The sequence below is a fragment of the Burkholderia sp. BCC0397 genome, from assembly GCF_902832865.1.
In the GTDB taxonomy this organism is placed as follows: domain Bacteria; phylum Pseudomonadota; class Gammaproteobacteria; order Burkholderiales; family Burkholderiaceae; genus Burkholderia.
Genome location: NZ_CADFDL010000015.1, coordinates 1 through 54,569, shown reverse-complemented (window position 1 = coordinate 54,569; position 54,569 = coordinate 1). Strand labels below are relative to the sequence as shown.

Here is a 54,569-nt window from a genome sequence, read left to right as displayed (position 1 = left end):
TCGCGCCCGCGCGCGGCCCGAACACGACGCGAGCCTCGTGCGCTTCGCGAAGCGGCCGCGTTCGTGGTCGCTGCTGTCGCTCGCGCTGCTGTCGGCAATGACCGCCGTATCGGGCTTCGGCCTGTCGAAGCTGTTTCTCAACGACGCGGGCTGGTCGCTCGACGCGATCGGGAAACTCGGGATGGCGGGCGGCGTCGTGACGGTCGTGCTCGGTTGCGGCGGCGGCGCGTGGCTCGTGAGGGCGCTCGGCCTGTGGCGCGCGTTTACGGCCGGCGTGAGCTGCGCGGGCGCGGCCGCGCTGCTGTGGTTCGCGCAGGCGAGCGGGTGGCTGCCGGTGTCGCCGTCGTGGGCGTGGCTGTGCACGGTGCTCGGCTCGCTGGCGACCGGCATCACGTCCGTGTCGATCATGACGGCCGGCATGCGTTTCGCGGGCGGCAGCGATCAGGCCGGCACCGACGTGACGGCCGTGCAGAGCACACGCGATCTCGGCGAGCTGATCGCGTCGTCGACGATCTTGTCGCTGACGGCGAAGGTCGGTTATACGGGCGGGTTTCTCACCGGCGTCGCGCTCGCGGTGCTGGCGGCGCTGATCGCGATGAAGCTGCGGCGGCGCGAGGTGGCGTATGCGGTGAAGGGGGACGATGCGCTGGCGTCGTGACGGCTGCGCGGCCGTTGCGCGGTGCGGGGTGCGCGCCGCGCCGTACCGCGCCGCATCACGCGCGGCTCAAGTGCGGCTCAAGTGCGGCTCAACCGCCGCGCAGCCAGCAATGCGATGACGAGCAGGACCGCGACATACGCGGCGACGCTCGTCCACGCGCCGCGTTGCCAGAACGCGCCGCCGACCGAACCGAGCACGCTCGACCCGGCATAGTAGGCCAGCAGATACAGCGAAGCCGCATGCCCCTTCGCGGCGCCCGCGAGCGCGCCGACCCAGCCGCTCGCGACCGAGTGGGCGACGAAGAAGCCGATCGTCACGAGCACGATGCCGACGACGATCGCGGCGAGCGAGTGCGACAGCGTCAGCGCGAGGCCCGCCGCGAAGACGACGATGCCGCTGACGAGGACCGGCGCCCGCCCGAGACGATCGGCGAGCGCGCCGGCGCTCGATGACGACACCATCCCGAACAGGTACGCGCCGAAGATCAACCCGCATGCGGTCGGGCTCAGGTTGAACGGCGCCGCCATGAGCCGGAACCCGGCGTAGTTGTAGATCGTCACGAACGCGCCCATCACCAGGAAGCCGATCGCGAACACGAACGGCAGGCGTGCGTGACGCAGTTGCGCGTGCCACAGCCGCAGGTGGTGACGCAGCGTCAGGTCGGTGCGTTTCACGAAGCGTCGCGAGGCCGGCAGCAGCATCACGAACGCGAGCGCCGCGAGCAGGTCGACGACGCCGATCGACAGCATCGCCGTTCGCCACGAGAAGTGCTCCTCGAGCGCGCTCATCCCGATCCGCCCGATCATGCCGCCGAACGCGGTGCCGCCGACATAGAGCCCCATCGAGAAGCCGAGCCCGTCGGCGGCGATTTCTTCCGCGAGGTAGGCCATCGCCACCGCCGGCACGCCGCCCAGCGCGAAGCCTTCGAGCGCACGCCAGACCAGCAGCAGGTGCCAGTTCGGCGACAGCGCGGCGAGCAGGTTGAACAGCGCGGCCAGCGTCATCGACGTGAACATCAGCCCGCGCCGCCCGACCCGTTCGGACAGCGCGCCGGCGCACAGGATCGACACCGCGAGCATCCCGGTCGACAGCGACAGCGAGAGCGAACTCGACGCCGCGCCGACGTTGAACTCGCGTGCGAATGCGGGAAGCAGCGGCTGCACGCAGTACAGCAGCGAGAAGGTGGAAAAGCCGGCGAGAAAGAGCGCGAACGCGATGCGCTTGTACGCGGCCGAGCGCGGGGACACGCCGGCCGGCAGCGCATCGGACGCGGATTGTTGCGGGCCGGGCATGGATCGGGAAATCGAAGCGGAGGACATGAAGGCACTCGATGTGCGACGGAATACGCGAATTCTTGCGCACTGCCATATATATGTCCAATATATGAAAGGAACCGCAGCAATATGTTTTAACACTGGCTGACGACAGGCCAGCCCGACTCATCGCGAGGTCACTTCACGCATGGAACTCCGGCATCTGCGCTACTTTCTGGCTGTCGCGGCCGCGTCGAATTTCACGAAGGCCGCCGAAACGCTCGGCATCGGCCAGCCGCCGTTGAGCCAGCAGATCAAGGCGCTCGAGAACGAGCTCGGCGTGGAGCTGTTCAAGCGGACCGCGCGCGGCGCCGAGCTGACGCTGGCGGGCGAGGTGTTCGCGGAAGAGGCGCGCCGCGTGCTCGACGATGCCGAGCGCGCGGCGCGGGCGGCAAGGCGCGCTGCACGCGGGGAAACCGGCCATTTGCGGGTGGGCTTCACCGGGACGGCCGCGTTCAATCCGAAAGTGTCGGATCTGATTCGCCGCTTTCGCGAGGCGTATCCGGAGGCGGAGCTGACGTTGCAGGAAGCGACGTCGGGCGTCCTGCTGGAGGCGCTGGAGGCCGGGCGCCTGGACGTCGCGATCGTGCGGCCGGAGCGCCGCGTCGCCGCGACGCTGCGGGTAGCCGACTGGGACGAGGAGCCGATGTTCGTCGCGCTACCCGTCGCGCATCGGCTGGCGCAGCGGCGGCGCATCGATCTGGCGGAGCTGGCCGACGAGTCGTTCGTGCAGGTGCCGCGCACGGCCGGCGGCGCGCTGTTCGACGACATCGTCGCTGCGTGCCAGGCCGCCGGGTTCGAGCCGCGCATGGCGCAACCGGCGCCGCAGATCGCGTCCGCGGTGACGCTGGTGGCGGCCGGGCTCGGCGTGTCGGTCGTGCCGAAGGCGATTACGCAGGTGCAGGTTCCCGGGGTCGTCTACCGCCCGTTCGCGGGTAACCGGTTTCGCGCCAGGCTGGCCATTGCGTCGCGCTGCGACGAGCCGTCCGCGGTGGTGCGGAATTTTCTGTTGCTCGCGTAGCTGCAAACAAAAAACCCGCGAAGCCATGTGCTGTCGCGGGTTTCTGACCATGCTCGGAATGCGAGGAAAACGCATCTGGTGCCGACGGCGAGACTCGAACTCGCACAGCTTTCGCCACTACCCCCTCAAGATAGCGTGTCTACCAATTTCACCACGTCGGCACTGCAAGGGGCGCAATTCTAACGTCACATTTCGCATTTGTGAAGGGGGTATGACAAGGTCGTGTACGGGCACCTCATCGATCCCGGTAGAATTCGTCCGATCGACCCGACGGGTCCCCGCAACCGCCACCCGTTTTCTCCCCGTGACCCACACTCTCGAACAACTGCAGGCCGGACAACTGTCGGGCGCGCGGCAACTCAAGCTCGCGTGCGGGCTGACCGAATTTCCGCGCGAGATCTTCGATCTGGCCGACACGCTCGAAGTCCTCGACCTGACCGGCAATGCGCTGTCCGCGCTGCCGGACGATCTGCCGCGGCTGCATCGCCTGCGCATCCTGTTCGCATCGGGCAACCGCTTCACCGCCTTCCCCGACGTGCTCGGCGCGTGCGAACAACTCGACATGATCGGCTTCAAGGCGAACCGGATCCGTACCGTGCCGCGCGGCGCGCTGCCGCGTGCGCTGCGCTGGCTGATCCTGACCGACAACGCAATCGACGAACTGCCGCCCGACATCGGCGACTGTGCGCGGTTGCAGAAGCTCATGCTTGCCGGCAACCAGCTGCGGGCGCTGCCTGAGGAAATGGTCGCCTGCCGCGCGCTGGAACTGGTGCGTCTGTCGGCGAATCGGCTGGAGGCGTTGCCCGACTGGCTGCTGCGCCTGCCGCGTCTCGCATGGCTCGCCGTTGCCGGCAATCCGCTCGGCGCGGCGCCGGAGGCCGCGGCGTCAGCGGGGCCGGACGTCGCGGAGATCGACTGGGCCGCGCTTTCGTGTGAACGGAAACTGGGCGAGGGCGCGTCGGGTGTCATTTATCGCGCGCAATGGCGGGCGGACGGCCATCCGCCGCGGACGGTCGCGGTCAAGCTGTTCAAGGGGGCGGTGACCAGCGACGGCCTGCCCGATTGCGAAATGGCCGCGTGCCTGCATGCCGGCCGTCACCCGCACCTGATCCCGGTGATCGGCAAGGTGCGCGGGCATCCGGACGGCACGCACGGCCTCGTGATGGAGCAGGTCGATCCCGCGCTGACGAACCTCGCCGGGCCGCCGAGCTTCGCGTCCTGCACGCGCGACGTCTATGCCGCCGATGTGAAATTCGATCCGGCGCAGGCGCTGCGGATCGCGCACGGCATCGCGTCGGTCGCCGGCCATCTGCACGCGCGCGGCATCATGCATGGCGACCTGTATGCGCACAACATCCTGCACGACGGCGCAGGCGGTGCGTTGCTCGGGGATTTCGGGGCGGCGTCGCTGTACGACGTGAACGAGCGCACACGCGGCGCCCGGTTCGAGCGGCTCGAAGTGCGCGCGTTCGGCTATCTGCTCGGCGAACTGCTCGAGCGCTGCGAACCGCATGCCGGCGCGCTCGATGCGCTGGCGGCGGCGTGCATGAACGAGGACGTCGATGCACGGCCGTCGTTCGACGAGATCACGGCCGCGCTGGCCGCTCGCATGCACTGACGGGATCGGGCCGGCTTACTACGCCTGCCGCGCGGTCAGCAGCTTGATGCCGAGCCCGACGAACAGCAGCCCGCTCGCGCGCTTGAGCGCGCGCACCGCGCGGCTCATGCCGACGCCGCGATGCAGGCGGCGCACGCCGGCCGAATAGACGCTGTGAACGATCACGACCGTGCAGGCGATCGTCGCGTACATCACGGCGAACTGCAGCGCGAGCGGGCGGTCGTGCACGATGAACTGCGGCATGAACGCGGACAGGAAGATCATCGTCTTCGGATTGCTGCCCGACACGCACGTGCGGCGTAGCGGCGCGCTACGCGTGCAGCGCCAGATACTTCGCGATCAGCGTCATCTGCGCGGCCCAGCCCTGGTCGTTCATGTCGCGCGCCGTCGCGCGACGCGCTTCGATCAACTGGTCGAAACCCGTTTCGGTGACCGTGAGCAGCGTGCCGCCGGCCTGCGCCGCGAGCATGAACGTGACGAGCGTCATCGGCTCGGATGTGTAATCGAAATTCGGATCGATCGCGAACGGATGCCAGCGGAACGAGAACAGTTGCTGCGGCTCGATGCGATCGACGACGATTTCGAACACGGTGCCCGCATAGGGCTCCTGCGCCTTCGCGACGTCGTCGTCGACGCGGGTGGGCGTGATGCGGCCGAACAACGGCTGGCCGGCTTCGAACGGGCCGTCGAACGAGACGCCGAACCACTGGCCGAATTCACCGGAATTGCTGACGGCTGCCCAGACGCGGTCGGGCGAGGCGCTGAGCAGCGCCTGTTTTTCGATGCGATCGGTTGGCTGGATCATCACGTTCTCCATGCAGGATCGAGCGTTGCAGGGCGACGCGCGCGGCCGCGCGCCGCGTCTAGTCGAGCATGACCGCGTCGGGCACGTCGAGCACGAGGTCCGACGTTGCAACGGCCACGCACGGCAGCGTATAGCCGTCGGCCTTTTCCTCGCGGCTCAGCCCCGGCCATTCGATCGTGTAGCGTACGCTGCCGCTGACGATCCGGCAAAGGCAGCTTCGGCATGTACCGTTGCGGCAGGAGCGCGGCAGCGACACGCGGGCGAACGCGGCGGCTTCGAGTACCGTCAGCGCATCGGGCGCGTCGAAGCTCGCGCCGAGCGGTTCGATGCGCACGAGGGGTGGGTGTTCTGGATCGGTCATGACTGAAGCGGGCGGCGGGTCGGCGGCAACGCGCCAAGCATACCCGAACCCGCCGGCGGCCGACGGCCGCCAGCCGTGGGCGTCAGTGCCGCCGCAGATACCGGTACACGGTATTGCGGGCGAGGCCGAGCTCGCGCGCGGCCGCCGATACGTTGCCGCCATGCCGCGCGAGCACCGCGTCGATCATCGCGGCCTGGTGGCTTTGCAGCGTCGTGCCTTCGCGCTTGCCGGCCGACGGGGTCAATGCGGCCGGCGCAGCCGGGGCGTCGTCGCAGTCGAGCCAGAAATCGTCGGGCAAATGCGCGAGCGTGATCTCGGCTTCGTCTTCGGAGAGCATGCCGGCCGTGCGCAGCACGTTGGTCATCTGCCGCAGGTTGCCGGGCCAGCGGTGGCGCGCGAACGCGTCGAGCACGTCGGCCGCGAGGCGGCGCGGCATCGGCTCGCTGCGCGCGAGCCGCGCGAGGATCCGCTCGACGAGCGCCGGCAGGTCGGTGCGTGCGGCGAGCGCCGGCAGCGTGACCGCGAGCCCGTTGATCCGGTAGAACAGGTCTTCGCGGAACGTGCCGTCCGCGATCATCGCGCGCAGGTCGCGGTGGGTCGCGCAGACCACGCGCACGTCGACCGGCACCGCGCGTGCGCCGCCGAGTGGCATCACCGCGCGCTCCTGCAGCACGCGCATCAGCCGCACCTGCTGCGCGAGCGGCATGTCGCCGATTTCATCGAGAAACAGCGTGCCGCCGTCGGCCTGCACGATCTTGCCGGGGCTGCCGCGCTTGCGGGCGCCCGTGAACGCGCCGTCTTCATAGCCGAACAGCTCGGCCTCGATCAGCGAATCGGGCAGCGCCGCGCAGTTGACCGCGACGAACGGGCCGTCCGCGCGCGGCGACGCCTGGTGCAGCGCACGGGCGAGCCATTCCTTGCCGGTGCCGGTCTGGCCGAGGATCAGCAGCGGCAGGTCGCGCCCGCGGATCTTCGCGACGCGTTCGAGTACGGCGGCCATGCGCGCGTCGCCGGTGTCGAGCGTCGCGAACGTGATCGCGTCGGGGTCCGGCGCACGCACGCGCGCAGCCGGCGCGGGCGGCGTGACCGCGACGGTCGTTTTCTGCGCTTCCGGGAATTCGCAGCGTGCGAGCACGCGCACGCCGGTCGACAGCGTGAGGCGGAACGTGGCGCCCGGCGCGCGTGCGGCCTGCTGCGCGAGCTGGCCGAAGCGCATGCCGAACAACGCGTCGCTGGCCTGGTGCTGCAGTGCGTCGAACGACGCGCCGAGCTGGAATTGGGCGCTGCGGTTCGCGGCGATCAGCCCGCCGTCGGGGCCGAAGGCGACGAGCCCCGCGAACAGCGAATCGACGCAATCCTCGTGGGCGTGAAAGCGCAGCCGCAGCGCTTCGCCGCACTGGTTCGCGAACAGGTGGTTCTCGATCAGTTGCGCGGACATCCGCACGAGCGCGAGCGTATGCGGGCTGGAGCCGCGCGGGTCGCCGCTCACGTCGAGCGTGCCGAGCGTGCGGCCGAACGGATCGACGATCGGCGCGCACGCGCAGGTGAGGATGTGGTTGGCGCGCAGGAAATGTTCGGAACCGTGCACGACGACGGCCTGGCCCGACGCGAGCGCGGTGCCGATCGCATTGGTGCCGCGTGCGCCTTCGGCCCACGACACGCCGTTGCACAGCGCGACGCGGTTGGCTTTCTCGATGAAGTCCGCGTCGCCGATGCTGTGCAGGATCACGCCGTCGGCGTCGGTCAGCAGCACAAGGCTTTGCGTCTCGGCGATCTGCGCGTGGAGATCCTCCATCACCGGGCGGGCGTGCGAGAACAGCGTGTGGTTCGTGTCGAGCAGTGCGCGCAGCGCGAGGCGCGACAGCGGCGAGAAATCGGGGCGTTCGTGCGCGCGCAGGCCGACCGCGGTCGAACGCGCATGCGCCTGCGCGAGCAGGTCGGTACGCCCCGCGGTGGCGGGCAGCACGAAGGGTTGCGGCATGGTTTGTCTCCTGTTCCCGGGGCCGCCGGGGCCGACCGGATCGGAATCGGCGGCGGAGTGCATCTCCGCTCGCGGTGCACCATTTGGCGCAACAGCCGTCCGTCCGGGTACGCATCATCATACAAGCGCCACGTGCGATGTGCGACCGTCAACAAAATCCCCTTGCTTTTAAGCGCCCGCCTGCAATGATGGAAATGGAGCACGCACGCGCCGTGTTCCGCAGTGCAACATGCATGCGACGCGACATGCATCCGTTCGGGAGACGCATCATGGTTCGGGCGGAACTGAGAGTCGTGCTGGCGGCCATCGCCACCTTCATCATGCTGGGCGGCATTGCCGTGGCGATCCACGGATTGCTGTTCGACCTGACCGATGCGGTGAGATACGGGGCGGCCGCGATTGCGGTGGGCGTCACGACCGCCGCGATCGCGCTCAACGTCTGGCCGACCGACCCGCACTGACGTCCGTTTGCGAAACGGTGCTGGATGCCGCGCAGATCAGACGAAATGCGCGTCGGAACGACGCACACCGAAATTTTTGTCTCCCGCGTGAAACCGTCTAAAGTGGAATTCAACCGGCATGCATCGATCGCGCCACACTCCGCGGTCGGGGCCTCCGCCGGCGAGCCCGCGTACATTTCGTCCGGCCGGTAGCGGACGACGGACGCGGTCATTCGTTTTCTACCGGTCGAGGCGGCTTCCATGCAGATCCATTTCACGAACGAGAAGCCTGAGTATTCGGGGCGTGACCTGATGCTGGCGTTCACGGCACTGGTCAATGGCGAGCGCGTCCAGTGTCAGATCACCGCCGAGGCGCTGGAAGACCACTTCGGCGCGGCATCGCCGCGTTTCGAGGACATGGTCGGCGCATTCGACCAGCACCGCGAGCGCATCGAGGCGGCCGCACGGCGCCTGCTGTCGGAAACGCGCGCGCAATGCGTGACGCTGCGCAGCGGCTACGTGCGTTTCTACGAGGCCAACTGGCGCTGACGACACGACGCTCGTCTTGCGGCGCGCGCCGGAGCGCGGTGCACGCGAAGACGTGGCCTTTCACGCAATGCCGTTCGGTGGGGCCGGGCGGCATTTTCGCATGCGGGCCGCGCGGGATGGCCCGAGCGTCGGCAGGGCATGCGCATCGATTCGTGAGGATCGCAGAAGAATCGTGCGAAAACGAAAACGCCACCCGAAGGTGGCGTTTTTTGCATTTCATCGTACGGTGCGGCAATGCGCTTCGCTTACTCGCTGCCGAGATAGAAGAAGCGGAACAGGAATACGGCCGCAATGATCCACACGATCGGCTTGACCGTACGGGCCTGGCCCGTCAGCAGCTTGAGGCCGCCGTATGCGATGAAGCCGAACGCGACGCCGTTCGCGATCGAGTACGTGAACGGCATCAGCAGCGCGGTCAGCGCGGCCGGCACGGCTTCCGTCGCATCGTCCCACGGCACCTCGACCATCTCGCGCAGCATCAGGCACGACACGTACAGCAGCGCGGGCGCGGTGGCGTAGGCCGGCACGACGCCGGCGAGCGGCGCGATGAACAGGCACGCGAGGAACAGCACTGCGACGGTGATGGCCGTCACGCCGGTGCGGCCGCCGGCCTGCACGCCCGAGGCGCTCTCGATGTACGCGGTGGTCGACGACGTGCCGAGCACCGAGCCCGCGACGATCGCCGTGCTGTCGGCGAGCAGCGCCTTGTTCAGGCGGTTCATCTTGCCTTCGACGAGCAGGCCCGCGCGATTCGCGACGCCCATCAGCGTGCCCGTCGCGTCGAACAGTTCGACGAGGAAGAACACGAGGATGACGTTGATGATGCCGGTCGACAGCGCGGCGCCGATGTCGAGCTTGAACAGCGTCGCGTCGATCGACGGCGGCGCGGAGAACACGCCGTGGAACTGGTTGCCGGCGAAGAAGAACGACAGGATCGTCACGCCGATGATGCCGATCAGGATCGCGCCGCGCACGCGCAGGTGGTCGAGCGTGACGATCGTGAAGAAGCCGACGATCGCGAGGATCGTCTCGTGCTTGTGCAGGTCGCCGAGCGTGACGAGCGTGGCCGGGTTGCCGACGATCACGCCCGACGTCTTCAGCGAGATGATGCCGAGGAACAGGCCGATACCGGCGGTAATGGAAATCCGCAGCGATTTCGGAATGCCGTTGACGATCGCCTCGCGCACGCGGAACAGCGTGACCAGCAGGAACAGGCAGCCGGAAATGAACACTGCGCCGAGCGCGGCCTGCCACGTGAAGCCCATCCCCTTGACGACCGTGTACGCGAAATACGCGTTCAGGCCCATGCCGGGCGCGCAGGCGATCGGGTAGTTCGCGTACAGCCCCATGATGATCGACGCCAGCGCCGCGACGAGGCAGGTCGCGACGAACACGGATTCCTTCGGCATGCCGGCGTCGCCGAGGATCGCGGGGTTGACGAAGATGATGTAGGCCATCGTCAGGAACGTGGTGACGCCCGCGAGTATTTCGGTGCGGAAATCGGTGCCGGCTTCAGCGAAGCCGAAATACCGCTTGATGGATTCCATGAAGGCGTTTCTCCGGTCGGGTTGTCGTGTTGATTGTTGTGCCGAATTGTTGTAAAGGCAGCGCGGCCGGCTAACTGTAACCAGCCACTATTGTCCGGCTATCGGCGGATTGTAATAGCGTGGATAGCTCGGACGATATAGTTGGGGGCACGATCGGTTGCCTGCGCGCGAACGGTCGGGCAGCCCGCCCGCGCGACGAAGGCGCGCATTTTACCGGTTCGCGCGGCACGGGCCGGCAGAAATGGCTGAAACGGTGGAAGCGGTGGAAACGAGCGGAAGGGCGCGGGGCCGGCTGGCGGCACCGGCCGATGCGTGCGCAACGGCATGCCGGCAGCGTCGCACGCGGTCGGTGCGCGATGACATGCGACTGAAACGGAGCGCCCGCATGCTGCACGAACGCGGTGCAGGCGGCGCGGGCGAGCGAACGCACGTGTGCTGCCGGTGCGGATACACGACACGGCAACCGCGTGCAGCGGCCGTTCGTCAGTCCGGGCGGTCGCAGGGATCGGGCTATCGTGCGCCGAAGCCGTCCCGTCCGCAACTGTCATCTCGCGATGCGGGGGCGACTGTGGTTTCTGTGTAAAAGATTGCAAGACCCCATCGCGTAAACCGGCAAGTCTTTCTAGGATAGATACACCGCGCATGCACACGCCGGCCGGTAATTGCCGACGCGGGGGAGTCGCAGTCCGTGCAGGCCAGGCGGTGAATGGCGGTCAAGGCCGTTGCGCGTTTGGGCAGGCACGGCCAGTTAGGCACGGCCGGTTAGGCGCGTGCCGATTGCGATTGCCCGATGCGGGTTCGTCCGTAATCACGGAGGTCAGCATGTTGAACTGGATCAGCCGCTGGGCGATGCGACACGCCCCCACGCCGGAAAAAACCGCCGCGTCGATGCTCGTGACGGCGCGCATGGAACTGTTCACAGCCGAACAGCGCGTCATCGATGCGAAATTACAGGCGGATTACTGGCGCACACGTGTGTCATTCCTCGAAGAGGTGCAGAAGCAGGGCATCGATCCGTGGGTGACCTCGCAGGCCGCGCAACGTCCCGACCTCGATTCCACGCCCCGGAGCACGGGCCCGCGTCTCGCCGCCAGCACCTGATACACCGGCTGCATCCCGTCGCTGTGCACGGCGCGCGATCGCCCGCGGCACGCACCGGCGTGCCGCGTTCTTCGATGCGCACCTGCGGCGCGTTGCGCCGCGGGTGCGTCCGTTTCCGGTCGCGGCCGTTCCGCGTGTCGCGTGCGCGTGCGTAACGGCGCGCCGCTCATCCGCTCCTTCTCCCTACCCCGACGAGCAAACGTTGCACTTGCGCGAGCATGCGCCTGACGCGTTCGCCGCGCCGCACGTACGCGGTCGTGATCGTCGCTTCGGCCGACCGGTCGGTATCGGTGCCGAGCCAGATGCGCTCGCCGCGCGCGATGCGCAGCACCTCGCCGGGCCGCACCCAGTAATCGTCGATGCTCGGCGGCCGCGTGATCCACAGCGCCGCGCCGTGCGCGCGGATCTCCGCATCCTGCGGCGCGCGCCAGGTCATCGTCGTGCGCGGCGCGACCGCGAAGCGGATCACGACGGTCGGTAACGCGATCGTGCCGGCAGGGCGCCGATCGCGGCGTTCAAACAGCGGGCTTGCCTGGTCCATCGTCTTCTCCATTCAGTGAGCCGGACGGATGACGTGCACCAGAACAAAAAGGCCTCATCCGTTTCCGGCGAGGCCTTGTGTGACATGCGGTACTGCTCGATTGCTAACGCACAAGCGCCTCCCGTGATCCATTCTTTCGAATGTTCACCGGGCAATGAATCGCGATGGCGATGAGCTTGAACGTAGGCATGCGAACGATTTTGTTGTCGGCGTGCGGCGTTGTCAACGACTATTTTGGGGAGATGCGCGGGCGATGCGTTGCCGCGCGCATGCGGCGTTTCACGATGTCGCTGCGTACCGGGATCGGGGGCGCAGCGATGTGTGCGTCATGCGCGACTTCGACATCGCTCACTCAGCCGGTCGCGCATCCACGCGAGCGCACGCGCAAGCCACGTATCGCGCTGCATCGCGTACACGGTCGTGATCGACGCTTCGGCGGGTTGGTCGTCGTCGGTGCCGATCCAGACGCGATCGCCGCGCTGCACGCGCAGCACGTCGCCGGCGCGCAGCCAGTAATCGTCGACGCTGCCGAGCCGCGTGATCCACAGCGTGGCGTCGTGTACGCGGATCTCGGCGTCATGCTGCGCGCGCCACGCCAGCGTCTTGCGCGGCGCGACCATGAAATGCAACTCGACGCTCGGCAATGTGATCGTATCGGTGCGACACCGATCGGGGCAGGCAACCAGCCGGCTTGCTTGGTCCATCGTCATCTCCATCCGTTGAGCCGGGCGGGATGACGCGCACCAAAACAACAAGGCCTCATCCGTTTCCGGCGAGGCCTTGTGACATGCGTGACTGAATCTCGATGCTAACGCACAAGCGCCTCCGGTGATCGCCGCGGGTGGGCGTTCACTCGGTTTTTATGCGCGATGGCGACGGGCTTGAGCATAAGCATGCGAACGAGTGTGTCGTGGCCGCGCAGCCGTGTCAACGGAAATGTCGAGAGACGTGGCGGTTACGCGTCGCGTTGCGCGAGGCCGTTCACGAGCAGTTCGGACAGCAGGCCCGTCATCCCTTCCGGGTGCGTGGCCGCGCGTGCCTTCAGCTGTTCGACGAGTTCGGCGTTGAGCTTGCACGCGAACGGCACGAGGCCCTGTTCCTGGTCGAGCTTGCGCTGCGCGCGGCGGTCGAGCTTGGCCGTGTCTTCGGCGCCCTTGCCGAAACGGGCGGCGCCCGACTGCTTCATCGCTTGCGTCAGCTTGAGCGCCTTGTTTTTTTCGAGATCGGTTTTCTTCATGGCCATCGCGGCACCTCCGGGAAATGAAGCCGCGATTGTACGCATTTCGGCGGGCGCCGCCGCCGAACCGGCCGGAAACCCGCTCACGCGCCTTTCGTCGTACCCCAGTTGCCGCCGTGCGCGGCTGCCTGCGCGGCCGGGGAGCGCGCGAGGTAGGCGAGCGCCTGCTCGGTCGAGCCTTCGTGGTGCGGCGTATAGCCCGGCTTGAAATAACGCAGCGCCGCGCCGATCACCTTCCAGAACGACGGCAGGTGCCCGCGCCGCGAACCCTGCCACCACGCGAGCACGAAGCCGGGGTAGCGGCCGGCGTCCGGATCGCGCCGGTACATGAACTTCGCGCCGGTCGTGATGTAGTAGAGCAGCAGCAGGATCACGAACGCCATGTGCACGCAGCGCTCCGGATAGGTGCCGCCCAGGTGCCGGTAGATGTCGAACGCGACGGTGCGGTGCTCGACTTCCTCGGCGCCGTGCCAACGCAGCAGGTCGACCATCGTCGGGTCGGCGCGGCCTTCGTCGAGGCCGTGCGCGTTGAGCACCCAGTTGCCGAGATAGCCGAAGAAATGCTCGAGCGACGCGATCACGGCCAGCTGCTGCCGCAGCCAGAAGCGCGTATGGCCGATCTTCAGCCCGAACGGCTGCTCGCCGAGCACGCGCGTGAACAACCGGTTGAGCTTCTGTGTGAACGGCTTCGTGTCGATGCCGTGGCGGTCGTAGTAGTGCTTCAGCACGCCGCCGTGCGAGCGCGAATGCACGGCTTCCTGCCGCAGGAAGCCTTCGGCTTCGTCGCGCAGGCGTGCATCGGTGATCAGCGGCAGCGCCTTGTTGTATACGCGGCAGAACCACAGCTCGCCTTCCGGGAACAGCAGGTTCAGCGTGTTGATGATGTGCGTGCTGCCCGGATCGTTCGGTACCCAGGTGATCGGCGTGTCGCTGAAGTCGAACTTCACGTGCCGGGCCCTGATCTTGTGGTAGTCGGCGGTATCGGTCATTTTGTCTCCCTGTGCGGCGTCGTGCGCCGTCAATGCGATGCCATGCTGACGCGGGCGATCATCCGGCCCAGCCACGGCATGAAGCGGCCGACGAAGCGCATCGCGTGCGCTTCGCCGCCGACCGCGACGACGGGGCGGTTGCGCAGCACGCCGTCGACCATCGCCTGCGCGACGGTTTCGGGTTTCAGGCCGCGCATCTGGTACAGCTTGGTCGCGCGCTTGCGCAGCCGCGCTTCGTCCTGTGCGTTGGCGCCCGCGTAGTGCGTCGACGCCATGATTCCTGTTTCCGCGAAACCCGGGCATACGGCCGTCACGCCGATGCCTTGTTCCGCGAGTTCCGCGCGCATGCATTCGCTGAGCATCAGCACGGCGGCCTTCGTCGTCGCATACGCGGGCAGGTCGCGCGACGGGCCGAATGCCGCGGCCGACGCGGTGTTGACGATGTGCCCGCCGGTGCCGCGCGCGGCCATCTGCTGCGCGAACAGCCGCGAGCCGTGGATCACGCCCCACAGGTTCACGTGCAGGATGCGCTCCCAGTGCCGCGTGCTCGTGTCGAGGATGCCGCCGGCCATGCCGATGCCCGCGTTGTTGATCACGACGTCCGCGCCGCCGAGTTCGCTGCCGACCCATGCCGCGAGCGCTTCCATTTCGTCCGCAGACCCGACGTCGACGCGTTTCGCATGCGCGTACCCACCGGTCAGCCCGATGAGCAGCGCGGTGCGTTCGGCGCTCGCGAGATCGATGTCGCAAGCAACGACCGTCGCGCCTTCGCGTGCGAAGGCCAGCGCCGCGCAGCGGCCGATCCCGCTGCCCGCGCCGGTGACGACCGCGACCTTGCCGCTGAAGCGCCCGCTGGTGGCGCGGCGGCGCGCGTTCGCGAGCGCGGGCGCTTCGTTGCCGGATTCGACCGCGTCGATCAATTGCCCGGCGAGATCCGCGAAGCGCGCGGGATCGGCGAGCGGCAGCCAGTGGCCGGCCGCGACTTCGCGGCGGTAGTACTGCGGCACCCAGCGCGACAGGTTCTCGGACAGCGCGGGGCTCACGTACTTGTCGCCGAGCGGCACGATCGTCTGCACCGGGGCGTGCGCGTACCGTTCGCGCGGCGCGAACAGGCAGCGGATGAAGTTCGCGCGATAGAGGCGTACGCCGCGCGCGCCGTCGTCGGCCTGCCTCGGGCGCGGCGCGGCGGGCGTTTTCTCGAGCCGGCGCAGCAGGCCCGGCCACGCGCGGCCGAGCCACAGCCGCCAGCCGAGCTCGGGGATGAACGGCAGATGGAACAAGTACACGTACCACGAGCGCACGAGCTGGCCGCCGAGCCTGGCCAGCGACGTAGGCGTCGGATGCAGTACGCGTTCGCGCAGCCAGAAGCCGACATGGTCGAGGCACGGCCCCGAGCACGACGTATACGACGCGATGCGGCCGGCCAGGCGCGGATCGGTGACGAATTCCCAGCCCTGGATCGAGCCCCAGTCGTGCGCGACGAGGTGCACCGCGCGGCCCGGGCAGAGCGCGTCGATCACCGCGACGAAATCGTCGGTCAGCTTCGCGAGGTGGTAGTCGGCCGTGCGCTTCGGCACGCCGGACAGGCCCGCGCCGCGTACGTCGTACGCGATCACGTAGTGCTGGCGCGCGAGCAGCGGCGCGACGTGCTGCCAGACGCTGCTGTCGTCGGGATAGCCGTGCACCAGCACGACCGGCGAGCGGGCCGGGTCGCCCCAGGTCCTGACCGCGAGCGTCAGGTCGCCGGAGGCGACCGCCGTTTCGCTGTGAACCGATTCGAACAGGGCCAGCGGCGCTTCGTCGGAAAGAGGCTGCATCGTGAGTCCGTTGTTCAGGGGGAGGAGGGCGTGGAGGGTCAGGCGGCGGCCGGAACGGTCGCAACCGCCTGCGCGCGCTCGGCCTTGCGGCGCTGCCAGCGGCGCACGTGCGGCAGGTCCTCGTCGAGCCAGTACGCGTCGTCGTCGGTGATCACCAGCAGCTCCTCGAATTTCGCGCCGACGCCGGCGAAGCCGAGATGCGGCTCGACGGCCCACAGGCCCGGCACGGGCGCATGCTCGGAGCGGCGATCGATCGACCACAGCGGCGACCAGCCTTGCTGCTTCGCCGCGCGGCCCTGGTCGAGCAGCAGGTTGCGCGTCGCGTTCAGACCGAAGCGCGGCTTCGACAGCTTGTGGATCTTCGCGACACGATGCGCGAGCACCTTGAACGGATAGGCCTTGTGGCGCGGCTCGACGCCCTGGCGGCGGCACAGCGCGTCGACTTCCTGCGCGACTTCCGCCATCGACCGGCGCGCCTTCACGAGCCGCACGATCATGTCGCGATGGTCCATCAGGTCGTCCTGCAACTGCTCGAGGATCGGGTTGCGGCCGAGGCAGTGCGCGTAGCCGACATCGGCGACGATGCCGTCGAGTACCGGTGCGACGTCGAGGATCACCGGCATGTCGGTTTCGAGCTGCCGGTTGCTCGGGAAGAACGCGAGATTGAAGCCGCCCATGTGCTTGAGGCCCGAGAAGCCCTCGAACGCGGTGCGGTCGCCGAACCACGCGAACGGCTTGTGCAGCCAGTCGTGCACGCCGTTGTCCTGCAGCCATTCGGTCAACAGGCGCGCGGCTTCCTTCTCGGTGATGCCGGGGTAGAGCATCGCGCCGACGGTTTCGACGCAGCGGTACGCCAGTTGCTGGACCGCGCGGAATTGCGGCAGCTCGTCGAGCTGGACTTCCGGCAGCGGATGGTGGTCGGTCATGATGCGTCTCCATGTGTCGGCCCGCGTTTGCGTCTCGGCGCGACGCGGGTCCCGTGCAAGGCTGGGGCGCTGATCCGGAATGCATCCGCCGGTGATCCGGAGGCGGATTATTCAGTCAGCATTTAATGTGCCATTGAGTGATGTAATAATCATAGCCGGTTCGACGTCGCGCGCCAGCCCCCGGAGATGAGGGCTTCTCCTAATGAAGGGTCGAAATGGAGGGGACGCTCTAGGTTTACGGCGGTCGGGGCCGGATGGCCATCGCTGCGCACGCGTCTCGAGCGGCGGGAGCCGGCCAGGGAGCGCCACGCGAGGTTCCGGCTTGGCCCGGGATGTCGCGCCGGATCAACTCTCCGTCGTGTCGCGGCGCGACGTTGTCAAATTGCCGAAATAATTTCGTCACATCATCCGCCCCGAATTCGAAGCCTTTGCGGCTTCGCGGGGCCGGTGTGCCGCGCGTCGCGCGGGGCGACCGAAGCCGATTCGACATTTCCACGGAGAGAGACCATGCAACGCCGCCGGTTCATGAACACCCTTGCCGCGGCGACCGTCGCGACGCCGCTGATGCTCAAGGCCGGCATGGCCGGCGCGAAGAGCGCCACCGCGCCGGACGCGCTGGACCCGGGCCGCTGGTCGCCGTTCAACGCCGCGCGCCTGCAGGCGGTGCTCGACCGGCATGGCGTCGCGAGCGCGCGCTACGACGGAAAGCGCCGCCCGTATGCGGTGTTCGACTGGGACAACACGTGCATCATGAACGACTGCGAAGAGGCGTTGCTGATGTACCAGATCAACCATCTGCAGTACAAGCTGACGCCGGACGAGTTCGTCGGCGTGATGTGGAAGGACGTGCCGAAGGGCGCGTTCATGAAGGACTACACGACCGTCGACGGCAAGTCGGTGACGATGGAGGACCTCGCCGCCGACGTCGAGTCCGACTATCGCTGGCTTCATGCGAACTACAAGGGCTTGGGCGGCGACAAGAGCCTCGACGAGATCCGCGAGACCGACCAGTTCAAGGATTTTCGCGCGAAGCTGTACTTCATGTACGACGCGATCTGCGACACGCATCCGCTCGAAGTCGGCTACAAGTGGATCATCTACTTCTACAAGAACATGACGACCGCGGAGCTGCAGGCGATGGCGGAAGCGTCGAACAACTACGGGATCGGCGACGCGCTGCGCAAGGTCCGCTACGAAAGCCCGAAGGCGCTGCCGGGCAAGGCCGGCGTGGTGGCCGATACCCATTTCCACGGCATCCGCATTCACGAGGAAATCCGCGCGGTGATGCATACGCTGCGTGCGAACGGCATCGACGTGTACGTGAGCACCGCGTCGCTCGACGACGTCGTGCGCGTGTTTGCCGGCAATCCGAACTATGGCTACGGCGTGCCGCCCGAGAACGTGATCGGCCTGCGTCTCGACATGCAGGACGGCAAGTACACGAGCACCTATCCGGCCGGCTGGCATTTCAACTGGGGGCCCGGCAAGACGGTGGGCATCCGCAACGTCCTCGCGTCGAAGAAGGGCTACGGCCCGCTGCTGGTGTTCGGCGACAGCGACGGCGACGCATGGATGCTGCGCGATTTCAAGGACACCGCGGCCGGCGTGATCGTCAACCGGATGAAGAAGGGCGAGATCGGCGCGGACAGCAAGCTCGCGGCCGAACAGGTCGGCAACCCGGACGCGCGCTTCCTGCTGCAGGGCCGCGACGAGCACACGGGCCTGATGATTCCGGACGAGAAGTCGATCAAGTACGGCAAGGCCGAGCGCAAGCTGCTGGCCTGACGCGGGCCGGGCGCCGGGCCGTCGGGCGCCCGGCCGTCGCGGCCCCGCGCCCATCGGTGCCGGCCGCGCCTTCGTGTGGGCCGACACACGCGCGTCTCATTGCTCCCGCTTCCCGCCCAACCGATCCAGCAACGCCCCCAGCAGATCGATCGGCAGCGGAAACACGATCGTCGAATTCTTGTCCGCGGCGATCGTCGTCAACGTCTGCAGGTAGCGCAACTGCATCGCCTGCGGCTCCTGCGCGAGCCGCTGCGCGGCCTGCAGCAGCTTCTCCGACGCCTGCAATTCGCCTTCCGCGTGAATCACCTTCGCGCGCCGCTCGCGTTCGGCTTCGGCCTGCCGCGCGATCGCGCGCACCATCGTCTCGTTCAGGTCGACGTGCTTGATCTCGACCGTCGACACCTTGATCCCCCACGCATCGGTCTGCGCGTCGAGCGTCTTCTGGATGTCCGCATTCAATTGTTCGCGCTCGGCCAGCAGCGCGTCGAGTTCGTGCTTGCCGAGCACCGAACGCAGCGTCGTCTGCGAGAGCTGGCTCGTCGCGTCGAAGAAGCGCGCGACCTGGATCACGGCCTTCTCCGGATCGACGACGCGGAAATACACGACCGCGTTGACCTTCACCGACACGTTGTCGCGCGTGATCACGTCCTGCGGCGGCACGTCGAACACGACGGTGCGCAGGTCGATCCGCACGACCTGCTGGACGATCGGGATGATCAGCACCAGCCCCGGCCCCTTCACTTTCCAGAACCGGCCGAGCATGAATACGACACCGCGCTCGTACTCGCGAAAGATGCGGATCGACGATGCGACGAGCACCACGACGAAGACGATCAGGACGCTGCTGAAGCCGAACGTGTAGCCCATCATGTTGGTTCTCCCTGGTGTTGTTGTTCGGGGGCCGGCACGTCGTAGAGCGGTGCGACGGTGAGCAGCAATCCGTGGCGGCCGGTGACGCGCACGCGGCAGCCCGCGGCGAGCGGCACGCTGCTCGCGACGTGCCAGCGCTCGCCGTGCACGCGCGCCCAGCCCGCGGCCGACGGCGCGGGGCCGGCTGCGCCGGGCGGCTGGTCGGCCTGCAACCCGTCGTCGAGCACTTCGCCGATGCTGCCGACCATCGCCTCGGCGCCCGTCACGACCGGGCGCCGCCGCGCGCGCAGCGCGACGCTCGACGCGCCCGCGACGAGCAGTCCGCCGCCGAGCGCCAGGCTCGCAATGACGGGCCACGGAATTCCGTAGCCGGGCACGTCGGTGTCGATCAGCATCAGCGCGCCGATCGTGAACGACACGATCCCGCCGAAACCGAGCACGCCGAAGGTCGGCAGGAACGCCTCGGCGACCAGGCAGCCGAGACCGAGCAGCACGAGGCCGAGGCCCGCATAGCTGACCGGCAGCAACTGCATCGCGAACAGCCCGACCAGCAGGCAGATCGTGCCGGCGACGCCCGGCAGCACGAAGCCGGGGTTCGCGAATTCGAAGAAGAGGCCGTAGATGCCGATCGTCAGCAGGATCAGCGCGACGTTCGGATCGGTGATGATCAACAGGAAGCGGCTGCGCCAGTCGGGTTCGACCACGACGAGCGGCGCATGCGCGGTGGCGAGCCGCACAGTGCCGGCGGTGGTCGTCACGCTGCGGCCGTCGAGCTGGCGCGCGAGGTCGGCCGGATCCTGCGCGATCAGGTCGACCACGTGCTGCGCGCGCGCCTCGCTGGCCGACAGGCTGACGGCTTCGCGCACCGCGCGCTCGGCCCATCCGGCATTGCGCCCGCGCAACTGTGCGAGGCCACGGATATAGGCCGACGCATCCTGCATCGCCTTGCGGATCTCGGTCGATTGCGTGTCGGTCGGCAGCGCGGCAGCCGTGGCAGACGCGCCCGATGCACCCGATGCGCCGGTGGGCCGTGGCGCAGTGGGGTTCGCGCCCGGCGGCGCGGCGCCGCCGACGCCGATCTGCACGGGCGACGCCGCGCCGAGATTGGTGCCGGGCGCCATTGCCGCGAAGTGGCTCGCATAGACGATGTAGGTGCCCGCGCTCGCGGCGCGCGCGCCGCCCGGCGCGACGAACGCGGCGACCGGCACCGGCGAGCCGAGGATGGCCTTGATGATCTGCCGCATCGATGTGTCGAGGCCGCCGGGCGTGTCGAGTTGCAGGATCGCGAGCGGCGCATGTTCGCGTGCGGCGCGCTCGAGCGAGCGCACGATGAAGTCGGCGCTGGCCGGCCCGATCGCGCCGTTGACGGGGATCACGACGACGGCCGGCGGTCCCGCGGGCGCAGCCGCAGTGCCGGACGCGGCGGCCGGCGTCGGCGCCGCGACGGCCGCACACACGACGAGCAGCGCCGCGAACAGCGCGGCGCGCGCGACCCGCGCGGTCAGCGGGTGACGGGAGTGCAGAGGGTGTCCGTCCGGCGCGACGGGCGCCGGCGACGGCCCATGACGATGAAAACGCATCGGGGCGTCCAGGCGGCGCGCAGCCGCACGCCGTCCGGCTCGCAAAAAGGGCGTGGGCCCGATGCTTAAAGATTAGGCGGTTTCGGTGGAAAGCGCGAAGCCGTGGGGGCGATCCCGTTTGGACGGCCGCCAGCGCAACCTGGCTGCGCGATACGGGGGCGCCGGTGAGCGGCGTCAGCGCCGGCTGCCGACCCGCGGGCCGCCCGCTTCGGCGTCAGCGCCGGTCGCCCGCCCGCGCCAGCGCTTCGTCACGAAACTCGGCCGGGCTGCGCCCGCTCCATTTGCGGAACGCGCGGTAGAACGCGCTCGGCTCCGCGAACCCGGTCGCGGCCGCGACGTCGGCGATCGTGCGTGCGGGGTCGGCCAGCGCCTCGAACGCGAGATCGCGCCGCAGCGTGTCCTTGATCGACTGGTACGCATGGCCCTCCTGGTGCAGCTTGCGGCGCAGCGTGGCCTCGGCCACGTGCAGCCGCGCGGCCATCCCGCCCGCGCCCGGCCACGCGGCGGGCGGCATCCCGCGCAGCACCGCGCGCACCCGCTGCGCGAGCGCGTTCGGGTTGCGGTACTTGACGATGAAGCTGGCCGGCGCGTTGCGCAGGAACGTCTTCAGCGTCTTCGCGTTCTGCACGACCGGCAGCGTCGCGAATTCGGGATCGAAATCGACATACGAATCGGGCTGGTTGAAACGCATGTCGTCGCAGAACATCGACGGATATTCGTGATCGGCGGGCGGCGTGTCGCAGCGGAAGCTCGCATGCAGCAGCGGAATGCGCCGCCCGATCAGCCAGCAGGTGAGCCCGTACACGATGATGAAATAGGTCGCGTACGTGAACATCGCGGGCGTCGCACCGTTGTTGCGGTGCACGAAACGCAGCCGCACGCGCTGCGGATTCGCATCGAGTTCCGCGTGCAGGTCGTCGAGCACGCAGTGCATGAAGTTCACCGCGCGCGCCATCGCGTGCAGCCCGTCGCGGGCCGACAGCGCGGCCTGGCTCATTGCGATGAAGCTGCCGCTGCGCATCGGGTGGCGATCCTGCCCGAAAAACTCGTCGTCGAGCGTGCGCGCGATCGCGTTCCACAGCGCGCCATATTGCTGCGCGGACACACGTGCGCGCGGCTGCCCGAGCAGCGCGGGCGGGATGCCGGCCTGGGCGAGCAGCGGCTCGGCCGCGACGCCGCGCCGCGTGGCCAGCGCGACGCTGTACGCGACGAGGCTGATCGCGACGGTTCCCTTGTCTTCCTGCTTCATCGGTGTCGCCGGTGTGGCAAAAACGCTCAGTGTAAATGAGCGACGCGAGCATCGAACAGTCGCGCGTGCTTGCCTACACTTGTTGCATCGAAACGCAAGGACGGTCGCGCCCGGCGGCCGCGGGAGACAGCAGCACCATGGACGAGCTTTACACCGAAGACCAGCGGATGATCCGCGACGCCGCGCGCGCTTTTGCCACCGAGGTGCTGGCGCCGAACGCCGCGCAGTGGGACCACGACGCGCACCTGCCCGACGCGATCGTCGCGCAGCTCGGCGAGCTGGGCCTGCTCGGGATGATCGTGCCGCAGGAACTGGGCGGCTCGTATACGGATTACGTGGCCTATGCGCTGGCGATGGAGGAAGTGGCGGCCGGCGACGCCGCGTGCGCGACGATGATGAGCGTGCACAACTCGGTCGGCTGCGGGCCGATCCTCGGTTTCGGCACGCCCGCGCAGAAGGATCGCTGGCTGGCCGACATGGCGGCCGGCCGTGTGATCGGCGCGTTCTGCCTGACCGAGCCGCATGCCGGTTCCGAAGCGAACAACCTGCGCACGCGGGCCGAACTGCGCGACGGCAAATGGGTGCTGAACGGCGCGAAGCAGTTCGTGACCAACGGCCAGCGCGCGGGCGTCGCGATCGTTTTTGCCATGACCGATCCGGACGCCGGCAAGCGCGGCATTTCCGCGTTCCTGGTGCCGACCGACACGCCGGGCTTCGTCGTCGGCAAGCCCGAGAAGAAAATGGGCATCCGCGCGTCGGATACGTGCCCGATCACGTTCGAGAACTGCGCGATTGCCGAAGAGAACCTGCTCGGCAATCGCGGCGAAGGGCTGAAGATCGCGTTGTCGAACCTCGAAGGCGGGCGCATCGGCATCGCCGCGCAGGCGCTCGGGATCGCGCGCGCCGCGTTCGACAAGGCGCGCCGCTATGCGGGCGAGCGCGTGCAGTTCGGCAAGCCGATCGCCGAGCATCAGGCGATCCAGCAGAAGCTCGCCGACATGGCCGTGCAGATCAACGCCGCGCGCCTGCTCGTGCATCACGCGGCGAAGCTGCGCACGGCCGGGCTGCCGTGCCTGTCGGAAGCGTCGCAGGCGAAGCTGTTCGCGTCCGAGATGGCCGAGCGCGTGTGCTCGGACGCGATCCAGATTCACGGCGGCTACGGCTACCTGGTCGATTACGAAGTCGAGCGTCACTATCGCGACGCGCGCATCACGCAGATTTACGAAGGCACCAGCGAAGTGCAGCGGATGGTGATCGCGCGGCAGCTGTGAGCCGCGACGGTCGCGCCGACGACAGCATCACGCAGGGCACGAGGGCAGCACGGCAAACGCGGCACGCAACGACGTGACCGTGCGCCGTGCAACACGGAACCGGGCAGGTGCTGAAGCACATGCGCCGGTTGACCGCTGGAGACTGGACGGAGACGACACATGACGGTACAGGCATTCCTGGACGCACGCGATTTTCTGCTGCGCCATCGCACCGACTACAACACCGCGTATCGCGATTTCGAATGGCCGGCGCTCGATGCGTTCAACTGGGCGCTCGACTACTTCGACCCGATGGCGCGCGGCAACGACCAGCCCGCGCTGTGGATCGTCGACGCGGCAACCGGCACGGGCGATCCGTACTCGTTCGCGCAGATGTCCGAGCGCTCGTCGCGGATCGCGAACTGGCTGCGCTCGATCGGCGTCGGGCGCGGCGACCGCGTTCTGCTGATGCTGCCGAACCGTGTCGAGCTGTGGGACGCGATGCTGGCCGCGATGAAGCTCGGCGCGATCGTGCTGCCCGCCACTACGCAACTGTCGCCCGACGACGTGCGCGACCGCGTGCAGATCGGCGGCGCGACCTACGCGATCGTCGACGAGCACGAAACCGCGAAGTTCGAGCAAGCCGGCCTCGGCCTCAAGCAGAAGATCGTTGCCGGCGCGCCGCGCGCGGGCTGGCTCGCGATGAACGACGGCTATGCGGCGAGCGCCGCGTTCGAGCCGGACGCCGTCACGCATGCGAACGATCCGATGCTGCTGTACTTCACGTCCGGCACGACGTCGAAGCCGAAGCTCGTCGAGCATACGCACCGCACCTATCCGGTCGGCCATCTGTCGACGATGTACTGGGTCGGCCTGCAGCCGGGCGACATCCACTGGAACATCAGCTCGCCGGGCTGGGCGAAGCACGCGTGGAGCTGCTTCTTCGCGCCGTGGAATGCGCAGGCGTGCGTGTTCGCGTTCAACTATGCGCGCTTCGAGCCGAAGGTCGTGCTCGATGCGCTCGTCAACTACCGGGTGACCACGCTGTGCGCGCCGCCGACCGTGTGGCGCATGCTCGTGCAGCAGCCGCTCGCGTCGTTCGACGTGAAGCTGCGCGAGATCGTCGGCGCGGGCGAGCCGCTGAATCCCGAGATCATCGAGCGCGTGAAGAAGGCCTGGAACATCTCGATTCGCGACGGCTACGGCCAGACCGAGACGACCTGCCTGATCGGCAACTCGCCGGGCCAGCCGGTGGTCGCGGGCTCGATGGGCCGGCCGCTGCCCGGCTACCGGATCGCGCTGCTCGATCCGGACGGCGCGCCCGTGACCGAAGGCGAGGTCGCGCTGCCGATCGGCGCGGACGTCGCGCGCCCGGTCGGGCTGATGAAGGGCTATGCGAACAATCCCGACGCGACGGCCCACGCGATGCGCGACGGCCACTACCGCACGTCGGACATCGCGATGCGTCGCGACGACGGCTATTACGTGTACATCGGCCGCGCGGACGACGTGTTCAAGTCGTCCGACTACCGGCTGAGCCCGTTCGAACTCGAGAGCGTGCTGATCGAGCATCCGGCGATTGCCGAAGCGGCCGTCGTGCCGAGCCCGGACCCCGTGCGGCTGTCGGTGCCGAAGACCTTCATCACGTTGCGGCAGGGCTACGAGGAAAGCCCCACGCTCGCGCTGGAAATTTTCCGTTTCTCGCGCGAGAAGCTCGCGCCGTACAAGCGCATTCGCCGCCTGCAGTTCGCGGAACTGCCGAAGACGATCTCGGGGAAGATTCGCCGCGTCGAGCTGCGCCGCCGCGAGATCGAGCGCGACGACGACGCGACTGCGCGCATGCCCGGCGAATACTGGGAAGAGGATTTCGCCGCGGAACTGAAATGACCGACCGCGGGCCGCGCGCGCCGCATGCCGCGGCCGCCTCCCGCAGCCGAATTGAACCGGCCGCCGGGCGGAATTCCGCTTCGCGGCCCTCTGCAAGGAGAATGCATCGATGAACGCGAATCCGACGCCCCGTACGGGGCAAGACGTGCCGACGGTCAAGCTGCTGATCGACGGTGCCTTCGTCGAGTCCGCCACCAACGAGTGGCGCGACATCGTCAACCCGGCGACGCAGCAGGCGCTCGCGCGCGTGCCGTTCGCGACCGTCGCGGAAGTCGACGCGGCGGTGCAGGCCGCGCACGCCGCGTATGCGACGTGGAAGAACACGCCGATCGCCGCGCGCATGCGCATCATGCTGAAGTTCCAGGATCTGGTGCGCGCGAACCAGCAGCGCATCGCGAAGACGCTGACGGCCGAGCAGGGCAAGACGATTCCCGACGCCGAAGGCGACATCTTCCGTGGCCTCGAAGTGGTCGAGCACGCGTGCTCGATCGGCACGCTGCAACTGGGTGAATTCGCGGAGAACGTCGCGGGCGGCGTCGACACCTACACGCTACGCCAGCCGCTCGGCGTCTGCGCGGGCATCACGCCGTTCAATTTTCCCGCGATGATTCCGCTGTGGATGTTCCCGATGGCGATCGTGTGCGGCAACACATTCGTGCTGAAGCCGTCGGAGCAGGACCCGATGTCGACGATGGAGCTCGTCGAACTCGCGCTCGAGGCCGGCGTACCGAAAGGCGTACTGAACGTCGTGCACGGCGGCAAGGAAGTCGTCGACGCGATCTGCACGCATCCGCTCGTGAAGGCGATCTCGTTCGTCGGTTCGACCGCCGTCGGCACGCACGTGTACAACCTCGGCAGCCAGCACGGCAAGCGCGTGCAGTCGATGATGGGCGCGAAGAACCACGCGATCGTGCTGCCCGACGCGAACCGCGAGCAGGCGATCAACGCGCTCGTCGGCGCGGGTTTCGGCGCGGCCGGCCAGCGCTGCATGGCGACGTCGGTCGCGGTGCTGGTGGGCAACGCGCGCGACTGGCTGCCCGACATCGTCGAGAAGGCGCAGGCGCTGAAGGTCAACGCGGGCGCGGAAGCGGGCACCGACGTCGGGCCGGTCGTGTCGCGCGGCGCGAAGGCGCGGATCCTGACGCTGATCGACGCGGGCATCAAGGAAGGCGCGAAGCTCGAGCTCGACGGCCGCGACGTGAAGGTGGCCGGCTACGAGCAGGGCAATTTCATCGGGCCGACGATCTTCTCGGGTGTGACGCCCGACATGTCGGTCTACACGCATGAAATCTTCGGGCCGGTGCTGGTCGTGATGGAAGCCGACACCCTCGACGACGCGATCGCGCTCGTCAACGCGAATCCGATGGGCAACGGCGTGGGTATCTTCACGCAGAGTGGTGCGGCTGCGCGCAAGTTCCAGACCGAGATCGACGTCGGCCAGGTCGGCATCAACATCCCGATCCCGGTGCCGGTGCCGTTCTTCAGCTTCACCGGTTCGCGCGGCTCGAAGCTTGGCGATCTCGGCCCGTACGGCAAGCAGGTCGTGCAGTTCTACACGCAGACCAAGACGGTCACCGCGCGCTGGTTCGACGACGACACGACGGCCGCCCCGGTGAATACGACGATCCGGCTGCATTGAGCGGCGGAGGACACGAACATGAAAATCGGATTTATCGGCCTCGGCCACATGGGTGCGCCGATGGCGCTGAACCTGCTGAAAGCCGGCCATGAAGTGCATGCGTTCGACCTGAGCGCCGACGCGTTGCGCGCGCTGCAGGACGCCGGCGCACAGGTGGCCGCGTCGCCGCGCGATGCGGCGTCGGGCGCGGCATTCGTGATCACGATGCTGCCGGCCGCGCCGCACGTGCGCTCGGTGCTGTCCGGCGAGAACGGCGTGCTGGCCGGCCTCGGCGCGGGTGCAACGGTGATCGATTCGAGCACGATCGACCCGGCGAGCGCGCAGGCGTTCGGCGCGCTGGTGCGCGAGCACGGCGGTGCGTTCGTCGATGCGCCGGTGTCGGGCGGCACCGGCGGCGCGGCGGCCGGCACGCTGACCTTCATGGTCGGCGGCAGCGATGCGGATTTCGAGCGCGTGAAGCCGGTGCTCGCCGGCATGGGCAAGAACATCGTCCACTGCGGCGCGACGGGGATGGGGCAGGTCGCGAAGGTCTGCAACAACCTCGTGCTCGGCATCTCGATGGCGGCGGTATCGGAGGCAATGTCGCTCGGCGTCGCGCTCGGCATCGACCCCAAGGTGCTGGCCGGCATCGTCAACACGTCGACGGGCCGCTGCTGGAGCTCGGATACCTACAACCCGTATCCGGGCGTGATCGAGACCGCGCCGTCGTCGCGCGGCTACTCGGGCGGCTTCGGCACCGACCTGATGCTGAAGGATCTCGGCCTCGCGAACGATGCGGCGAAGCAGGCGCGCCAGCCCGTCTATCTCGGCGCGCTCGCGCAGCAGCTGTACCAGACGATGAGCAGCCGCGGCGACGGCCAGCTCGATTTCTCGGCGGTGATCCGCCTGTACCAACCGGCCACGAAGAAGGACGCCTCATGATCGAACTCGACTACGTCGACGACGGCGCGATCGCGTGCGCGACGCTCAAGCGTCCGCCCGCGAACGCCTTTACCGCCGACGGGCTGCAACAACTGCAGGCGACCGTCGCCGAACTGAACGCGAACCCGCGCGTACGCGCGCTGGTGATCACCGGCGACGGCCCGAAGTTCTTCAGCGCGGGCGCCGACCTCAACACGTTCGCCGATGGCGACCGCGCGGTCGCCCGTGCGATGGCCGCGCGCTTCGGCGCGGCGTTCGAGGCGCTGCACGACGCGCGCGTCGTGACGATCGCGGCGATCAACGGCTATGCGATGGGCGGCGGCCTCGAATGCGCGCTCGCATGCGACCTGCGGATCGCCGAAACGCATGCGCAGATGGCGCTGCCGGAACCGTCGGTCGGCCTGCTGCCGTGCGGGCTCGGCACGCAGACGCTGCCCTGGCTCGTCGGCGAAGGCTGGGCGAAGAAGATCATCCTGACCGGCGCGCGCGTCGATGCGGCCACCGCACTGCGGATCGGCCTCGTCGAGGACGTGGTGGAAAGCGGCGCCGCGCGCGATGCGGCGCTCGCACTGGCGCGCAACGTCGCGCGGCAAAGCCCGCACGCGGTCGCCTACAGCAAGGAACTGATCGGCCTCGCCCGCCGCGGCGTGCCGCGCGGCGCGGCGCTCGCGGTCGAGCGCGAACGCTTCGTCGACCTGTTCGACACGAACGATCCGCGCGAAGGCGTGGCGGCGTTCCTTGGCAAGCGCGCGCCGCAGTGGCGCACCGATGGAGAGCCGCAACGATGAGCACACCGGTGACGAATCACGACGCATTCGCGGAGCATGCGCCCGAGGTGCTGTATCGCGTGGTGAACCGCGTGGCGCTGATCACGCTGAACCGGCCGGCCGCGCTCAACGCGTTGTCGTACGCGATGATCGGCGAGCTGGCCGCGCTGTTCGAGCGCTGCCGCCACGACGACCAGATCGTCGCGGTCGTGCTGCGCGGCGCAGGCGAGAAGGGTTTCTGCGCGGGCGGAGACGTGCGTGCGTTGTACAAGATGGTCGCGCAGCGCGAAACCTGGCTGCCGTTCTTCGTCGACGAATACCGGCTCGACTACGCGATCCACACGTTCCCGAAGCCGGTGGTCGCGCTGATGGACGGCGTGACGATGGGCGGCGGGATGGGCCTTGCGCAGGGCGCGGCGCTGCGCGTCGCGACCGAGCGCAGCAAGATCGCGATGCCGGAAACGCGCATCGGCCTCGTGCCCGACGTGGGCGCGACGCATTTCCTGTCGGGCATGCCGACCGAACTCGAACTGTACGTGGGGTTGACCGGCGCGATGCTGTCGGGCGCCGACGCGCTGAGCGCGAAGCTCGCGGACCTGTGCGTGCCGTCCGCGTGGCTCGACACGTTCGAGACGCGTATCGAAAGCGTCAAGTGGGATGGCGACGTGCTGCCGGCGCTGCGCAGGGTGTTCGAGCCGCCGTGCAATGTGGTGTCGCATGCGGCGCTCGACGGCCAGATGCCGTGGATCGTCCGCCACTTCGACAAGCGCTCGACCGTCGAGCGGATCGTCGCGACGCTCACGCAGGATCTGGCGCGCGACGAGCTGGCGCGCGAGCACCGCCAATGGCTGCAGGCGACGCTCGATGCGCTCGCGAGCCATTCGCCGACGATGCTCGCCGTGACGCGCGAGGCGCTGTTGCGCGGCCGGCAGATGACGCTCGCGGAATCGTTCCGGATGGAGCTCGGCATCGTCGCGCGCGCGATCGAGGAAGGCGATTTCCGCGAAGGCGTGCGTGCGCATCTCGTCGACAAGGATCGCAAGCCGCGCTGGGCGCCCGCGTCGCTCGTCGAGCTGCGCGCCGAGCGCGTGCGGCATTTCCTGACGTCGCCGTGGAAGCTGTTCGCGCATCCGCTCGCCGATCTCGGCGCGGCGTAATCTCTGCGTGATGGCCCGACGCGCCGCGCGGCGTGTCGGCTGCGACCCGTTCAGCGCGCTTCGTCCGCGCGCTCGATCATCGGCGGAATCGCCTCCGCAAGCGCGTCGATCACGCAGCGCGTCTTGCGCGGCAGGTAGCGCGTCTTCGGCCAGAGCGCGTGAATGTCGCCTTCGCAGACGAAGCATCGATCCAGCACGACCACCATCTCCCCGCGCTTCACGTAATGGTCGAGCAGCCAGCTCGGCAGCCACGCAATCCCGAACCCCGATGCGCCGGCCGCGGCGATCGCCTGCACGTCGTCGAAACTCAGTTGATGCGGCATGTCGATGCGCACCGTCGAGCCGTCCGGCGCGCGCAAGTCCCACGGCTGCACCACGCCCGAACGCGAATACGCGATCGTCCGGTGGTGCTTCAGGTCGTCGAGCGTCTTCGGCATCTCGTAGCGCGCGAGATACGACGGCGCCGCGCCGAGGCTGCCGTATTGCGTGCCGAGCCGCCGCACCGCGAGGCTCGTGCTGTCCGCGAGCGTGCCGATCCGCACCGCAAGGTCGATTCCTTCCTCGACGAGATCGACGAAGCGGTCGGTGATCGACACGTCGATCCGCAGGTGCGGATAGGTGCGCGCAAGGTCGAGCACGATCGGCGTCACGCAGTGGTGCCCGAACGCGAGCGGCACGCTCAGCCGCAGCTTGCCGCGCGCCTCGTGGCGGCCGCAGTCAAGATCGGCTTCCGCCGCTTCCAGTTCCGCCAGCGCGCGCACGCAGCGGTCGTAGTACGCCTGGCCGTCGTCGGTCAGGCTCTGGCTGCGCGTCGTGCGCTGCAGCAGCCGTGCGCCGAGCCGCTTCTCGAGCCGTGCGATCGCCTTGCCGACCGCCGAACGCGTCATGTCGAGCCGTTCCGCGGCCAGCGCGAAGCTGCCCGATTCCACGACCTGGACGAAGGTCGTTACGCCGTCGAGTCTGTCGGTCATTGCAGGTTTACGTCGATTGGGTCCTGAAATTCCCCAGTGCATGGAAATGCGTGCGTCAATGGGGAGATGAATTCTCACTATAGTACCGATTCCCGCCCAGCGTGCGTCGCCGGCCGCACGCGGCGAATCCTACTTATCTGGAGGCGTGCGGCCTGTCGCCGGGCCGCCGCGCAATACGCATGACGCTATCCGACTCCCGCAGGAATGCGGTCGCGCTCGCGGCCGTCTGTCTCACGTCGCTGATGTTCGGCCTCGAAATCTCGAGCGTGCCGGTGATCCTGCCGACGCTCGAACACGTGCTGCATGGCGATTTCAACGGCATGCAGTGGATCATGAACGCGTACACGATCGCGTGTACGACGGTGCTGATGGCGGCCGGCACGCTCGCGGACCGGTTCGGCCGCAAGCGCGTGTACGTGATCGGCACCGTGCTGTTCGGCGCGACGTCGCTGCTGTGCGGGCTCGCGCCGAACGTGCCGGTGCTCGTCGCGGGCCGGCTGCTGCAGGGCGCGAGCGGCGGCGCGATGCTGATCTGCCAGATCGCCGTGCTGTCGCACCAGTTCCGCGAAGGGCGCGAGCGCGGCCGCGCATTCGGAATCTGGGGGATCGTGTTCGGCATCGGGCTCGGCTTCGGGCCGATCGTCGGTGGCGCGATCGTCGCGCTGGCGAGCTGGCCGTGGGTGTTCCTCGTCCATGCGCCGCTCGCGGCCGTCGCGCTCGTGCTGATCGGCGGCGCGGTGCAGGAATCGCGCGATCCGCATGCGGGCGCGCTCGACGTCGCGGGCATCGTCACGCTGTCGCTCGCGGTGCTCGGCCTTGCCTTTTACATCACCCAAAGCGCCGAACTCGGGCTGACGAGCGCGGCCGGCCTCGGCGTGCTCGGCGCGACCGTGCTCGCGCTGGCCGGTTTCGTCATCGCGGAGCGCGGCAGCGCGCGGCCGATGTTCGACTTCTCGGTGTTCCGGATTCGCGCGTTCACCGGCGCGATCTTCGGCTCGATGGGGATGAACTTCAGCTTCTGGCCGTTCATGATCTACCTGCCGATCTGGTTCCAGGTTGCGCTCGGCTACGACAGCGTGACGGCCGGTCTCGCGTTGCTCGCGTACACGCTGCCGACGCTGATCGCGCCGCCGTTCGGCGAACGGCTCGCACTGCGCTACGGGCCGGGCGTCGTGATTCCGGGCGGCCTGTTCACGATCGCGGCCGGTTTCGTGCTGATGCGGTTGGGCAGCGCGGCCGATCATGCGAGCTGGCTGACGATGCTGCCGGGCTGCGTGATCGCCGGCATCGGGCTCGGCTTGACCAACACGCCCGTTACCAACACGACGACGGGCGCGGTGCCGAGTGCGCGGGCCGGGATGGCGTCGGGCATCGACATGAGCGCGCGGATGATCTCGCTCGCGCTGAACATCGCGGCGATGGGCTTCGTGCTGGTAGCGGGGATCGTCGCGAGCCTGAAGGGCGGGCCGGCCGGCACGATCGGCGACGCGGCGCTGCGCCGGCTTGCGCAGGAGATTGCAGCGGGCCGCACCGACGGGCTGCAGGCGATCGCGCCGGCGCTCGCGCACGGGTTCGGGTGGGTGATGGTGTACGGCGCGGCGGGCGTGGCCGTGCTCGCGGCCGCGAGCGCGGTGGCGTTCGCGCCGGCGCGGCGCGGGGCGGCCGTATGCGAATGACGCGGCCGGCGTGCGGCGTATGACGTGTGACGGCCGGTCAGGATGTCCCGCCGCCGAGCGCGCGGTACAGCTTCATCTGGTTGTTGAGCCGGTTCAGGCGCGTCAGTTCGTCGGCGCTCTGCGCGCTCCTCAGTACCTGCTGCTGGTCGAGCCACGGCTGCACGGCGGTCGCGCCGGCCGCGAAGCGCGCGGCAGCCAGCCGTTCGGCGCGCTGCGCCTGGGCGAGCGACAGCGCGCGCTGTTCGGCTTCGCGTTCGAGCTGCACGCGTGCCGACAGCGCGTTCTCGACTTCCGCGAGCGCCGTGTAGAGCCGCTGGCGGAAGCCGACCACCGCTTCCTCGTACTGCGACTTCGACACCTTGATCTGCAACTGCATCGTGTTCCACTGGATGAACGGCAGCGCGAGGCCGAGCCCGAGCGTGCCGACCGGATTGGTCAGCACGCGCTCGAGGCTCGTGCTCGTCGTGCCGGCGCTGCCGGTCAGCGTGAAGGTCGGATAGAAGCTCGTGCGCGTCGCGTCGACCTGCGCGAGCGACTCGCGCAGCCGGAATTCCGCCGCACGCAGGTCGGGGCGCCGGCCGAGCAGGCTCGCGGGCAGGCCGGCCGCCACGTCGGGCGGTGCGGTGTCGGGCAGTGCCGCCGGTTCGGCCGCGAACTGCTGCGGCGACCGGTCGAACAGGATCGCGAGCGCGTGGCGGTTCTCGGTGCGCTGCTGGATCAGTTGCGTCTGCGCCGCGCGTTGCGCGGCGAGGCTCTGTTCGGCCTGCGCGAGGTCGAGCCCCGACACGGCGCCGGCCGTGTGCCGTGACCGGACGAGCGCGAGCGTGCGCTCCGCATACGCGATGTTCGCGTCGCCGAGCGCGATCTGCCGGTTCAGATAGCCGATCTGCCAGTACAGCGCCGCGGTCATGCCGATCAGCGACAGCCGCGCGGCCTCCAGATCGGCGGCCGTCGCGTCGGCTTCCCAGTGCGCGGCGTCGCGCAGCGCGGCCAACCGGCCCCACAGGTCGATTTCGTAGCTGAGCGAACCGTTGAGGCCGCTCGACTGGCTCATCTGGTGCGTATCGAGCGTGCGCGACACCGTGCCGTTCGCGCCGAGCGTCACGTTCGGCGTCAGGTTCGTGTCGACGAGCCCGGCCTGCAACTGCGCGCGATACACGCGGATCGCCGCGATCGCGAGATCGCCGTTGGCGCGCAGCGCGTCGTCGATCAACGCGTCGAGTTGCGGATCGCCGAAGCTGCGCCACCAGTCGCGCGTGGCGGCCGGCGCATCGGCCGTGACCGGCGCGGCCCAGTTCGCGGGCATCGCGACGGCCGGCAGCGGATCGTGGCGCGCGGCCGCGCAGCCGGCGAGCAGCGCGGCCGCGCATGCGAATGCGCCGAGGCGATGAAGCGGGGAGGAATGCGTGATGGCCATGTTTCGTCAGTCGCGCGCGAGCGCATCGATCGGATCGAGCCGCGACGCGTTGCGCGCGGGCATGAACCCGAAAATCACACCGGTGAGCGTCGAGCACACGAACGCGGTCACGATCGCGCCGGCCGAGAACACCATCTTCCACTGTGCGACGAACATCGAGAACAGCGCGCCGAGCCCGAACGACAGTGCGATGCCGATCGTGCCGCCGAGCAAGCACACGAGCACGGCCTCGACCAGGAACTGCTGCAGGATGTCGGACTGGCGCGCGCCGACCGCCATCCGGATGCCGATCTCGCGCGTACGCTCGGTGACCGACACCAGCATGATGTTCATTACGCCGATCCCGCCGACGACGAGCGAGATCACCGCGATCAGCGACAGCAGCAGCGTCAGCGACTGGCCGGTCTTCTCGACGGTCTTGACCACGCTGTCCATGTTGTACGTGAAGAAGTCCTTGCGGCCGTGGCGCTGGATCATCAGCTTCTCGAGGCTTTTCTCGGCGGCGGCGCTCGGCTGCCCGTCGCGTACGCGCACGGTGATGCTGTCGAGATAGCGCTGGCCGAACAGGCGCCCGCTTGCGGTCGTGTACGGCACCCACACGTTCAGGCTCTTCACGCTGCCGAATGCGCTCTTCTTGTCGGCGGTGACGCCGATCACGACGCACGGCACGTTGTCGACCAGGATCACTTCGCCGACCGGATTGCGGGTCGCGCCGAACAGCTTGCGGCGCGTGTTCTGGTCGATCACGGCCACCTGCGCCTGGCGGCGCACCGCGTCGTCGTCGAACGCGACGCCGAACGCGAAACGCATCCCGCGCGCCTGGAAGTAGCGGTCGCCGACGCCGCTCACGAGCGCGTTGACGTCGATGTTGCGGTAGCGCAGCAGCAGCGTGCGCGACGTTTCGGGTGTCGCGCTGTCGACGTACGGCTGCTCGGCGAGCGCGGCGACGTCGGCGGGCACGAGCGTCTGGATCGTGTCCGCGCGGCTGTCGCCCCAGTCGGTGCCGGGATAGACGTTGATCGTATTGGTGCCGATGCTGCCGATTTCTTCGAGCATGTAGCGCTTCGCGCCTTCGCCGACCGCGACGATCGATACCACCGACGTGATGCCGATGATGATGCCGAGCATCGTCAGCAGCGTGCGCAGCCGGTGCGACACGAGCGCGATCCACGCCATCCGGCACGCCTCGGCGAAGCGGCCGGTGCCGGCCACGAAGCGTCCGGCGCGCGGGCCGGGATCGGTGTCGGTGTCGGCGTGCGGCGGGGCATCCTCGGAAGCCGGTGCGGACGGCGTGTCGGCTGCCGTTTCGGTCGTTGCGGCCGCGCCGACACCGGATTCCGCGAGCGCCTCCGCGTATTGCCGATTCGGCCGGTCGGCGACGATCTCGCCGTCGCTGATCTCGATGATGCGCCGTGCATGGCGCGCCACGGCCTTGTCGTGCGTGACGATCACGATCGTATGGCCGAGCGCGTTCAGCTCGTGCAGGATGCGGATCACGTCCTGGCCGCTTTTCGTGTCGAGCGCGCCGGTCGGCTCGTCCGCGAGGATCACCTGGCCGCCGTTCATCAGCGCGCGCGCAATGCTCACGCGCTGCTGCTGGCCGCCGGACAGTTGCCCGGGCCGGTGATGCGCGCGATCCGCGAGCCCGAGGCGCGCGAGCAATGCGCGGGCGCGGGCGTGCCGCTCGGCGCGCGTGGCACCCGCGTAGATCGCCGGCATTTCGAGGTTCGCGACCGCGTCGACGTGCGGCAGCAGGTGATAGCGCTGGAACACGAAGCCGAAGTGCTCGCGGCGCAACTGCGCGAGCTCGTCGCTGTCGAGCATGTGCGTGTCGCGTCCGCCGACCGTGTAGGTGCCTTCGCTCGGGTGATCGAGGCAGCCGAGGATGTTCATCAGCGTCGACTTGCCGGAACCCGACGCGCCGACGATCGCGACGATCTCGCCCGCGTCGATCGCGAGGTTGACGTTGTTCAGGACGACGACGTCCTTGTCGCCGGCAGGAAAGCGTCGCGTGACGGCGGAGAGTTTCAGCAGGGGCTGGCTCATCGTCACACCACGTCCGACAGCGGCGCGTGCTCGTCCGCCGACGCTTCGCCGATCACGACGCGCTCGCCGTCCTTCAGGCCGGCCAGCACTTCGACGCGCACGTTGTTGTTGATGCCGATGCGGATATGGCGCGTTTCCGTGCTGCCGTCGGCGCGCAGCACGCGTACCGCGACGGTGCCGTCCTTGCGCTTCTCGCCGAGCGCGGCGGCCGGAATGATCAGCGCGTTGCGCGCGTCGCCGAGCACGATGTTGACCTGCGCGGTCATCGCGATGCGCAGCCGGTGCTCGGGATTCGGCACGTCGAACAGCGCGTTGTAGAACACCGCGGCGTTCGGCTTCGCGCCGCCGCCGGCCCCGCCGCCGAGCGGGCTTTGCGCGTCGGCGTAGTTCTGCGGTGCCGGTTCGATCGCGCGCAGCTTGCCGTAGTGACGCTTGTCCGGTTCGCCGAGGATCGTGAAATACGCGCTCTGGCCGGCGCTCACGCGGATCACGTCGGCTTCCGACACCTGCGCCTTCACGGTCATCGTGTCGAGATTCGCGAGCTTCAGGATCACCGGCGCCTGCTGCTGCGCGATCACGGTCTGGCCTTCCTGCGTGACGATCGCGACGATCTCGCCGTCGATCGGCGCGACGATGCGCGTGTAGCCGAGGTTGGCCTGCGCGGTCTCGATCTGGATGCGGGCCGAACGGATCTGCGCGGCGAGCGACGCGAGGGTCGCGCGCTGCACGTCGAGCGTCGCCTTCGCGGCCTCGAACGACTCGCGCGACGTCGCATCGTCGGGCAGCATCGCCTGCTGGCGGCGGAACGCGAGTTCGGCCTGTGTCAATTGCGCGGCGGTCGATTGCTGCTGCGCGCGCAGGCTTTCTTCGCTGGCGCGCGCCTGACGCAGTGCGTTTTCCGAGATCACGGGATCGATCTCGGCGAGCCACTGGCCTTTCGTGACCTTGTCGCCGAGCTTGACCTTCAGCGTCTTCAACTGCCCCGACACCTGCGCGCCGACGTCGACCTGCTTGAACGCCTGCAGCGCGCCGGTTGCGAGTACCGCGTTCTCGAGATTGCCGCGCGTGACGGGTGCGGACAGGTACTGCGGACGCTTGTCGGGCGCGCAGGCCTTCAGCGTGACGCCGGCGGCGATCGCGACGACGGCAAGGGTGGCCAGCACGATGCGCCGGCGGCGATGGGCCTTCTGGGTCATGAGAATGCGGCGAGGATGAAGCAGGCGCCGGCGATGCGTGCGGCCGAACGGAACGATCCGGTTGGCGTCGCATGCCGGACGTGTCGCCCGCGACGGGTTCCGCGTACGCATCGCGCGGGCGTGCCGAATCGAATCAGGCGCTCATGGTAAGCGAGGAATTCGCGCCGAATCGTGTGGAATTTGTGCTGAATTGTGCGGACGCCGTACCAATGCGGTTGGCCAGACGGCGTAATTGTTGCGATCTGTGAAAAGGCGTTGCCGCGCCGCGCGCTACCGCTGCGCGGCGACGATCGCCATCATCGGCCGGTCGCGTTCCTCGTCGAGCGCGGGCAGCGCGTCGACCTGCTCGGGCGTCGGCCCCCATTCGTTGAGATGCGTGAGCGTGAAGCCGCTGCCGATCAGCTGGTTCGCGAGCGTGCCGAGCGTGCGATGCTGCTTGACGACGCCCGGCGCGAGCCAGTCGGTCACGCGTTCGCCTTCGCGCTGGTAGCCGTCGAGCGGCCACGAGCGGTTGCCTTGCGCATCGACGACGAAACCGGGCCGGCGCGGCGCCGTATAGATCGGATGCTCGATCGAGAACACGAGCCGGCCGCCCGGCACGAGCGCGTGATGGATCGCACGCAGCAGCGTGTCGAGGTGCACGATGTAGTGGAACGTGAGCGAGCTGTACGCGAGATCGAACGCGGCATCCGGCAGCGCGAGCGTTTCGAGATCGGCGAGACGGTACGTGATCGCCGGATGAGCGGCGGTCGATGCCGCGCGTTCGAGCATGCGTTCGGACACGTCGATGCCGAGCACGCTCGCAGCACCCTGGTCGGCCGCCCAGCGGCTGAACCAGCCGTAGCCGCAGCCGAGATCGAGCACGCGACGGCCGTGCAGGTCGGGCAGCAGCGCGCGCAGCGCGGGCCATTCGGGGGCGCCGTCGAGCCCGTGAATCGAGCGGTTCAGGCGGCTATAGCCTTCGAAGAAGGCCGGGTCGTCGTAGATGTTCTGCGTCATGCGTCGACTCTCGTGCGGGCGGGGCGAGCGGGCTCGCTCGCCCGATTCCGCGAGCTTACGCGCGGTGTCCGCCCGCGTCGATCCTGCGCTGCGTGTCGGCGTCGACGATCTCGCGGATCGCGCTGAACAGCGGCGCGGCGTCGGTGTAGCGACGGCCGTAGCCGAGATTGAACGCATAGTCGAAATCGGGCGGATTGCTGCCCTGGTTGTGCTGCAGGATCGTTTCGAGCTTGTCGAGCGCCTTCGCCGCGCGGGCTTCGGGCGAGGCGGCCGCCTCGTATTCGTCCCACAGCGCGACGATCTCGTCGCGCACCGCGCGGTCGAGCGACGCGGTCAGCGTCAGCAGGTCGTCGCGTTCGTGCGTGCTCTTGTCGGGGTGCGCGGCCTGCTCGATCGCGGGGATGTCGCCGTGCAGCGCTTCGCCGAGGTCGTGGACGACGCACAGTTTCAGCAGCTTCAGCGTGTCGACGCCGGGCAGCGCGTCGGCGAACACCAGCGCCATCAGGCACAGCCGCCAACTGTGCTCGGCCGTGCTTTCCGGGCGGCCGGCCGACGTGTAGCCGCTGCGCAGCACGTCCTTCAGGCGTTCGGCTTCGCGCAGGAAATCGAGGCGCGCGTGGATCGTATCGGGATTCATCAGAATTTGCCCCGAGAAACCCCGCCATTGATGGCGGGAAGGAAAGGCGTGCGGTTGACAGGCAGCTTTTCCCACAGGTTAGGATCACTGGCATGATCCTTGTCTACCGCTACCGCGTGAAGTCGCTCAACGGACTGCTCAACAAGCAGAGCCGTACGGTGAACTACGTCTGGAACTTCTGCAATGACACGCAGAAGCACGCGCTCAAGTGGGGCAAGAAGTGGCCTACAGGATTCGACCTGAACGTGCTGACGACCGGCAGCAGCAAGGAACTCGGTATTCACTCCGGCACGGTCAACGCGACGTGCGAGCAATACGCGAAGTCGCGCAGTCAGCACCGTCGCCCGTACCTGCGTTATCGCGGCAGGAAGTCGCTGGGCTGGGTGCCGCTGAAGGGGCGTGACCTGAAGCGCGAGGGTGACGCGTTCCGTTTCGCCGGCAACACCTTTCGCGTGTTTAACAGCCGACCGCTTCCCGAAGGCAAGATCAAGGACGGCACCAACTTTGCGCAGGATGCACGCGGCAACTGGTTTCTCAACATCGTGATCGAGATGCCGGATGTGCCGGCTCGCCCGATCCGTTCCGGTGTGGGCATCGATCTCGGCCTGAAAGACTTCGCCACACTTTCGACCGGCGAGAAGCTGCCCAATGACCAGTTCGGTCGACGAGCGGCGGAAAAGCTCGCGAAAGCGCAACGGGCGCGAAAGCACAAGCGACATATCGCGAAGCTGCACGCCAAGGTCGCGAATGCGCGTGCCGATTTCCAGCATAAGCTCGCGCTCGATCTGGTGCGGCGCTTCGATTACATCGCGGTCGGCAACGTGTCGGCAGCCAAACTCGCCAGAACGAGGATGGCGAAGAGCGTCTACGACGCATCCTGGTCGTCCTTCCGAAACAAGCTCCGTTACAAGGCGATGGCGCACGGGGCCACGTTCGAGGAAGTGGACGAAAGCGGTTCTACCCAGTCCTGTTCGTCGTGCGGGTCGAAAGACAGCACGACGCGGCCGAAAGGTATCGCGGGACTGCGAATAAGAGAGTGGGCCTGTAGTGACTGTGGTGTCGAACATGATCGAGATACCAACGCTGCGTTGAACATTCTCCGATGCGGACGTGCATCGCCAGATGTGGGAATCCTCCGCCTTTAGGCGGAGCAGGACGTCAAGGTCGGCGTCCTTGCGATGAACCGCCAAGCGTACGCCGGCCGCGAGGGGTTCGTCCACGCATGAAATATGCGTGACGGAGGCGGGACAGGGCGCCACGGATTCGCTTGCCGATGATGGCGCGTTGCCGTGCGCTTACTTCAGCGTGAGTGCGATCCAGCAGAACAGGGTGACGAAGCCGATCTGGACAAGCACGATCAACCCGAATGCGCAGGGGCGGTCGCGGCGCGCGACGCGCTTGCCGCCGGCGTTGGCGACACCCGAGCGTAGCGCGACCAGTACACCGGTACCGATATAGAGAATAAGCGCACCGAGCAAAAGCTCTTGCACGATCAGCTTCAACATGCGGTACGTTCCCGGATTGTGATGCCATTCACGGTGTCGTCGAGCGTTTCCACGAGTCGCACGGCAGAACCGTTCGACAGCGTCATCCGCGTCCACCGGCACCGGCTGCCGCGAATCGGCACGACGCGCGACGCATTCGCGCCGGTGTCGAACTCGACGCTCGGCGGCCCCGCGCGGTCGTGCCAGCCGAGCGGGTCGAGCGCGGCTTCCATGCGGACGATTTCCGGGGTTGCGTAGCGCCACAGCGACGTGCCGAGCAGCGTCGAAAGCGGCTGCGAGAACTCGGCCGCGCGGGCCGGCGAACTGGCAAGCAGGCGGTGCGTGAGGTCGCACACGAGATGCATGCGGCCCGCGCTGCCGGCGATCAGCCGCGCGAGTGCGTGGTCGCCCGCTGAGGCGATGCGCGCGGCGAGCAGCCGTTCGGCCGTCGCGCGCTCGTCGGGCGACATCTGCTGGAGGCCGGCCTCCCAGCGCGAGATCGTCGATTGTGCGACGCCGAACAGTTCGGCCGCATGGCTTTGCTTCACGCGGTGCAGCGCGCGCCAGCGCTTGAGTTGAGGGCCGAGCGGCGGCGTATGAAGCGGTGAGGCGGTCATGGCGATGCTCCTGTGCGGCCGTACCGTGCGCGCCGTTACATGATCCGGATGCCGCCGTTTGCCTGGATCGCGATTACCGCGAACGGCACGAGCACGATGCCGCCCAGCACGAGTACGCCATCGGCGGCCACCGTGATCGGCGTCGCGAGAATCCGCAGACCCATGCCGACGACGGACGGCGATTCCTTGATGTAGACCGAGTACGGGCGGTTGAACGGTTGCGCGGCCGCCTTGTCCTTCTCGACGAAGCCTTCCGTCGAGTAGCGCTTGCCGTCGATGTCGCCTTCGAGCACGAGGCCGGCCGGCTCGCTGGCGAAGCCGTCGGCGGAGGCGGCCCGTCGATCGTCGTCCGAAGCGTCTTTCGGCAGCACGATCCGGTAATGCCCGGTGACGCTGCCGCCGCTCGCATGAAAGCCCTCGAATGTCGAGCGTACCGATTTCCGGTAGCCGGACAGCAGTACCGGCCGCAATTGGGCCGGCAGATCGAAGATGTAATGGTAGCGCGTGCCGAGGACGACCAGTTTCTTGCCGTCTTCGGTCATCATGAATGCGGATACGTATTCGCTGTAGGCGTCGTTCTTGTACAGCTTCGGCGTGAAACAGCCCGACAGCGCAAGGCTGCTCGCGGCGACACCGGCGGCCAGCAGGCGCCGGCGCGTGATGGATGTGCTCATTTCTTGTTGTCCCGTCTGTGCGGTTCGGTTTGGTTTGGTGGCTTTCACCCTCGGAAGCCGGATTCTCGCGTATCCGCCGCACGTTGTCGAACCCGAAATCTGCCGCGGCAGCGGGCGGCCGGGCCCGTCCGCGCCCGTCGAAAACGTTTTCGCGAGGCTTTCAACCGGCCTCGCCATATCTTATTATTCGGCCAGAGCGGCGCGTGCCGGCCGCGATCGATCATGTCGACGACATGACGCGCCGGCAACGATGACCGCCTTCCGGCCGGCGCGTCGCCCGACGCGCGGTCGCCACGACAGGGAGCGCGAGGCCGCGCGTTTCCCAAAAAAAGACACGAGGGCGCAATGGTACGACTGGTGTTGCTGCTGCTGGGCATCGAATATCTGCGGACCCGCTGGCGCGGGCTGACCGTGCTCGGCTGGCTGTGGGTCGCCGCGGGCGTCGGCATTTTCGTCGACGCGCTCGACGGCGCGCTGCATTTCCCGATCGAGCTGTTCGCGTGGCTGTTCCTGATCGAGGGGCTCGCGACGCTCGCGGTGGCCGGCAGCGGGGTCGGCGGGCAACGCGTCCTGCGCTACGTGAAAGGTATCGCGGTCGTGGTGGCCGCGGGGCTCGTGTTTGCCGGCCATCATCACGGCCACTTCCTGCTGTCGATGATCTTCGGCACGCTGTTTCTCGTCGACGGGCTGTTGCAATGCACGTCCGCGTGGATGGTGCGCTATCGCCGCTGGAACGTCGCGTTCGGGTGGGGCGTCGTCGAGATCCTGCTGGCGATCTTCTTCTTCCAGCCGTACCCGACGCACTATGCGGGCACCGTACCGTACTGCCTCGGCCTGCTGCTGATGTTCGGCGGGATGCACATGCTGAGCCTCGCCGCACGCGTGCGGCGGCTGACGCGCAACCCGGCGTTCGCGACGTCGCCAGCACCCGCGCTCGCGCCGGATCTCGACGATGCGCCGGACTCGCCGCAGTTCGCGCAATCCGAATGGGATGGGCCACCGGCCGACGGCGAGCGGGCGCTCACCGTGCACGTGTGGACGCCGACCGGCACGTCGAAGGCCGAAGCGCACCGCTATCCGGTGATCGACCGCTATATCGCGGCGGTGGACGTCAACGGCGTGATCTCGACCGGCCATGCGGCGCTGGAATCGCCGGAGGGCATCTACATCAGCCTGTATCCGGGTGTCGAAATCGATCGTTCTCCGGACGAATTCACGCGCATCCTGCGCGCGACGCGCGAGAACGACGTGCCGGGCCTGTTCCAGCCCGACTATGCGACCGAGTCGAAAGCGTGGTGCCCGTCGACCGTGCGCGTGCGCATCCGCAACTACGATCCGGCCAGGCTCGATGCGTTCTGGTCGTCGTACCGGCAGAACACGACGTACAACCTCACGCACCGCAACTGCTCGAGCACCGTGTCGAATGCACTCGAGGCCGCGCTCGACGGCGCGGTGTGGCGGCTGAAGGGCGCGCGGGCCGGGTGGGGCGCGTTCGTGCGGCTGCTGCTTACGCCCGAGCTGTGGGTGGCCGCACAGATCCGCAAGCGCGCGGTGACGATGGCGTGGACGCCCGGGCTCACGCTCGACTATGCGCGCGCGCTCAGCATGCTCGCCGATCCGCGTCCGTTCGCGTGGTGGAAGGTCGCGCGCTCGGCGGTGAGCGCGATCATGGCGTCGCGCCGCGCGTGGCGCGAGCAGGACAGCGCGGCGCTGTCGCCCGGCGGCTCGGAGGCGGCGTCGATGAAGTGAAACGCGTGGCGCCGGACGCGGGCCCGGCGTCACAAGGGGCGTCTCCGCGCGGCCCGGCGATCTTGCCTGCCATCAGCACCCACGGACGACAACAATGAACAAGACGAGAGCGTTCCGCATCCTGATTCCCGCCGCGCTGACGCTGGCGAGCGCCGGCCTCGCGCAGGCGGGCACGGACGAAGTGCCGCGCATGAGCAACGACGTGTACCGGATGTCGGTGTCGTTCTGCTCGAACGTCGCGGCCGCCGAGAAGATCGCGTGCCAGGGCGACATGATCGCCGCGGGTAGCCGGATCGTCGCGGCGATGGGCGGCCTGCCGCCGGCTTCCGCCACGGCGATCGACGAAGGCGCGCGCAACCAGCTGCCGCCGGAGGAGCGCGACGGGCTCGCGCCCGTCGAGCCGGCCGCGATCGACAAGGACGACGTTCTGGCCGGCCTCGCCGGCATGGTGCGCCTTTGCGACGTGTACGAATCCGGGCCGGCGTCGCGTGCGCGGCACCACGCGGCGCTGCAGCAGAAGGCGCCCGATGTCGCACCGCGTGTCGAGGCGTTGCTGGCCGATGCGTCGACGGCGGCGCGCCAGCGCGTCAGCGTCGGCGTGTGGCAGATTCTCGCGCTCGAGGGCCCCGAAGCGTCGGCACGCGCGTGCACGCAGCTTGGCGCCTGAGCGATCACGTGCGGTAAGCGCATGCCGTTCGACCATCGACGCACTGGCGTCGACAATGCGACGTCCGTGGCGATCAGCTCAGTCGTGCGCGATCGTGGCCGGCCCGATCCGTATTGGCTTGCCCAGCGTGCGGGCGACCGGCGACGCGCTTACCGCGTCATTGACGAGTGTTTGCTGCGCTTGCGACAGCGGCGCCGCGAAGCGCACCGTGATGTCGAAACCGGTTTCGCGATCGAGGCGTTCGATGGCGACGTCTACCGTACAGGTTGGCAGCGTCGCGCCCGCCCGCTCCGCGGCCAGGTCGACCGACAGGCAGACGCAGGCCGCGAGCGCGCTTTCGAGCAGTTCGTGCGGCCGCATGCCGGCGTCGCCGCCCTTGCCATCCTTGTGCGTGTCCGAGCGCACGAGGCTGCGCCCGTTCCCGATCTCGACGCAGTACGGTTGGCCCAGCCGCGTGGCCGTCACCATGGGGATGCTCCGTTGCAGGATGAAAGTGACGACAGCGTATGCCGGTGTCGCAGGCGGAGGAAGGCAATCACCGGTACCGGTACCAGCCGTAACAGGGTCGGCGGCTCTCCGCGAATTCTTTCGTGCACCTTCACATTCGTGCCACGTTGCGGCAGCAACAATCGCGGGCAGACATTCGACAACCTTGCGGCGCATCCCGCGACCGCAAGCCTTTTCCGAGGAAACACGCCATGCTCAAGACGCTCGCCGGCGCCGCTGCCGCACTCGCCGTCGCTTCCGTTTCACTGCACGCCGCCGCGCAGACCAGCTACGACTACCTGTTGCTCGCCGCATCGTGGGAGCCCGGCTTCTGCGCGTCGCACGACACGCCGGAATGCACGAACCTCGCCGGCTCGTATGCGGCGACGAGCCTGTCGCTGCACGGGCTGTGGCCGAACCGCTACGACGGCAACCAGCCGTTCTACTGCGGCGTGCCGCAGAACGACATCGACCTCGACAACGCGCACCAGTGGTGCAGCATGGACGCGTACCCGATCAGCAGCGCGACGCGTAACACGCTGTCGACGTACATGCCGGGTGTTGCTTCGTGTCTCGACAAGCACGAGTGGTTCAAGCACGGTACCTGTTCGAATTCGGCGACGCCCGATGCTTACTGGAACCAGGCGTCGGGCATGATCAGCCGGTTGGGCAACACGTCGTTCAACGCGTTCCTGCAAGCGAACGCGGGCAAGACGGTCACGCGTAATCAGTTGCTGTCGGCGTTCGAAGGCGCGTTCGGCAGCAACACGCGCAGCGCGGTGTCGCTGAAATGCACGAAGACGAATGGCGTGAGCTACTTCACCGAAGCGTGGATCGCGGTGAAGACGAATGCAACCACGCAGTTTCCGAGCGCGGCGTCGCTCGTGACGGACGGCAATACGCAAGGCACGTGCCCGACGTCGGGTGTGTTTATCGCGAAGTGAGGGGGGGCGGCTGACGTGCGCGATATCGCGCACGTCGCGGGCGATCTGGGCATTCGAGGATGTCCGGTATGTCGTTGAAAGCGCACATGCAGGTTTGTCTGTCGGTCGCCGATACACACCCGTTTCCTGCGTCGGACGGCTGCGCTCAACGCGCCGCGGTCGGCACGCCGAACCATCGTGTGGCCGCATGGGTGGCTGCGTCGATGTTCACGTCTACGTCCGCATCGTCCTCGCAGGCCCATGCGACGAAGCCGTCGGGGCGCACGAGCACCGCGCGCAATCCGAGCCGGTCCTTCGCGTCGCTCGCGATATAGACGATCCGGTCGCGCCAGCGGCTTGCCAGCACCCGAAGCGATTGGTTCATATCGAAGTCCAGCAGCACGCCCTTGCCGTGCCTGACGTGTTCGCCGAGCCGCGTGCCGTCGGCCAGTTCGAAGTCGGGAACGCCGCGGCCCACGAGCGGATGGCCGCCGCCGAGATCGTACGCGAGCGACACGCCCCACACGCGTTCGGCAAAGTACGTCGCGCCGTCGCGCGTGTCGACGAGATCGCGAACGATCGCTGCGAGCGCGCGCGAACTCGGGGACGGCCGCATCAGCGCGACCTGCGCACGCGACCAGTCGAGCACGCGTGCGCCCACCGGATGCCGTTCGTCCGTGTAGCTGTCGAGCAGCCCGTCCGGCGCGTCGCCGCGGATCGTCGCGGCCAGCTTCCAGCCGAGATTCATCGCATCGCCGAGCCCGAGATTGAGTCCCTGGCCGCCGAGCGGCGAGTGGATGTGCGCGGCATCGCCCGCGAGCAGCACGCGGCCGTTGCGGTATGTCGATGCCTGGTACGCGCGATCGGTCCACGTGGTGGCGAGCCGGAGCGCGGTCAACGTGACGCCGGTGCCGGGCACGCGGCGCAGCACGACCTGCGCATGCTCGAGCGTCACCGGCCCGCTCCGGTGGAATGCTCCGCCGTCGAACTCGACCAGCGCGACGGTTCCGGGCGGCGTGTATGTGTACATCCCGGCCGGCGTGTAGTGACGGCCCGGCAGCAGCGCGCCCGGATCGGCGAACTCGGCTTCGATCGAGTAACCGGTGAACTCGGCGTCGGTGCCGGTGAACGCGAAGCCGCCGCCCTTGCGGACCGCGCTGCGGCCGCCGTCGCAGCCGACGAGCCAGCGTGCGTGGAATGTCTCGTCGCCCGCGCACAGCGTGACTCCATCGTTCGACTGATCGAAGCCTTCGACGGCAAGGCCGCGCCGGATCTCGACGCCCGTTGCGTACGCACGAGCGGTCAGCACGGATTCGACCCGCGCCATATCGGTTGCCATGTGCGTGCCGGCCGGGCCGGGCAGGTGGTACGGCCACTGCGACGCATCGACGTCGTCGTGGAAGAACTGGATGCCGGCGAAATGGCCGGCCGGCCGACGCGATTGCTGCATCCAGTGCGCGGTGTCCTTTGCACGGGACGGCAGCGCGATGCCGTCGAGCAGGCCGCGACGGTAGAACGCGTCGATGGTCGGCGCGGACAGGCCGCGCATGCCGAACGGGAGATGCTTCAACGGGAATTCCGGATCGTCCGTCTGCTCGACCACCAGCACGGACGCGCCGGCAAGGCGTAATTCGCACGCGAGAAACAGGCCGACAGGGCCGGCTCCGGCAATCACGACATCGTGGGTCACGGGCAGATTCATCGGGTGGCTCGGTTTCGGGTCAGGGCGGCCCGGCGTGATCGAGAGCGAGAGGGCGGTACGCGCCGGCATTGCTTTTCATTCACGAAAGCAATGGAACATTGTTCCATTGGCGAGATATTGGAACGCTGTTCCAGATGTGTCAAGCTAGCGCGCATGAAAACCAGCAACCGGACCGAGCGGCGCGCGGACGCGCTGTCGAAAGAGCGGATCGTCGAGGCCGCGATCGGGATCCTCGACCATTCAGGCGAGGGCGCGCTGACGTTTCGCGCGCTCGCCGCGCACCTGGCGACCGGAAGCGGCGCGATCTACTGGCATGTCGCCGACAAGCACGACCTGCTCGCGGCGGCCGCGGATCAAGTGATCGCGGCTGCGCTGACGGACGTGCCGACGGAGCGTGACGGCGATGCGGCGGAAGCGATCCGGCGCGTCGCGCTGCGCCTGTTCGACGCGTTCAGCGCGCATCCGTGGGTGGGTGCGCAGTTGTTCCGTGAGCCGTGGCAACAGGCGGTGCTGCGGATCCTGGAGCGCGTCGGCGGTCAGCTGCAGATGCTGGGCGTGCCCGAGCCCGCGCAATTCAACGCGGCGTCGGCGCTGATGCACTACATCTTCGGGCTGGCCGGCCAGTATGCGGCCGGTGCGCGGTTGCATCCGCGCGAGGTGGGGCAGCCGGAGATCGTCGCGACCGTTGTCGAGCGGTGGGCGCAGCTCGAACCGGCGCAGTACCCGTTCGTGCGCAAGGTGGCGGCGCAACTGGCCGCGCACGACGAACGCGCGCAGTTCCTGGCCGGCATCGACCTCATTCTGGCGGGGATTGGGGCGGCAGCCCGGTAAGCAGCCGTCGGGCGGCGGTGCGGTCGGCCGTTGTTACGCCAGCAGCCGCAACGCATCCGCGAGCGACAGCACCGTCGTGCGCGATTCGAACGCGGTGGCGAACAGATGCTCGTGGACCACCGGGTCCGGGTCGTAGCAGCAGTCCTTGACCGTGTAGAGGCGGAAATCGGCGTCGCTCGCGTGGGCGATCGACGACAGCATCACGCCCGTTGACGCGATGCCGACCATGATCAGCGAATCGACGCCCTGTGCGATGAGCCGCGCCTGCAGATCGGTGCCGAAGAATACGCTCGCGCGGTGGGCGATGATCAGCGGTTCGTCGGGCTGCCTGGCCAGTTCGGGGCACGGGGCGTCGTCGATGAAGAGGCCGAGTTGCTTGATGCCCTGACCGTTCTTGTTGAGCGGGCTGACTTCCGGGTAGCCGGGGCTGAAGCGGAGATTCGCGAACCAGACGCCGACGCCGGCAGCGCGTGCCGCGTCGCAGAGATGGCGTGTATTGGACAGCAATTCAGGCGCGACCGACGGGAAGAGGCCGAGGATGTCGGTCTGGTAATGCATGACGAGCAGCGCGGTTTTCGAGGGCGCGATGGGGGGAATCGGCGCGGCCATGCCTTGAGCGCGTGCGTTGTCGTCATGGGTAGGTGAGCGGGTTGCCATTTCGATATCCGGTGCGTTTTCCTCGTTCATGAACGACGTTCTCCAATAGCTCGGACAATTTTGCGGGGGTGCCTTATCGGGCGAGTGCACCGTCAAAGCGGACACGCGCGGCCTGGATGTCTGAATAACTTCGATCGGCCCAATCGACGAGGGCCGCCATCGGGTCCAACAGAGATTGGCCGAGCGGGGCCAGACGATATTCGACGCTCGGCGGCTTGGTGGGAAAAACATGACGCGTGACGAGTCCGTCGCGCTCCAGGTCGCGGAGCGTCTGCGTCAGCATGCGCTTGGAAATGTCAGGGACGGACCGGCGAAGCTCGCTGAAGCGCTGCGATCGCGTCGCCAGTTCCATGATCATGAGCATGCTCCATTTGTCGCCGATGCGGTCGAGCACGTCGCGGACCGCGCAGTGGGCGGGCTGGGCGTCGCGTGACTGACGTTGATATTGGCCGAATCTCTCGATCGCATTCTGTGCAGTGCTCATTCGGGTTCCCTTCAACTCTTCAGGTAACAAAAAACTGCCTCCTTACGGTGCGAGGCGCGGGTCTCTATGATAGGCCTGCCCTCGAACATAGACCGTTCTTCACGGGGTTCTCATGCCGGTCCCCTGTTTCCCTGCTTTCGATATTCAGGCGTCGGCGGACACCCAGGTCGCCATGGATTGAAGGCGCTGCTGCGGCTTTTTCCGGGGTCAAGTGTCGGTTATCGATGCTCGAAGGCAATACTGATTTCAGGAGAAACACATGTTTTTGGTAACAGGAATAACAGGACGCGTCGGCGGTGCAACGGCCCGACATCTGTTGGCGCGAGCCAGGAAAGTACGTGCGCTGGTCCGTGATCGCGACAAGGCCGCGCACTGGGCGGATCAGGGCGTGGAACTGGTCGACGGCGACTGGAACGACGCGGCCGCAGTCGAGCGGGCGCTCGAAGGGGTCGAAGGTGCATTTGTCATGCTGCCCGGTGTCTGGGCCCCGTCGCCTGATTTCAACGAAGCAAGGAGCGTGATCGCGAACTACGTCGAGGCGCTGACCAAGGCCGCACCGCCGCGGGTGGTCGCGCTCTCGTCGATGGGCGCGAACAGAACCGGTGGGGTGGGATTGATCACGGCCCTGTCACTTCTGGAGCAAGGACTTCGCGACCTGACATTGCCGATTGCCTATGTGCGAGCCGGCGGCTTTTTCGAAAATTTCCTTTACGGCTTGCACGTCGCCCAGGGCGGCACGCTGCCCGTCTACTACGACCCGACGAGCCGCAAATCGACCATGGTCGCAACCGACGATATCGGCGCCGAGGTGGCGACGCTGCTGACCGGGCCGGCTTGGTCCGGGCATCGCGTCGTCGAGCTGGGCTCGATGTTCAGCGCGGATGAAGTCGCGGCCCAACTCGGCGAAGTCATGCAGCGCGACGTCAAGGCCTTCGCCATCCCCCGGGCCGGGTGGGCGGCGGCATTCGAACAGTTCGGCGTCCCGAAGGGTCGGACCGGGGCGGCCGAAGCGATGTTCGATGCCGTCAACGCGGGATGGATGGATCTCGGCGTTGAGGGTACGGAGCACGTCGCGGGCACGACGCCCCCTCGCGACGTATTCGCGGCGGCCCACAAGGCCGCCAACACATGAACCGGGGCAGCCACATCAAGAACGGGCGCGCGTAGGCCGCCTTTTCGAGCCGCGGCAGTCAGCGGTGATCGGCCGGCTCGTCGACGAGCGGGCCACACGAGTCTTCGGCGGCACGCGGATCAGACAAGGAGAAAGGACGAATGTCCAAGATGTCGTGGCGCCAGGTATTGCCTTTGTTGCTGGCCGCTTTTTTCGTCGCGGGATCGCTCAGCAATATCATCGCCCCGCGATCCATCATCGACGAATACCTGAAGTGGGGATATCCGCCCGGGTTTCATTTCGTGACCGGTTCGCTGGAACTCATGACCGCCTTCCTGCTGGCGCGAGCGCGGACGCGACTGTGGGGTTCGGTGCTCGGCTGCACCGTGATGCTGGCTGCGCTCGCGACCGTCACGCTCCACGGCGAATACGGGCATGGCGTGGCGCCGCTTGTCGCGGCGACACTGTCGGGTGCGGTCGGCTGGATTGCCTGGCGCGAGCGGTTCGCTGTCGGTTCCGGGGCAAGGGCCTGAGCGTTACGCGGCACTCAAACGCTTGAAAGCATGCTGAAAATGCTGTTGGCGATCCGTTGTCGGTTTCAAATCCCGTTGAGAGGGCCGCAGGGCGGCTCGGGGGCGATTGTTGCCGATGGCCGAATTCTGTAAGCCGCTATCATGGACGCTCCTCTTAAAGGAGAACACCCGATGAGCCGGCCAGATTTCATCAAACACTGGACTGAACTCGAAGAGCCGGATGCGCATTCCTATCGCGGCGATACCGAGCCAATGGCGCTCGACGCGCCGCTTTCAGCCGCACTCGGCATTACGCGTATTGGAATCCATCATGTCAGACTTCTGCCCGGACGACGGACGTCATATCCACACGCCGAAAGTACCGAGCAGGAGTTTGTGTACGTGCTCGAAGGCAAGCCCGATGTATGGATCGACGGCGTGCTTCACCCCATTGCCGAGGGCGATTCCGTCGCGTTTCCGGCCGGCACCGGAATTTGTCACACCTTCATCAATAATACGAAGGACGAAGTCAGGTTGATGGTGATCGGCGAGCGTCCTCGCGACGACAACCGTATTCGTTACCCGCTCAACGAAGCGTACGAACTTACCCGCGCGGACCGATGGGTGGACTGGCCCGCCAGACCGCTCGGGGACCATAACGGGATGCCGGACTGAGCTCATGCTGAAGGCCGTATCGGCCGACCACCTGTCAGCGACGATATCCCGGCGAGTGACCGCGGTACTTTGCGGATTCAACCCGTCGATGCAACGAATGGATGAAGTCGCTCAGCCGGTGTATCGAAGTTGAGTTTGCTGGCGCGTGTTGCCATTGCGCAGAATGAGTCGCGCTTGATTCTTGCGCTTCAAAAAATCGACCGCGCCGTATAAGTCGTCAACCATTCGAGCGCCAACGTGCTGAAACTCCAGCAATATAAACCGACCATATCATCCCGGCGCCGACCAAGCAGGCGAGCCATGTGGCTGTCGGCGACGGGGTTTCCGGCCAGGAGCGGACAATCGACGATCCGGTTGAAATCCAATACGTAAGACGTCTTGGCCTCGTTGCGCGAGGTCGCGAACTCGTTACCGTAGTCGTCCAACCCGTCCTCGCAGGATGCCATGCCATTACCGCTCGTCTTTTTGCCCGCAATGCCCTGCGACGGACGCATGTATGCCGATCAACTCGAAGGGTTGCGCGATCTGATCGTACCTTCTGTCCGGATGCTGGCCTATCCTACGTTCGCCGAAAGCGCCGAGAGGCTGCTTGCTTCCATTGACGGCCCATTCATCATTGCAGGCACGGCCTACGGTGGCTGTATCGCGATGGAAGTAGTCGCGCGCGCACCAGCGCGTGCGCGGACTGTGGTTGATGAACTGTCAGCCCGGATTGCATCCGTATCCGGATCGTGTTCGCGACACCAGCCGGAGGATTCGGGAGGAGGAGCATGAGCAAGTTATCGCCGAATTTGCTGAAAACGCCATTCCTCCTGTAGATGTCCGGTCAAGAGCAGCGTTTGTTCAAATGGCTCTCGATACAGTGCCGATATGTTTGCGCGACGATCCGATGCGGCTTTGACTCGCTCGAATCGTTGGTCGACGCTGGCCACGAGCGCGATCCCGACACTTCTCATATGGGGCGAGGCAGACCGCTTCGTTCCGGTCGATGTCGGTCGTCGGATCGCCAAGCTGATGCCGCATGCTCGCTTCGAGTCGCTGGAAGGATGCGGGCACTTTCCGACGCTGGAGCGGCCATCGCTATGTACCGACATTGCCCGGCGCTGGCTGATAGAGCACGTTATCGGCAGCCCCATCGACGGCATCGCAGCCAGATGAGAGAACGCCGAAACTGTCGGGCATGAACCGGCATGCTTGGTCGCTCAATAAGGTTGTATCGTTCGTCGACAATCGATCCTGTCGCGTTGGCTGCACCGCTTGATTTGCCTATTCTCTGCCATCTACCATGACCACTATTTACGACACCATCGTCTGGTTACAGTCGAATATCAGCGCGAAGCAATTTCCCATCGTCGAATTTTCTGCCGACACAGACATGGCGACCATGGGATGGGTGTCCTTAACGAGCACAGATCGACCGGAAATCGTCGTTACGCAGGTAACGGCAGACGAGTTTCACGCAATCGCAGAAGGTACGGACGGTTATCTTGCTGTTGAACACCGGCTAAACGCCGCACTTAAGCGGTCTGATCTCAAGTGCTCATGGCTGGCGCGTGTTGAAGAGGTCGGCTCGAGCGTCGCAGGCGGGTCGTTCCAGGCATTCCGGGAAGCATATCGGCCACCAAAAGTGTCTTTTCGAGACATTCTTCATAGTGACTCGCTGGCGCATGAGGTCAGTCGTACGACTCGCTCCGAGTTCGAGCATAACGGTGGAAAAGTCATTGTCCTCCGGTGACCCGTCCAACAACCCGGCGCGGCGCCGCACACTACAAACGTCTGCTTCCGACGATATCGGCTGACTGCTTCGGTTCGATCTGCGCCGGTTACGCGTCACTGGGCGGCATCCGGCCGCGTTCGGGCCAGAATCGGTCAGTCGGCAACAGAGGATAAATCGTCGACGATCTTTAGCCGTGCGACTCGTTTAGGTCCTTAAGATCACGTCGTGGCCCCTGAGACATGTGGATCGGTTCACAAATCAAAATTAATGTGCCAATATGAACCGCATGGAACTCCGTAACGTCCCGAACCAATCTCGTCATCATCACGGTCGTCACCCGATGCGCCGTGGTTCGTTACGTCCATAGCAGGACATCCGGGATTGCAGTTCCCCCTTCCTGTACAAACGACCAAGGCGCCTACGGCGCCTTTTTATTTTTTACCCCCAGGAGGATTCTCATGACCATGATTCGCGGAACACGCTTCATCGTTGGCAAGGAAGCCGCGCAAATTCGCACTCTGGAAACCCAATTCCGGAGCTATCTTCATTAACGTCGGAGCAGAGGAGGCGATTGTCCCGGCGTTGTGGTCGCAAGATACATTCATTCAAAAAGCAGGGGGCAGCGAGATCATCGGCCAGATGTGGGCCTTTCCCGATAAGAAGGGACGCGCTTGCTGCCTGATTCCTGAGGCAACGGCACTGTTCCAGGAGCGATGCAGCGAGCTGCTGGGTCGACAACGGGAGCGGATGTTGTTTTATATCGCTCGATGCTACCGCTATGAACGACCTCAAGCCGGTCGCTACCGCGAATTCTCCCAACTAGGATTTGAGTATCTATGCCCCAACCTGGAATCCGCGGTCAAACGCAGCCAGGAGGTAGCGATCGGCTTTTTCGATTCACTCGGCCTTCGCTATGAAGTCGACGATTCGGCCCGCAGAGGCCTCAGCTACTATCTGAACGGTCGGGGCTTCGAAATGCGCTGTACCGAACTCGGAGCGCAACAGCAAGTGGTTGGTGGCGGCGCCTATCAGGAGGGAGCCGGTTTCGGCATCGGCGCTGAACGACTATTGCTAGCGATGACTGCTCAAGGGCTTGTGTAGCGAACTCCAATGCCGACGCGGCTTGCGGCTCGCGACAGTCGCAAGCTCCATATCACCGGCTACACGTAGTCAAGCGATGGCACGAACGTCCGCTTTCCGCAATCTCATTGCAATGAATGAGTTGTGCCCAACAGAACCTGTCCGCATTTTTGTGGGCGAGGCGGTTGAACAGCACGTTATCCACGCGCCTGCATAAATCGCTCGCCGAACAGGATAGCAAACTGGTTC

53 protein-coding genes, 1 tRNA gene and 1 pseudogene (1 of these 55 running past the window's edge) are annotated in these 54,569 nt (G+C 67.2%); 25 read left to right on the top strand and 30 right to left on the bottom strand.

Annotated features, from left to right (window positions below):
* Positions 1-658, top strand: partial view of a RhtX/FptX family siderophore transporter gene (locus HWX03_RS31085; protein ID WP_175873876.1) — the 3' portion only. It extends 590 nt beyond the left edge of the window; the window shows 658 of its 1,248 coding nt (coding positions 591-1,248); its start codon lies beyond the left edge, outside the window; its stop codon occupies positions 656-658.
* Between the two features lie 77 nt (positions 659-735).
* Here the strand turns inward: HWX03_RS31085 and HWX03_RS31080 are convergent, their stop codons facing one another.
* Positions 736-1,977 carry an MFS transporter gene (locus tag HWX03_RS31080; RefSeq protein ID WP_175873875.1) on the bottom strand — a complete coding sequence of 414 codons (1,242 nt, stop codon included), beginning with the start codon at positions 1,975-1,977 and terminating at the stop codon, positions 736-738.
* Positions 1,978-2,119: 142 nt separating this feature from the next.
* Here HWX03_RS31080 and HWX03_RS31075 point away from each other — a divergent pair, with 142 nt between their 5' ends.
* Positions 2,120-2,992: a LysR family transcriptional regulator gene (locus HWX03_RS31075; protein ID WP_174385256.1), complete on the top strand. Its 873-nt coding sequence runs from the start codon at positions 2,120-2,122 to the stop codon at positions 2,990-2,992.
* A 76-nt stretch (positions 2,993-3,068) separates the two neighbouring features.
* On the opposite strand, the gene HWX03_RS31070 is transcribed toward HWX03_RS31075, so the two are convergent.
* A tRNA-Leu gene (locus tag HWX03_RS31070) sits at positions 3,069-3,153 on the bottom strand.
* Positions 3,154-3,296: 143 nt separating this feature from the next.
* On the opposite strand from HWX03_RS31070, the gene HWX03_RS31065 reads away from it, so the two are divergent.
* Entirely contained in the window at positions 3,297-4,610 is a 1,314-nt protein-coding gene (locus HWX03_RS31065) for a leucine-rich repeat-containing protein kinase family protein (protein ID WP_175873874.1), read from the top strand.
* An 18-nt stretch (positions 4,611-4,628) separates the two neighbouring features.
* Here the strand turns inward: HWX03_RS31065 and HWX03_RS31060 are convergent.
* From HWX03_RS31060 to HWX03_RS31045, 4 genes and pseudogenes are all read right to left on the bottom strand, one after another.
* Positions 4,629-4,898 (bottom strand): annotated as a pseudogene (locus tag HWX03_RS31060) (LysE family transporter); the annotation flags it as partial.
* 22 nt (positions 4,899-4,920) lie between these two features.
* Positions 4,921-5,415 carry an SRPBCC family protein gene (locus HWX03_RS31055; protein WP_175873873.1) on the bottom strand — a complete coding sequence of 165 codons (495 nt, stop codon included), beginning with the start codon at positions 5,413-5,415 and terminating at the stop codon, positions 4,921-4,923.
* 58 nt (positions 5,416-5,473) lie between these two features.
* Positions 5,474-5,776, bottom strand: a complete 303-nt coding sequence (locus HWX03_RS31050) for a 2Fe-2S iron-sulfur cluster-binding protein (RefSeq protein WP_175873872.1) — start codon at positions 5,774-5,776, stop codon at positions 5,474-5,476.
* Between the two features lie 82 nt (positions 5,777-5,858).
* Positions 5,859-7,757, bottom strand: coding sequence for a sigma-54-dependent Fis family transcriptional regulator (locus HWX03_RS31045; protein WP_175873871.1), 1,899 nt, complete (start codon positions 7,755-7,757; stop codon positions 5,859-5,861).
* 269 nt (positions 7,758-8,026) lie between these two features.
* Between HWX03_RS31045 and HWX03_RS31040 the strand changes: the two genes are divergently transcribed.
* Complete coding sequence (locus HWX03_RS31040; RefSeq protein WP_011547191.1) at positions 8,027-8,218, top strand: DUF2964 family protein; 192 nt, start codon at positions 8,027-8,029, stop codon at positions 8,216-8,218.
* Between the two features lie 240 nt (positions 8,219-8,458).
* Positions 8,459-8,746, top strand: coding sequence for a DUF1488 domain-containing protein (locus tag HWX03_RS31035; protein ID WP_006480750.1), 288 nt, complete (start codon positions 8,459-8,461; stop codon positions 8,744-8,746).
* A gap of 245 nt (positions 8,747-8,991) precedes the next feature.
* Here the strand turns inward: HWX03_RS31035 and HWX03_RS31030 are convergent, their stop codons facing one another.
* Entirely contained in the window at positions 8,992-10,293 is a 1,302-nt protein-coding gene (locus HWX03_RS31030; protein ID WP_174385246.1) for an NCS2 family permease, read from the bottom strand.
* An 822-nt stretch (positions 10,294-11,115) separates the two neighbouring features.
* Between HWX03_RS31030 and HWX03_RS31025 the strand changes: the two genes are divergently transcribed.
* Positions 11,116-11,394 (top strand): hypothetical protein, encoded by a 279-nt coding sequence (locus tag HWX03_RS31025; RefSeq protein ID WP_027781227.1) that lies wholly within the window; start codon positions 11,116-11,118, stop codon positions 11,392-11,394.
* A gap of 166 nt (positions 11,395-11,560) precedes the next feature.
* Here the strand turns inward: HWX03_RS31025 and HWX03_RS31020 are convergent, their stop codons facing one another.
* From HWX03_RS31020 to HWX03_RS30995, 6 genes are all read right to left on the bottom strand, one after another.
* Entirely contained in the window at positions 11,561-11,935 is a 375-nt protein-coding gene (locus tag HWX03_RS31020) for a DUF2917 domain-containing protein (RefSeq protein WP_174430289.1), read from the bottom strand.
* 326 nt (positions 11,936-12,261) lie between these two features.
* Positions 12,262-12,639, bottom strand: coding sequence for a DUF2917 domain-containing protein (locus tag HWX03_RS31015; protein WP_175873870.1), 378 nt, complete (start codon positions 12,637-12,639; stop codon positions 12,262-12,264).
* 251 nt (positions 12,640-12,890) lie between these two features.
* The gene (locus HWX03_RS31010) at positions 12,891-13,178 is read right to left on the bottom strand and encodes a hypothetical protein (protein ID WP_174430291.1); all 288 of its coding nucleotides are present in this window, start codon (positions 13,176-13,178) and stop codon (positions 12,891-12,893) included.
* Between the two features lie 77 nt (positions 13,179-13,255).
* Positions 13,256-14,161 (bottom strand): metal-dependent hydrolase, encoded by a 906-nt coding sequence (locus HWX03_RS31005; protein ID WP_175873869.1) that lies wholly within the window; start codon positions 14,159-14,161, stop codon positions 13,256-13,258.
* 29 nt (positions 14,162-14,190) lie between these two features.
* On the bottom strand, positions 14,191-15,978 hold the full coding sequence (locus HWX03_RS31000) for an SDR family oxidoreductase (protein ID WP_175873868.1): 1,788 nt from the start codon (positions 15,976-15,978) through the stop codon (positions 14,191-14,193).
* Between the two features lie 38 nt (positions 15,979-16,016).
* Entirely contained in the window at positions 16,017-16,904 is an 888-nt protein-coding gene (locus HWX03_RS30995) for a M24 family metallopeptidase (RefSeq protein ID WP_175873867.1), read from the bottom strand.
* Between the two features lie 507 nt (positions 16,905-17,411).
* Here HWX03_RS30995 and HWX03_RS30990 point away from each other — a divergent pair.
* Positions 17,412-18,689 carry a haloacid dehalogenase-like hydrolase gene (locus HWX03_RS30990; protein ID WP_175873866.1) on the top strand — a complete coding sequence of 426 codons (1,278 nt, stop codon included), beginning with the start codon at positions 17,412-17,414 and terminating at the stop codon, positions 18,687-18,689.
* Between the two features lie 96 nt (positions 18,690-18,785).
* On the opposite strand, the gene HWX03_RS30985 is transcribed toward HWX03_RS30990, so the two are convergent.
* The 3 genes from HWX03_RS30985 to HWX03_RS30975 all read right to left on the bottom strand — a co-directional run bounded on the left by HWX03_RS30985 (position 18,786) and on the right by HWX03_RS30975 (position 22,388).
* The gene (locus tag HWX03_RS30985) at positions 18,786-19,559 is read right to left on the bottom strand and encodes a slipin family protein (RefSeq protein WP_174430296.1); all 774 of its coding nucleotides are present in this window, start codon (positions 19,557-19,559) and stop codon (positions 18,786-18,788) included.
* Positions 19,556-21,139 carry a nodulation protein NfeD gene (locus tag HWX03_RS30980; protein ID WP_175873865.1) on the bottom strand — a complete coding sequence of 528 codons (1,584 nt, stop codon included), beginning with the start codon at positions 21,137-21,139 and terminating at the stop codon, positions 19,556-19,558. The genes HWX03_RS30985 and HWX03_RS30980 overlap by 4 nt, the downstream gene beginning before the upstream one ends.
* 214 nt (positions 21,140-21,353) lie before the next feature.
* The gene (locus HWX03_RS30975; RefSeq protein WP_175873864.1) at positions 21,354-22,388 is read right to left on the bottom strand and encodes an AraC family transcriptional regulator; all 1,035 of its coding nucleotides are present in this window, start codon (positions 22,386-22,388) and stop codon (positions 21,354-21,356) included.
* Between the two features lie 137 nt (positions 22,389-22,525).
* Between HWX03_RS30975 and HWX03_RS30970 the strand changes: the two genes are divergently transcribed.
* From HWX03_RS30970 to HWX03_RS30945, 6 genes are all read left to right on the top strand, one after another.
* Positions 22,526-23,659: an acyl-CoA dehydrogenase family protein gene (locus HWX03_RS30970; RefSeq protein WP_175873863.1), complete on the top strand. Its 1,134-nt coding sequence runs from the start codon at positions 22,526-22,528 to the stop codon at positions 23,657-23,659.
* A 159-nt stretch (positions 23,660-23,818) separates the two neighbouring features.
* A complete protein-coding gene (locus HWX03_RS30965; RefSeq protein ID WP_175873862.1) occupies positions 23,819-25,525 on the top strand; it encodes an AMP-binding protein in 1,707 nt (568 codons plus the stop codon).
* A 109-nt stretch (positions 25,526-25,634) separates the two neighbouring features.
* Entirely contained in the window at positions 25,635-27,164 is a 1,530-nt protein-coding gene (locus HWX03_RS30960) for a CoA-acylating methylmalonate-semialdehyde dehydrogenase (protein ID WP_175873861.1), read from the top strand.
* A gap of 18 nt (positions 27,165-27,182) precedes the next feature.
* Entirely contained in the window at positions 27,183-28,085 is a 903-nt protein-coding gene (gene mmsB / locus HWX03_RS30955; protein ID WP_175873860.1) for a 3-hydroxyisobutyrate dehydrogenase, read from the top strand.
* Entirely contained in the window at positions 28,082-28,873 is a 792-nt protein-coding gene (locus HWX03_RS30950; protein ID WP_175873859.1) for an enoyl-CoA hydratase, read from the top strand. The genes mmsB and HWX03_RS30950 overlap by 4 nt, the downstream gene beginning before the upstream one ends.
* Entirely contained in the window at positions 28,870-30,009 is a 1,140-nt protein-coding gene (locus tag HWX03_RS30945) for an enoyl-CoA hydratase/isomerase family protein (protein WP_175873858.1), read from the top strand. Before HWX03_RS30950 ends, HWX03_RS30945 begins: the two co-directional genes overlap by 4 nt.
* 50 nt (positions 30,010-30,059) lie before the next feature.
* On the opposite strand, the gene HWX03_RS30940 is transcribed toward HWX03_RS30945, so the two are convergent.
* Positions 30,060-30,980: a LysR family transcriptional regulator gene (locus HWX03_RS30940; RefSeq protein ID WP_175873857.1), complete on the bottom strand. Its 921-nt coding sequence runs from the start codon at positions 30,978-30,980 to the stop codon at positions 30,060-30,062.
* A 179-nt stretch (positions 30,981-31,159) separates the two neighbouring features.
* Between HWX03_RS30940 and HWX03_RS30935 the strand changes: the two genes are divergently transcribed.
* The gene (locus HWX03_RS30935; RefSeq protein WP_175873856.1) at positions 31,160-32,656 is read left to right on the top strand and encodes an MFS transporter; all 1,497 of its coding nucleotides are present in this window, start codon (positions 31,160-31,162) and stop codon (positions 32,654-32,656) included.
* A 37-nt stretch (positions 32,657-32,693) separates the two neighbouring features.
* Here HWX03_RS30935 and HWX03_RS30930 read toward each other — a convergent pair whose 3' ends face one another.
* The 5 genes from HWX03_RS30930 to HWX03_RS30910 all read right to left on the bottom strand — a co-directional run bounded on the left by HWX03_RS30930 (position 32,694) and on the right by HWX03_RS30910 (position 38,951).
* The gene (locus tag HWX03_RS30930) at positions 32,694-34,073 is read right to left on the bottom strand and encodes an efflux transporter outer membrane subunit (protein ID WP_175873855.1); all 1,380 of its coding nucleotides are present in this window, start codon (positions 34,071-34,073) and stop codon (positions 32,694-32,696) included.
* Positions 34,074-34,079: 6 nt separating this feature from the next.
* Entirely contained in the window at positions 34,080-36,119 is a 2,040-nt protein-coding gene (locus HWX03_RS30925; RefSeq protein WP_175873854.1) for a MacB family efflux pump subunit, read from the bottom strand.
* A gap of 2 nt (positions 36,120-36,121) precedes the next feature.
* Positions 36,122-37,315: an efflux RND transporter periplasmic adaptor subunit gene (locus tag HWX03_RS30920; protein WP_175873853.1), complete on the bottom strand. Its 1,194-nt coding sequence runs from the start codon at positions 37,313-37,315 to the stop codon at positions 36,122-36,124.
* A gap of 270 nt (positions 37,316-37,585) precedes the next feature.
* A complete protein-coding gene (locus HWX03_RS30915) occupies positions 37,586-38,314 on the bottom strand; it encodes a class I SAM-dependent methyltransferase (protein WP_175873852.1) in 729 nt (242 codons plus the stop codon).
* A 55-nt stretch (positions 38,315-38,369) separates the two neighbouring features.
* Positions 38,370-38,951, bottom strand: coding sequence for an HD domain-containing protein (locus HWX03_RS30910; protein ID WP_175873960.1), 582 nt, complete (start codon positions 38,949-38,951; stop codon positions 38,370-38,372).
* Between the two features lie 92 nt (positions 38,952-39,043).
* On the opposite strand from HWX03_RS30910, the gene HWX03_RS30905 reads away from it, so the two are divergent.
* A complete protein-coding gene (locus HWX03_RS30905; RefSeq protein ID WP_175873851.1) occupies positions 39,044-40,096 on the top strand; it encodes an RNA-guided endonuclease TnpB family protein in 1,053 nt (350 codons plus the stop codon).
* 150 nt (positions 40,097-40,246) lie between these two features.
* Here the strand turns inward: HWX03_RS30905 and HWX03_RS30900 are convergent, their stop codons facing one another.
* The 3 genes from HWX03_RS30900 to HWX03_RS30890 are packed head-to-tail and all read right to left on the bottom strand — an operon-like array spanning position 40,247 to position 41,726.
* On the bottom strand, positions 40,247-40,456 hold the full coding sequence (locus tag HWX03_RS30900) for a hypothetical protein (protein ID WP_174430313.1): 210 nt from the start codon (positions 40,454-40,456) through the stop codon (positions 40,247-40,249).
* Entirely contained in the window at positions 40,450-41,052 is a 603-nt protein-coding gene (locus HWX03_RS30895; RefSeq protein ID WP_175873850.1) for a helix-turn-helix transcriptional regulator, read from the bottom strand. The genes HWX03_RS30900 and HWX03_RS30895 overlap by 7 nt, the downstream gene beginning before the upstream one ends.
* Before the next feature lie 35 nt (positions 41,053-41,087).
* Positions 41,088-41,726: a hypothetical protein gene (locus HWX03_RS30890; protein ID WP_175873849.1), complete on the bottom strand. Its 639-nt coding sequence runs from the start codon at positions 41,724-41,726 to the stop codon at positions 41,088-41,090.
* Positions 41,727-42,071: 345 nt separating this feature from the next.
* Between HWX03_RS30890 and HWX03_RS30885 the strand changes: the two genes are divergently transcribed.
* Together HWX03_RS30885 and HWX03_RS30880 are read left to right on the top strand one after the other, a co-directional pair.
* Positions 42,072-43,475: a DUF308 domain-containing protein gene (locus tag HWX03_RS30885; protein ID WP_175873848.1), complete on the top strand. Its 1,404-nt coding sequence runs from the start codon at positions 42,072-42,074 to the stop codon at positions 43,473-43,475.
* 94 nt (positions 43,476-43,569) lie between these two features.
* Positions 43,570-44,142, top strand: a complete 573-nt coding sequence (locus tag HWX03_RS30880; protein ID WP_175873847.1) for a hypothetical protein — start codon at positions 43,570-43,572, stop codon at positions 44,140-44,142.
* A gap of 78 nt (positions 44,143-44,220) precedes the next feature.
* Here the strand turns inward: HWX03_RS30880 and HWX03_RS30875 are convergent, their stop codons facing one another.
* The gene (locus HWX03_RS30875) at positions 44,221-44,610 is read right to left on the bottom strand and encodes an OsmC family protein (protein ID WP_175873846.1); all 390 of its coding nucleotides are present in this window, start codon (positions 44,608-44,610) and stop codon (positions 44,221-44,223) included.
* Positions 44,611-44,840: 230 nt separating this feature from the next.
* On the opposite strand from HWX03_RS30875, the gene HWX03_RS30870 reads away from it, so the two are divergent.
* A complete protein-coding gene (locus HWX03_RS30870) occupies positions 44,841-45,572 on the top strand; it encodes a ribonuclease T2 (RefSeq protein ID WP_175873845.1) in 732 nt (243 codons plus the stop codon).
* Between the two features lie 145 nt (positions 45,573-45,717).
* Here the strand turns inward: HWX03_RS30870 and HWX03_RS30865 are convergent, their stop codons facing one another.
* Entirely contained in the window at positions 45,718-47,253 is a 1,536-nt protein-coding gene (locus HWX03_RS30865; RefSeq protein WP_175873844.1) for an FAD-dependent monooxygenase, read from the bottom strand.
* Between the two features lie 153 nt (positions 47,254-47,406).
* Here HWX03_RS30865 and HWX03_RS30860 point away from each other — a divergent pair, with 153 nt between their 5' ends.
* Positions 47,407-48,084 (top strand): TetR/AcrR family transcriptional regulator, encoded by a 678-nt coding sequence (locus tag HWX03_RS30860; RefSeq protein WP_175873843.1) that lies wholly within the window; start codon positions 47,407-47,409, stop codon positions 48,082-48,084.
* Between the two features lie 33 nt (positions 48,085-48,117).
* Here the strand turns inward: HWX03_RS30860 and HWX03_RS30855 are convergent, their stop codons facing one another.
* On the bottom strand, positions 48,118-48,771 hold the full coding sequence (locus HWX03_RS30855) for an isochorismatase family cysteine hydrolase (protein WP_175873842.1): 654 nt from the start codon (positions 48,769-48,771) through the stop codon (positions 48,118-48,120).
* 43 nt (positions 48,772-48,814) lie between these two features.
* Positions 48,815-49,225, bottom strand: coding sequence for a helix-turn-helix domain-containing protein (locus HWX03_RS30850; protein ID WP_175873841.1), 411 nt, complete (start codon positions 49,223-49,225; stop codon positions 48,815-48,817).
* Positions 49,226-49,484: 259 nt separating this feature from the next.
* On the opposite strand from HWX03_RS30850, the gene HWX03_RS30845 reads away from it, so the two are divergent.
* The 3 genes from HWX03_RS30845 (at position 49,485) to HWX03_RS30835 (ending at position 51,523) form a co-directional block, all read left to right on the top strand.
* Positions 49,485-50,357 (top strand): NmrA family NAD(P)-binding protein, encoded by an 873-nt coding sequence (locus HWX03_RS30845; RefSeq protein WP_175873840.1) that lies wholly within the window; start codon positions 49,485-49,487, stop codon positions 50,355-50,357.
* 140 nt (positions 50,358-50,497) lie between these two features.
* A complete protein-coding gene (locus tag HWX03_RS30840) occupies positions 50,498-50,869 on the top strand; it encodes a DoxX family protein (protein ID WP_175873839.1) in 372 nt (123 codons plus the stop codon).
* A 171-nt stretch (positions 50,870-51,040) separates the two neighbouring features.
* Positions 51,041-51,523 carry a cupin domain-containing protein gene (locus HWX03_RS30835; protein ID WP_174430336.1) on the top strand — a complete coding sequence of 161 codons (483 nt, stop codon included), beginning with the start codon at positions 51,041-51,043 and terminating at the stop codon, positions 51,521-51,523.
* Between the two features lie 188 nt (positions 51,524-51,711).
* On the opposite strand, the gene HWX03_RS30830 is transcribed toward HWX03_RS30835, so the two are convergent.
* Entirely contained in the window at positions 51,712-52,017 is a 306-nt protein-coding gene (locus HWX03_RS30830; protein ID WP_175873836.1) for a hypothetical protein, read from the bottom strand.
* Positions 52,018-52,393: 376 nt separating this feature from the next.
* On the opposite strand from HWX03_RS30830, the gene HWX03_RS37100 reads away from it, so the two are divergent.
* From HWX03_RS37100 to HWX03_RS30815, 3 genes are all read left to right on the top strand, one after another.
* Positions 52,394-52,681, top strand: a complete 288-nt coding sequence (locus HWX03_RS37100) for an alpha/beta hydrolase (RefSeq protein ID WP_347879542.1) — start codon at positions 52,394-52,396, stop codon at positions 52,679-52,681.
* A 127-nt stretch (positions 52,682-52,808) separates the two neighbouring features.
* Entirely contained in the window at positions 52,809-53,258 is a 450-nt protein-coding gene (locus tag HWX03_RS30820) for a hypothetical protein (protein ID WP_175873838.1), read from the top strand.
* Between the two features lie 471 nt (positions 53,259-53,729).
* Positions 53,730-54,341, top strand: a complete 612-nt coding sequence (locus HWX03_RS30815; RefSeq protein WP_175873837.1) for an ATP phosphoribosyltransferase regulatory subunit — start codon at positions 53,730-53,732, stop codon at positions 54,339-54,341.
* Positions 54,342-54,569: the final 228 nt, after the last annotated feature.

What these genes read in the sequence shown, in the direction of transcription:
- HWX03_RS31080 (WP_175873875.1), bottom strand. Translation starts at nt 1,977, where the DNA reads ATGTCCTCCGCTTCGATTTCCCGATCCATGCCCGGCCCGCAACAATCC.
- HWX03_RS31075 (WP_174385256.1), top strand. Translation starts at nt 2,120, where the DNA reads ATGGAACTCCGGCATCTGCGCTACTTTCTGGCTGTCGCGGCCGCGTCG.
- HWX03_RS31055 (WP_175873873.1), bottom strand. Translation starts at nt 5,415, where the DNA reads ATGATCCAGCCAACCGATCGCATCGAAAAACAGGCGCTGCTCAGCGCC.
- HWX03_RS31050 (WP_175873872.1), bottom strand. Translation starts at nt 5,776, where the DNA reads ATGACCGATCCAGAACACCCACCCCTCGTGCGCATCGAACCGCTCGGC.
- HWX03_RS31045 (WP_175873871.1), bottom strand. Translation starts at nt 7,757, where the DNA reads ATGCCGCAACCCTTCGTGCTGCCCGCCACCGCGGGGCGTACCGACCTG.
- HWX03_RS31040 (WP_011547191.1), top strand. Translation starts at nt 8,027, where the DNA reads ATGGTTCGGGCGGAACTGAGAGTCGTGCTGGCGGCCATCGCCACCTTC.
- HWX03_RS31035 (WP_006480750.1), top strand. Translation starts at nt 8,459, where the DNA reads ATGCAGATCCATTTCACGAACGAGAAGCCTGAGTATTCGGGGCGTGAC.
- HWX03_RS31030 (WP_174385246.1), bottom strand. Translation starts at nt 10,293, where the DNA reads ATGGAATCCATCAAGCGGTATTTCGGCTTCGCTGAAGCCGGCACCGAT.
- HWX03_RS31025 (WP_027781227.1), top strand. Translation starts at nt 11,116, where the DNA reads ATGTTGAACTGGATCAGCCGCTGGGCGATGCGACACGCCCCCACGCCG.
- HWX03_RS31020 (WP_174430289.1), bottom strand. Translation starts at nt 11,935, where the DNA reads ATGGACCAGGCAAGCCCGCTGTTTGAACGCCGCGATCGGCGCCCTGCC.
- HWX03_RS31015 (WP_175873870.1), bottom strand. Translation starts at nt 12,639, where the DNA reads ATGGACCAAGCAAGCCGGCTGGTTGCCTGCCCCGATCGGTGTCGCACC.
- HWX03_RS31010 (WP_174430291.1), bottom strand. Translation starts at nt 13,178, where the DNA reads ATGGCCATGAAGAAAACCGATCTCGAAAAAAACAAGGCGCTCAAGCTG.
- HWX03_RS31005 (WP_175873869.1), bottom strand. Translation starts at nt 14,161, where the DNA reads ATGACCGATACCGCCGACTACCACAAGATCAGGGCCCGGCACGTGAAG.
- HWX03_RS31000 (WP_175873868.1), bottom strand. Translation starts at nt 15,978, where the DNA reads ATGCAGCCTCTTTCCGACGAAGCGCCGCTGGCCCTGTTCGAATCGGTT.
- HWX03_RS30995 (WP_175873867.1), bottom strand. Translation starts at nt 16,904, where the DNA reads ATGACCGACCACCATCCGCTGCCGGAAGTCCAGCTCGACGAGCTGCCG.
- HWX03_RS30990 (WP_175873866.1), top strand. Translation starts at nt 17,412, where the DNA reads ATGCAACGCCGCCGGTTCATGAACACCCTTGCCGCGGCGACCGTCGCG.
- HWX03_RS30985 (WP_174430296.1), bottom strand. Translation starts at nt 19,559, where the DNA reads ATGATGGGCTACACGTTCGGCTTCAGCAGCGTCCTGATCGTCTTCGTC.
- HWX03_RS30980 (WP_175873865.1), bottom strand. Translation starts at nt 21,139, where the DNA reads ATGCGTTTTCATCGTCATGGGCCGTCGCCGGCGCCCGTCGCGCCGGAC.
- HWX03_RS30975 (WP_175873864.1), bottom strand. Translation starts at nt 22,388, where the DNA reads ATGAAGCAGGAAGACAAGGGAACCGTCGCGATCAGCCTCGTCGCGTAC.
- HWX03_RS30970 (WP_175873863.1), top strand. Translation starts at nt 22,526, where the DNA reads ATGGACGAGCTTTACACCGAAGACCAGCGGATGATCCGCGACGCCGCG.
- HWX03_RS30965 (WP_175873862.1), top strand. Translation starts at nt 23,819, where the DNA reads ATGACGGTACAGGCATTCCTGGACGCACGCGATTTTCTGCTGCGCCAT.
- HWX03_RS30960 (WP_175873861.1), top strand. Translation starts at nt 25,635, where the DNA reads ATGAACGCGAATCCGACGCCCCGTACGGGGCAAGACGTGCCGACGGTC.
- mmsB (WP_175873860.1), top strand. Translation starts at nt 27,183, where the DNA reads ATGAAAATCGGATTTATCGGCCTCGGCCACATGGGTGCGCCGATGGCG.
- HWX03_RS30950 (WP_175873859.1), top strand. Translation starts at nt 28,082, where the DNA reads ATGATCGAACTCGACTACGTCGACGACGGCGCGATCGCGTGCGCGACG.
- HWX03_RS30945 (WP_175873858.1), top strand. Translation starts at nt 28,870, where the DNA reads ATGAGCACACCGGTGACGAATCACGACGCATTCGCGGAGCATGCGCCC.
- HWX03_RS30940 (WP_175873857.1), bottom strand. Translation starts at nt 30,980, where the DNA reads ATGACCGACAGACTCGACGGCGTAACGACCTTCGTCCAGGTCGTGGAA.
- HWX03_RS30935 (WP_175873856.1), top strand. Translation starts at nt 31,160, where the DNA reads ATGACGCTATCCGACTCCCGCAGGAATGCGGTCGCGCTCGCGGCCGTC.
- HWX03_RS30930 (WP_175873855.1), bottom strand. Translation starts at nt 34,073, where the DNA reads ATGGCCATCACGCATTCCTCCCCGCTTCATCGCCTCGGCGCATTCGCA.
- HWX03_RS30925 (WP_175873854.1), bottom strand. Translation starts at nt 36,119, where the DNA reads ATGAGCCAGCCCCTGCTGAAACTCTCCGCCGTCACGCGACGCTTTCCT.
- HWX03_RS30920 (WP_175873853.1), bottom strand. Translation starts at nt 37,315, where the DNA reads ATGACCCAGAAGGCCCATCGCCGCCGGCGCATCGTGCTGGCCACCCTT.
- HWX03_RS30915 (WP_175873852.1), bottom strand. Translation starts at nt 38,314, where the DNA reads ATGACGCAGAACATCTACGACGACCCGGCCTTCTTCGAAGGCTATAGC.
- HWX03_RS30910 (WP_175873960.1), bottom strand. Translation starts at nt 38,951, where the DNA reads ATGAATCCCGATACGATCCACGCGCGCCTCGATTTCCTGCGCGAAGCC.
- HWX03_RS30905 (WP_175873851.1), top strand. Translation starts at nt 39,044, where the DNA reads ATGATCCTTGTCTACCGCTACCGCGTGAAGTCGCTCAACGGACTGCTC.
- HWX03_RS30900 (WP_174430313.1), bottom strand. Translation starts at nt 40,456, where the DNA reads ATGTTGAAGCTGATCGTGCAAGAGCTTTTGCTCGGTGCGCTTATTCTC.
- HWX03_RS30895 (WP_175873850.1), bottom strand. Translation starts at nt 41,052, where the DNA reads ATGACCGCCTCACCGCTTCATACGCCGCCGCTCGGCCCTCAACTCAAG.
- HWX03_RS30890 (WP_175873849.1), bottom strand. Translation starts at nt 41,726, where the DNA reads ATGAGCACATCCATCACGCGCCGGCGCCTGCTGGCCGCCGGTGTCGCC.
- HWX03_RS30885 (WP_175873848.1), top strand. Translation starts at nt 42,072, where the DNA reads ATGGTACGACTGGTGTTGCTGCTGCTGGGCATCGAATATCTGCGGACC.
- HWX03_RS30880 (WP_175873847.1), top strand. Translation starts at nt 43,570, where the DNA reads ATGAACAAGACGAGAGCGTTCCGCATCCTGATTCCCGCCGCGCTGACG.
- HWX03_RS30875 (WP_175873846.1), bottom strand. Translation starts at nt 44,610, where the DNA reads ATGGTGACGGCCACGCGGCTGGGCCAACCGTACTGCGTCGAGATCGGG.
- HWX03_RS30870 (WP_175873845.1), top strand. Translation starts at nt 44,841, where the DNA reads ATGCTCAAGACGCTCGCCGGCGCCGCTGCCGCACTCGCCGTCGCTTCC.
- HWX03_RS30865 (WP_175873844.1), bottom strand. Translation starts at nt 47,253, where the DNA reads ATGAATCTGCCCGTGACCCACGATGTCGTGATTGCCGGAGCCGGCCCT.
- HWX03_RS30860 (WP_175873843.1), top strand. Translation starts at nt 47,407, where the DNA reads ATGAAAACCAGCAACCGGACCGAGCGGCGCGCGGACGCGCTGTCGAAA.
- HWX03_RS30855 (WP_175873842.1), bottom strand. Translation starts at nt 48,771, where the DNA reads ATGAACGAGGAAAACGCACCGGATATCGAAATGGCAACCCGCTCACCT.
- HWX03_RS30850 (WP_175873841.1), bottom strand. Translation starts at nt 49,225, where the DNA reads ATGAGCACTGCACAGAATGCGATCGAGAGATTCGGCCAATATCAACGT.
- HWX03_RS30845 (WP_175873840.1), top strand. Translation starts at nt 49,485, where the DNA reads ATGTTTTTGGTAACAGGAATAACAGGACGCGTCGGCGGTGCAACGGCC.
- HWX03_RS30840 (WP_175873839.1), top strand. Translation starts at nt 50,498, where the DNA reads ATGTCCAAGATGTCGTGGCGCCAGGTATTGCCTTTGTTGCTGGCCGCT.
- HWX03_RS30835 (WP_174430336.1), top strand. Translation starts at nt 51,041, where the DNA reads ATGAGCCGGCCAGATTTCATCAAACACTGGACTGAACTCGAAGAGCCG.
- HWX03_RS30830 (WP_175873836.1), bottom strand. Translation starts at nt 52,017, where the DNA reads ATGCGTCCGTCGCAGGGCATTGCGGGCAAAAAGACGAGCGGTAATGGC.
- HWX03_RS37100 (WP_347879542.1), top strand. Translation starts at nt 52,394, where the DNA reads ATGTTTGCGCGACGATCCGATGCGGCTTTGACTCGCTCGAATCGTTGG.
- HWX03_RS30820 (WP_175873838.1), top strand. Translation starts at nt 52,809, where the DNA reads ATGACCACTATTTACGACACCATCGTCTGGTTACAGTCGAATATCAGC.